Source organism: Flavobacterium litorale (assembly GCF_019613795.1).
Classification (GTDB): Bacteria; Bacteroidota; Bacteroidia; order Flavobacteriales; family Flavobacteriaceae; genus Flavobacterium; species Flavobacterium litorale.
The window spans coordinates 1,315,588-1,373,258 of sequence record NZ_CP080429.1 but is presented as its reverse complement, the minus strand read 5'-3'; the positions used below and the strand labels follow the sequence as shown (position 1 = coordinate 1,373,258).

Genomic DNA, 57,671 nt, shown 5'->3' with positions numbered 1-57,671 from the left:
TGTTTGCCTTGACCGCCCGTAACGGCAGACATCATCATCTTCATCATGCCATTACCCTGATTGGGTCCGTCTAATTTTTCTTCCTCTTGGTATACCGATTCTGTTGCGTTAAAATTTAGTATAAATGTTTTTTCAAGCATCTTTTTCACACGCTCTTCTATCATCTTTTTTATTTCAGGGGTCATTTCCTTTCCTCCTCGCATTTTCATCATATCATCGCCAATGCTGGTTTTGGATTCGTATACTGCCATACCCTGAAAATCCTGAGCGTATAACGTTATATTGCTTAAAAAAACTAGTAGTAAAAAGGTAATCTTATTCATAATGGTATTGTTTTTATACTGTTTAGACTATTGAAAAGCGATTTAGTTACATTGATTTTTAATAAAAATGCTCCTTTAAGTTAATTAATGTGCAATCGTAACATAACAATACATGCATATACAATGTAATTAGTACTTTTATACACTAAAGGTATTAGAGTTAAGTTTTATAAGTACATGAAAATACGTTTGATTATAATTATTGTGTGTTGCCAAAGTATGTTGCTAAAAGCGCAGAGCAAGGCAATTTCTGCCGAGCTGCTATCCAAAATTGTTATTAGCACAGAGCGTTACATTGGTACAGATGCTTTTGGCTGGAAATATACAATAAGTAATAATGTATTTAAGAAAACAAAAGTAGGCGAAAGCAGTAAGTACAATTATAACAACATTGCGCTAGGCGATATTCATCGGGTTGATTTACAAAACCCACTACAAATAGTACTCTTCTATAAAAACTTTAATAGTGCCGTGTTGTTGGACAATCAGCTTAACGAAACCTACAGGGTCAACTTTTCCGAATTACCCATGCCTATGCTTGCCGAAGCAGTCGGGTTGGCATCGCAAAACCGATTATGGGTGTACGATACCAATACACAACAAGTAGGGCTTTACGATGTTAATGCAAGAACTTTTAAAGCCTTAATACCGCCGTTTAATAAAACATTACAATACTACCAATCGGGCTACAATTACTTTTATTGGGCAGACGATACGAATAGTTTATACGCTGTAAATTTATTTGGGAAAGTTAGTTTTTTAGGAGAGCTACCCTCTTTTAAAAAAATACAGCTTATTAATAGCAAACAATTACTGCTACAAAATGATAATGGTTTGTACCTATACAACATCGAAAAAAATAGCTTGCAGGAGATAGCAATACTGGAAAAAAGCTTTGTGAATTTTTCCTATACCGCACAAATTTTGTCTATTTTTACAAAGAACGAAATCACACTCTATAAAATAAAACTTGAATAATGCATATAGCTGTAGCTGGGAACATTGGTGCCGGAAAGACCACTTTAACAGGACTATTGGCGAAACACTTTAAGTGGGAACCTCATTATGAAGATGTAGTTGACAATCCGTACCTCGATGATTTTTACCATCAGATGGAACGCTGGTCGTTTAACCTACAAATTTACTTCCTAAATAGTCGTTTTAATCAAATACTACAAATTCGCGAAAGTGGTAAAAACATTATACAGGACCGAACGATATACGAAGATGCGCATATTTTTGCACCCAACCTACACGCTATGGGGTTAATGACGAATAGGGATTTTAAAAACTACAAATCGTTATTCGAGCTGATGGAAGGGTTTGTAGCAGCACCCGATTTGCTTATTTACCTGCGTAGCTCCATACCCAATTTGGTAAAGCAAATACATAGCCGTGGGCGCGAGTACGAAACCTCTATTTCGATAGATTACCTAAGTCGGCTTAACGAGCGTTACGAGGCATGGATACATAGCTACGATAAAGGAAAGCTACTTATACTGGATGTGGATAAACTGGATTTTGTGGGTAACCCTGAAGATTTGGGTATCATTATTAATAAAATAGATGCGGAATTAAACGGGTTGTTTTAGTTACTTAATAGCTTTCTAACGTATCAGATTATAAAACTATGATATGAATTGTTACAACTGTGGAATTGAATTATCTTATGAAACTAATCATGTAGAACATATTCCTGCAAAAAATCTTTTTAACACATATCCAGAAGAATATAAACAGAACCTCCTAACTGTTCCTGCATGTTATACATGCAATGTTGAATTATTCTCAAAGATTGATCAAGAAATTAGAGATGTTATTGGAGTTTTAAATAATTCTGAAGAACTTAAAAAAGAACTTACAGCAAAGGCGGCTAAATCAATAATGAGGAAAAGTAATTGGAAAGATAGATTGTTTCTATGCGAGAATGGTAAATCTATTCAAGTTAGTTTCAGCTATAATGATATAAAATCATTACATATTAAAAATTTCAAAGGTCTTTTTTATGGAAAATATGGCAAACCACTTTCTGAGAAATATAAAATCGTTGTAATTGCTGAAGGTGACGAAGAAGACGAAAAAGCACAAGAAATAAATAAGTCTATGCGCAGATTTCTAAACCTTAAAACTGAGTGGGATTTTATCGGTCATCCTAAAGTTTTCAGATATAAAATGATAGCTTGTGATAATGATAAAATGTTGTACGATATTAAAAATATTGATGATGCGGTAGGTTTTGTTTGTATTATGAATTATCATAACGCAATTCATCCACTTGTAATGGCTTTTATTAACAAGTAACAATAACTTGCAGACCTATATTAAAAATTATACTGAAACACAATTATAATAGTCTTTTCATAAACTAAAAAACAAGCCCTGCAATGCAGGGCTGTTTTGTTGTTTTATATTATTTATTACTTTTATTTCACTACAAAAGTAGCTTCATCAGTAACAACTGTACTATTGCTATTTTCTACAACAGTTAAAGTATTTTCCGTTTTGTTCAATAGGCTTGTTTCATCTTCAACCTCATCCGTATGTCCGCCCAATATGGGTGCTATTACAAGCCCTATAAGACAGGTTAGCTTAATAAGAATGTTCATTGATGGTCCTGAGGTATCTTTAAATGGGTCACCAACGGTATCGCCCGTTACGGCTGCCTTGTGCGCATCCGAACCTTTATAGGTCATTTCGCCATTAATCATTACACCTGCCTCAAACGATTTTTTAGCGTTATCCCAAGCACCACCTGCGTTATTCTGGAATACCGCCCACAGTACACCCGATACGGTTACCCCTGCCATATAACCGCCAAGCATCTCGGCTACGAGTTGGTTATTTTCGGGGTAAACAAGTACACCTAGTAACACTATAGCTACAGGGAAACCAATAGTAAGTACGCCTGGTAGCATCATTTCGCGTAATGCGGCTTTGGTAGATATCTCTACACATTTACCGTATTCTGGTTTTGCAGTACCTTCCATAATACCTGGTATTTCTTTAAACTGCCTGCGCACTTCGTATACCATATCCATAGCTGCTTTACCTACCGAATTCATGGCTAGTGCGGAGAATACTACGGGCACCATACCCCCTACAAATAGCATGGCGAGTACGGGTGCTTTAAAGATGTTAATACCATCTATCCCCGTAAAAGTAACGTAGGCTGCAAATAATGCTAATGATGTTAATGCTGCCGAAGCAATGGCAAAACCTTTACCTGTTGCTGCGGTTGTGTTTCCTACAGAGTCTAAAATATCGGTACGGGTACGTACTTCTTTGGGGAGTTCGCTCATTTCGGCAATACCTCCAGCGTTGTCCGATATCGGACCAAAAGCATCAATAGCCAATTGCATTGCCGTAGTAGCCATCATGGCTGATGCTGCTAGTGCCACACCATAAAAACCTGCAAAAGCATACGATGCCCATATAGCACCTGCAAATAACAGCACGGTTGGGAAGGTAGACACCATACCTGTTGCCAAACCTGCAATAATATTGGTACCTGCCCCAGTACTGGATTTTTGTACAATGGCTAATATTGGTTTTTTACCTAAACCTGTATAATACTCGGTAACGGACGATATTACACCACCCACAACCAAACCAACTAACGCGGCATAAAACACACGCATAGAAGATATATCTTTAGCACCCTCGCCGTAAAATTCCATTTTTATAACCTCGGGTAGCATATAATCAATTAAAAAGTAACACGAAATGGCAACGAGTATAATAGAAACCCAGTTCCCTACGTTTAGTGCGCCTTGTACCTGTGCCTCTTTAGCATCGTTGCTACTAATTTTAACAAGCATTGTACCTATTATGGAGAACAGTATACCGAAGCCTGCTATTGCCATAGGCAACAGTATAGGACCTATACCGCCAAACGCATCGGTAAAGGTTGGGTTGTCTGCTAAAATATCGCGCAATACATAATTTCCTAAAACCATTGCTGCTAATACGGTTGCTACGTACGACCCAAAAAGGTCGGCACCCATACCTGCTACATCGCCTACATTATCGCCTACGTTATCGGCAATGGTTGCTGGGTTACGCGGGTCGTCTTCTGGTATACCTGCTTCTACTTTACCTACAAGGTCGGCACCTACATCGGCTGCTTTAGTGTATATACCACCCCCCACACGGGCAAACAAGGCAATAGATTCTGCTCCTAACGAGAAACCTGCAAGGGTTTCCAATACAATAGTCATATCGGCAGTGTTCGTCCAAGTACCTTCCATAAAGTAGTGAAAAAAGAATATAAAAAAGGCTGTTAATCCTAGTACGGCTAGCCCAGCAACACCAAGCCCCATAACGGTACCTCCGCCAAACGATACTTTTAGTGCCTGCGGTAAGCTTGTTCGGGCAGCTTGTGTGGTTCGTACATTTGTTTTGGTGGCTATTTTCATTCCCATATTTCCTGCTAATGCAGAAAAGAATGCACCAACGATAAAGGCTAGTACTATGAGTATATCAGTAGTAGGTACAAAATAGGCAATGGCAGCCAATGCTATACTGGCTGCTATAACAAACAACGTTAATAGCCTGTATTCTGCTTTTAAAAAGGCAAGTGCTCCTTCGTATATATGGTCTGAAATTTCTTTCATCTTACCATCTCCGGCATCTTGCTTTAACACCCAGGATCTTTTTACTGCCATAAAAAGAAGTCCCAGTACAGCCATTATGGCTGGGACATAAATCATAATTGAATCCATAAATAATTGTTTGGTTTTATTGTTAACTTTTAGTAAATATAACAAAACCAACCAAAAAAAAGCAACATCTTATTATTGAATGTTGCTTTTGATTATTTTTTTATGAATTTGGAATTATCGAATACTAAACAATTCTTCTGGTTTGTTCTCTAGTGTATCAAAGCGGTCTACGCACTTGTCAATAATTTCACGAGCTTCGTCTACGTTACCCCATCCACCAACATCAACTTTCTTCTGCTCAAGGTCTTTGTAAACTTGGAAAAAGTGCTCTATCTCTTTTAAAAGGTGCGGGTTCATATCGCTAAGGTCACCTAGCTTATTCCAAACAGGGTCAGAAACTGGTACACATACAATTTTTTCGTCTGGTCCTTTTTCATCCGCCATATGGAATACTCCAATGGGTTTTACTTCCATTACACAACCTGGAAAAGTAGGCTCTGTAACCAATACTAACACATCCAATGGATCGCCATCTAGTGCTAACGTTTCGGGTATAAAACCATAATCAGCAGGATACATCATCGATGAGAAAAGCATCCTGTCGTAACGTATTTTTTTTAGTTCAAAATCATATTCATATTTGTTCCTACTTCCTTTTGGAATTTCTATCAGAACATCAAACGTTTTCAGATTTGCTGCAGACATATTTATATATTATTTCATATTAAGCGATTGCAAAAGTAGTATAAAAATGGTGTATTGCAAGCGGATGCAAGGCTATTGTAAGGTACAGATGCAGATATTCACACAAATTTAATACAAGCTATACGTTTAAACTGTGTTTATTGTAAATGAGGTAAGAATTTTGCCTGTTACTTTATAGTTTGATGCTTAGAAGTGGAAACCAAATGCGCCTTTAATGGCAAATGTGTTGGCATCGGGTAATGTACGGTAGCTCCCTCGCCAAGCAAAATCAATACGGAATACCCTGAAAATATTACCTATACCTGCATGGTATTCGTAAAAAACATCTTCGGGTGCCCTGTACTCGATGCTGGATGCATTAATCCTTCTGTTACCATCGGATATGGTACCATATACCCCTTTTACCCCTATAATTTCGCGTAGGTTTAAATCGCGCAAAAATGGTATTCGAGAAAATAACCTACCATTAAAATTGTGTTGTAGGTGTAAGGAAACGTACTCGTCTGCTAAAAACTCGTAATAGTTCATGGTATTGTAGGTATTGGGTATAATAAAATAGGACTGGTTGCCAGGTATTACACCCATTAGCCCCAACGGAACGTCGCCATATATTTTACCTGCCTCAAGCGTTGTAGAGAACATACCAAAACCACCTATTAGTATGGGTTGCCTGTAGTAAAATTGTAGTTTTTTATAATTAAAATCGCTACCAAACTCACCGCTAACACCATGCGAAAAGTTAAGGTAAAGTCGGGCATAATCGTCGTCGTCAACATCCGATCGTTCTACACCGTAGCCTATTGTTCTGCGCCCAGGTGTATAGTCTACCAACAATCCGTATTCGTATTGCCTTAACGAACCTTTTGTGCCTCTTGATGGGTTGTTGGGATCTATAAAATAATCCATCCTAAACGTACTTAATGAGGCTGATTTTAGCGTACGATAAGATACATTACCCCTAAATACAACGTTTTTAAACGGTTCTATTTCTGCCGAGAAATTGGTAAAGTTAACGGACGTTAGTTTACTGTTATCGCCTCCTGCAAATATAGCTGAAGAGGCAAAACTCCTCCCTAAAACATCGGTAGAGCCTGTTAAGCTCACCCCTATTTGCTCAACATCGCGCCGTGTTCCAAATGAGAGTATAACACGTTTTTTCTTTTCTACCATCCATTTACCCGACATACCGTATTTAAACTGGTTATCGCCAAAACCGTATGCGCCGTAACCCTCTATACGCCAAGGGTCGTTTTGTCCAAAGTAGGTACGTCCTCCTGTACGTATCCTTACGCGCTCTACGTCGTTATAACCAAACGTTGAGAAGATAGGACCATAATCAAAATTACCTATTTGGTAGTAACCACTACCTAAAGTAGCTACAAGGGTGTACATACGCTGAAACTTGGGTACTGTTTTTAAGGTATCGAGCATTTTGTATACCGCCTTTTCATCTTTGTTTAAAGATTCAAATCGGTTTTCTGCCCAATAATCATCCGATCGTTTGTGTATCGAATCATTATAATAATTTACTTCTTTGGCGTAAAAGCCATTGGGTTTTTCAATATCAAATTTATAGTTCCTAAATAGTGTGGTACGTTTGCCGTACACTCCTTTGGATTCTTCTTTTTTACGCAGTGCAAAGTCCGACATCATGTGGTCGCGCTTTAGCAAAAACACTGAATCGTTAAGTACATCGAATTCCTGCTCTATATAAATATCTTTTACCCAGTTAATATTTGCTCCTCTACTGGCTGCCATACTTATTTTTTTAATGGCAAAAGTGGTATCGTTTACCCAAAAATTACCCTTAAAGGTAAGCTCGTTTTTACGACGGGGATAAAACACTATGTTATAACACCATTTATCGTCAATATAGGTACTATCGTGCAACACGTAATTGTATACATTAATACCTGTACGCGATATTGGGCTTACAAAATCTTTATCAAAAAACTTTAGGTAGTTATCGTAAATATCGTAATCGGCATATAAATCTTTTATAAAAGCAATAATTTGCTGGTTATTGCTAAAACCCGAATTTTTATTGGCTTGCAGTACTTCCTTTTTGCTGTTGGTAGTATTATCGCCATACACTTCACTAAGTCTTTCGTTTATAAAAATAGGCAAATAGCTTTGCCCTGTTACACTAGAGGTATCTACGTGTTTAAATATAAACTCCATGCCTCTAAATATTTTGCTTGCCATAAATGCACTGTCTATCCTATTCATGTCAAACTCCACCTTTTCGTACTGGTCGTACTGGTATTGGTCAAACATTCGTAAACCGTTTTTACGACGACGTTCCCATATTTTTCTCAAAATATCGAGGGCAGGATTGTTTTTTTTAGAGGTTTTCCCCGAATACAGTACAACTTCTTTAAGCTCCTGACCGTCCTGAAGTGTTACATTTAAATTGTATGTAACCGATTTTTCTAAGGTTATTTCCTCGGGTGTAAAACCTACGAAGGATACTACTATTGCCGAATGGTCATTTTCAGATTCTAGGTAAAACTTTCCGTTTTCGTCTGTTATAACGCCCTCGCTAGAGGACTTGAAATATACATTAGCATAAGGTATGGGTAAGTTAGTTTTATCGAACACTACACCGCTTACTTTAGTTTGCGCAAAAAGGGTATTAGCAATAAGCAGGAAAAAACTTAATAACAGTATATTTTTTTTCATAATGTATATAAACAGAAACTTCATCATAATAGTATGATGAAGTTTCAAATATAGTAGTTTTATTTTGTTATTTGTAGGCAACTTTTTTAACAGCCTTTATAACATCTTCAGCATTAGGTATCCAGTTTTTAAGTAATGCTGGCGAGTAGGGTGCTGGTGTATCGGCAGTAGTAATACGTTGTATGGGTGCATCCAAATAATCGAAAGCTCTTTCCTGTACAATATATGTAACCTCCGAAGCAACACTTGCAAATGGCCATGCTTCTTCTAGCACTACAAGTCGGTTTGTTTTTTTAACCGATTCAAGAATGGTATCATGATCCATCGGTCGCACGGTTCTTAAATCAATAATTTCGCAGCTAATACCTTCTTTCTCTAATTCCTCAGCAGCTTTGTATGCCTCTTTTATTATTTTACCAAACGATACTATGGTTACATCGTTACCCTCGCGTTTAATATCGGCAACGCCAAGTGGTAACGTGTACTCACCGTCAGGCACTTCGCCTTTATCGCCATACATTTGCTCAGACTCCATAAAGATAACAGGGTCGTTATCGCGTATTGCCGATTTTAATAATCCTTTGGCATCATATGGGTTAGAAGGAACAACAACTTTTAAACCTGGTGTATTGGCAAACCAGTTTTCAAAAGCTTGCGAGTGTGTAGCACCCAACTGCCCAGCAGATGCTGTAGGACCACGAAATACCATTGGCATTGGGAATTGCCCTCCAGACATTTGGCGCATTTTGGCTGCGTTGTTAATAATTTGGTCAATACCAACCAACGAGAAGTTAAAGGTCATAAATTCAACTATAGGGCGGTTACCATTCATGGCAGAACCTACAGCAATACCTGCAAAACCAAGTTCGGCAATGGGTGTATCTATAACTCTTTTAGCTCCAAACTCATCAAGCATACCTTTAGATGCTTTATAGGCACCGTTATACTCGGCAACCTCCTCACCCATTAAATATATGGTTTCATCGCTACGCATTTCTTCGCTCATCGCCTCGCAAATAGCTTCCCTAAATTGTATTGTTCTCATGTATCAGGACTTTTTCGGTATTAAAATGAAAGCAAAAATATAGATTTTAAATCATAATTTTATACTTTTTAGTTGCAATAATACAATTTTAAGTACTACGATGTAACGATAGTTTTGATGGTTTGTTTACGAAAACGATTTCGAATATTTCTAATCGTTAAAATGCATAAAGTGATGTTGCAATAGTAATAACTATTTTGAGCTAAAAATTTAATAGTAAATTTAAAAATAAGATTATCGTACTCAATCCGTATTAAACTAACAATTTATTAATGAAAATACTAAATACAATGCTTTTTTTGCGAGTATTCTAGTTTTTAAATAAAATTGCAAGCAAAATCATATTTAATATGCGTGCATAGTTTTTATATTCGAAATATTATTAGTAATTTCGTAACGAAAACAATAAACTCCTATAACTTTATAAAAATGAAAATATTAGTCTGCATCAGCCACGTGCCTGATACTACTTCAAAAATCAACTTTACAAACAACGACAGTGAGTTTGACACCAATGGTGTGCAGTTTGTAATTAACCCTAATGATGAATTTGGTTTAACCAGAGCAATTTGGTTTAAAGAGAAACAAGGAGCTAACGTAACAGTGGTTAACGTAGGCGGACCTGATGCCGAAGCTACGCTTAGAAAAGCACTAGCAATTGGTGCTGATGAAGCTATACGCGTAAACGCGAACCCTACTGATGGTATGTTTGTAGCAAAGCAGCTTGCCGAAGTAGTAAAAAGTGGAAGTTACGACTTGATTATAGCAGGTAAAGAATCCTTAGATTATAATGGTGGAATGGTTCCTGGAATGCTTTCGGCATTATTGGATTACGATTTTGTAAACTCATGCATTAGTCTTGAAGTTGATGGTAGCGATGCCAAAGCTGTAAGAGAAATAGATGGTGGTAAAGAAACTTTAAGTACTAAATTGCCACTTGTAATTGGCGGACAAAAGGGACTTGTTGAGGAGAAAGACCTTAAAATACCCAACATGAGAGGTATTATGATGGCAAGACAGAAAAAGCTTAATGTACTAGAGCCTGTAGGCGCAGATAATGCTACACAAGCGGTAAAGTTTGAGAAGCCTGCACCAAAATCGGCAGTAAAGCTAGTAGATGCAGATAACCTTGATGAGCTTGTTAACTTACTTCATAACGAAGCTAAAGTAATTTAATATAATAGTGTATTGATAAATTAACGTAACAGCAGCAATTCTTACGTTAATGAATTAAAATTTTTAATAAAAAGAGTATGTCAATTTTAATATATGCCGAATCAGCAGAAGGGAAGTTTAAAAAAACAGCTTTTGAACTCGCTTCGTACGCAAAAAAAATAGCAGGAGAAACAGGCACAACTGTAACTGCACTAGCCATTAACATTACCGACACATCGGCACTTGGTAATTATGGTGTAGATAAAGTATTAACCGTAAATTCCGATAAGTTAAAGGCATTTAATGCCAAAGCTTACGCTGATGTTATTACGCAAGCTGCTAAAAATGAAGCTGCTAAAATTGTAGTATTTTCTGCAACTACCGATAGTCTTTACGCGGCACCATTAACCGCTGTAGCACTAGAGGCAGGTTATGCATCTAACGTAGTAGCATTACCCGAAAGCACTTCGCCTTTCCGTGTAAAAAGAACAGCGTTTTCTAACAAAGCATTTAATATTACCGAAATAAATACCGATGTAAAAGTACTTGCTGTAAGCAAAAATGCATTCGGTATTATCGAATCAGCAGCAACACCAAGCGTTGAAGAATTTTCACCATCATTAGATGATGCCGACTTTAGTATTAACGTAGAATCAGTAGAAAAAGTAACAGGTAAAGTTACCATTGCTGATGCTGAAATAGTAGTATCGGGCGGACGTGGTTTAAAAGGTCCTGAAAATTGGGGATTAATAGAAAACCTTGCTGAAGCATTAGGCGCAGCTACTGCTTGCTCTAAACCCGTATCCGATTTGGGTTGGAGACCGCACAGTGAGCACGTTGGGCAAACAGGTAAACCTGTAGCCTCTAACCTATACATTGCAATAGGCGTATCTGGAGCCATACAGCACATTGCAGGTATTAACTCATCAAAAGTAAAAGTAGTTATTAATACCGATCCTGATGCACCTTTCTTTAAAGTAGCCGATTATGGTGTAGTGGGTGATGCTTTTGAAGTTGTACCAAAACTGACAGAAAAAATAAAAGAGTTTAAAGCAAATAACTCGTAATTTTATTATAAATTGTGCCCTTAAAACGGCTATCCAAACAAGGATGCACTATCGTTGTTCGGATAGCCTTTTTTTAGTTATAGCGGAAAGATTATTATGAGCTTAGTAAAACTAACGATTAAAGGGATTTCATATAGCCAAACCCAAAATGGTGCTTATGCTTTAATCCTTAATGAAGTGGACGGAGAACGCAAACTACCTATTGTTATCGGTGCTTTTGAAGCACAGTCGATAGCTATTGCACTTGAAAAAGAAATTAAACCACCCAGACCTTTAACCCACGACCTTTTTAAAAACTTTGCCGATCGTTTCGACATCGTGGTAAAACAGGTTATTATACACAAGTTAGTTGATGGTGTGTTTTTTTCGAGCGTAATTTGCGAGCGCGATAAAATTGAAGAAATTATCGATGCCCGAACCTCCGATGCCATTGCATTGGCACTCCGCTTTAACGCACCTATATTTACGTACAAAAACATTTTGGATAAGGCAGGTATATACCTCAACATAAATCCTGATGCCGAGAAAGAAGATAGCGAAACGGATGATGTGCTATCTGCGCCGCAAACTTTCGGAACAGAATCAGTAGCAGGCGAAGGCTATTCGCAATACAGCCTACAAGAGCTTAACGAAATGTTGGAAGGGGCTGTACAAAATGAAGACTACGAGAAAGCGGCTAAAATTCGCGACGAAATATCAAAACGAGAAAGCTAGTTTAGTTATTTGACAGTTTGAGAAATGCAACTCGAATAATCAAAAATCGAAATCATAAATAGACTGGAGAGATGAAGCAGTATCACGATTTAGTACAACATGTTTTAGAGAATGGTAACCAAAAAGGCGACCGAACGGGAACAGGAACGCTTAGCGTTTTTGGCTACCAAATGCGGTTTAACCTTAGCGAGGGTTTCCCTTTGGTTACTACAAAAAAACTACACCTAAAATCGATAATATACGAACTGCTTTGGTTTTTAAAAGGTGATACCAACATTGGCTATCTTAAAGACAATGGGGTAAAAATATGGGATGCTTGGGCAGACGAAAATGGCGATTTAGGACCTGTGTACGGACACCAATGGCGCAATTGGGATAGTAAAGAAATAGACCAGATTAAGGAACTCATACATACATTAAAAACAAACCCCAATAGTCGCCGCATGATTGTTTCGGCCTGGAACCCCAGTGTACTGCCCGACACCTCCAAATCCTTTTCGGAAAATGTTGCCAACAACAAAGCGGCACTCCCACCCTGCCATGCCTTTTTCCAGTTTTATGTAAACGATGGTAAACTATCCTGTCAGCTCTACCAACGCAGTGCCGACATATTTTTGGGCGTACCCTTTAACATAGCATCGTACGCATTACTCACTATGATGATTGCGCAAGTGTGCGGATTACAAGCAGGCGATTTTATACACACCTTTGGCGATGCACATATTTATAACAACCACATAGAGCAACTTAACTTACAGCTTACACGTGAGCCACGCCCACTACCAAAAATGGTATTGAACCCTAAAGTTACTGATATTTTTGACTTTACATTTGAAGATTTTACACTCGAAAATTATAACCCACACCCACATATAAAAGGTACTGTAGCCGTATAATATTTTTTACTACCTTTATGTTGTTTAAAACATAAAGCATGGAAAAAAACCAACAAGAATTATACGAGTATGCCCGAAAACGGGTAAAGCAAAAAAAACGCGTTTACCTGCACTTTATTTTGCTATTAGTAGGTAGCCTTTTTTTATTTATTACCAACAAATGGCTCAATGTACGTGAAGAGCAAGACTGGTATTTGTGGGCTATAACTGCTTGGTGCTTTTTGTTTATACTGCATTTTTTAAAAGTATTTGTTATTGAGGGTTTTATAAACAAAAAATGGGAACGCGAGCAAATAGATAAGCTCGTTGCACGACAAGAGCGCCACATAGACCAACTAGAAAAGAAAATAAACAAACCTACAGACGATACCGATACCACACCATAATGATTATTACCCTTATTGCTGCTGCGGCAGAGAACAATGCTTTAGGTAAAGATAACAACCTTGTGTGGCATTTACCCAACGATTTTAAACGGTTTAAAAAACTCACTACAGGGCATACTATTATAATGGGGCGCAAAACGCTGGAAAGCATGAATGGACCGCTACCCAACCGTACCAATGTTGTTATTACTAGGCAAAAAGATTACACGTATGAAAGTTGCACCATAGTACACAGCCTTGACGAAGCACTAGCAAAATGCAACCAAGAAGAAGAAGAAGTTTTCATTATAGGTGGTGGCGAGATATACAAGCAAGCTATTGATAAAGCTGATAAAATAGAGCTTACCCGCGTACATACTACTGCAGAGGCTGATACCTATTTCCCTGAAATCGACACAAAAAAATGGCAACTTACCAACGAAGAATATCATCCAAAAGATGAGAAACATAAACTAGATTTTACTTATCAGACTTGGAAACTAAAGAATAGCAATGGATAATATAATTCGCTACGTAAAAAGCAGAGAAGACTTTATAATATTTGTTAAAGAACTACAAGAAGATTTCAAAAACCATCCTGAAAAATGGGAAAACAATAGGTTAGATCTATTTTTAGAAGCAATAGCAGCCTACGCAGAAGACATTCAAGGCTATTATAATAATACCGGACAAAAAACAAATGCAGATATACCGTCATGGCAAGTTCTAGCTGACATTTTGAGTGGTGCTACAGTTTATGAATAATAAATTCATTTAATACTTTACCCATTAACACCGCTACATCAGCAAGTTTCAGATTTTATCACTACATTATAACTTAGATATTTGCACTATAAAATTGAAATATCATGAGTGTAGAAGAAAACATTAATTACACCCGCATTGCTGCTGCGATAGAGTATATCAAAACAAACTTTAAAGACCAACCTAGTCTAGATAGTATTGCAAATAAAATACACTTAAGCCCTTTTCATTTTCAGCGATTGTTTACTGATTGGGCAGGTACAAGTCCTAAAAAGTTCTTACAATACATTAGTATTGAACATGCAAAAAAATTACTAAAAGAAAACAACGCTACAATTTTTGAAACAGCTCACGAAACAGGCTTATCAGGTACTAGCAGATTGCATGATCTTTTTGTAAATATAGAAGGCATGACTCCTGCCGAATATAAAAATGGAGGCAAAAACTTAACCATCAACTACAGTTACACCCAAAGTCCTTTTGGTAATATTATTATTGCATCTACACAAAAAGGTGTTTGCTACATGGCTTTTTACGATAACGAAACACAAGCACTTTCAGAACTAAAAGCAAAATTCAACACTGCTATATTTGATAATAAAACCGATTTATTACAGCAAAATGCATTATCTATTTTCGACAACAGTCAAAACAGGTTACCTGAAATTAAACTCCATCTAAAAGGTACTGATTTTCAACTAAAAGTTTGGGAAGCATTATTAAAAATACCAACAGGGCAATTATCAACCTATGGTGCTGTAGCAACAGCTATAGAAAAACCAACTGCATCGAGAGCCATCGGTACAGCCATCGGTAGCAACCCTGTAGCATTTCTTATTCCATGTCATCGTGTAATACAATCTACAGGTAATATAGGCGGTTATATGTGGGGTAACACGCGAAAAACAGCTATTATTGGTTGGGAAAGCGCTAAGTCTGACCTTGAAAATACCGCGCTATGAAAAGTATCACTAGACGAATAGCCGCTATAGACTGGCAAAAGGTATCCGAAGAAATGCATCAGAGAGGATATTGTATTATTCCTAATCTTCTAAATAATCCAGAATGTGAGAATCTAAAAGAAGATTATAACACGCCTGACCTTTACAGAAAGACAGTTACAATGGAGAGGCATCGTTTTGGACTAGGCGAATACAAATACTACAATTACCCACTACCTAGCATAATACAATCTATACGAGAAAGTATTTACCCAAACTTAGCACTTATTGCAAACATGTGGATGAAAGCATTGAATATAGATAAACAATTCCCACTTATACACGAAGAGCTTTTAGAGCAATGTCATAACAACGATCAAAAAAAAGCAACTGCATTAATTTTAAAATATGGAATAGGCGGATTTAACACATTACATCAAGATTTATATGGAGATGTTTATTTTCCGCTTCAAACAGTATTATTTTTAAACGAGCCTGATGAGGATTATACTGGAGGAGAATTTGTATTGACAGAACAGGTACCTCGCGCTCAATCTAAAGCTATCGTGTTAAAACCCAAAAAAGGAGATATGCTTTTGTTTACCACGAACTTTAGACCTGTAAAAAGCATAAGAGGTTATTATCGTGCTAACATGAAACACGGTGTTAGCGAACTGCATAGTGGCAACAGGTTTACATTGGGCATTATTTTTCATGATGCTACAAATTAAGAACATCTATGATAGAACATCTTAAAACAAGTGAGCAGCAAATAAGAGCATTAATAAAAAACCAACATATTCAGTATGGAGGTAATCGAAATTTAAAAATTTACGGAACTTTGCAATGCAAGTCAGGAAAACGAATGTATCGTAAAAATCGTGTGTTTTTCACTTCAGAAAACGAAGCCCTTACACAAGGTTATAGACCATGTGGACATTGTATGAAAGCAGCTTATAAAATTTGGAAAAATGGACTTATTCAATAACAAACCTAGTAATGAAACTAACCTATTACCTTATGACGGTACAGTACACCATTATGGTACTGTATTTACTAAAAAGGAAGCGGATTATTATTTAGATTATTTACTAAATAGTATTGAATGGAAAAATGATGAGGCTATTATTTTTGGAAAACTCATAACTACCAAACGCAAAGTAGCGTGGTATGCCGAGCAACCCTTTGAATACACCTACAGTAAAATAACCAAAAAAGCACTACCCTTTACCCCAACACTTACCAAACTAAAAAATAGTGTAGAAGAGCATACGGGCGAAACCTACAACTCGTGCCTACTTAACCTATACCACGACGGGAGTGAAGGGATGGCATGGCACAGCGATGCCGAAAAGGACTTAAAGAAAAATGGGGCAATAGCATCGGTTAGTTTTGGGGCTGCACGTAAATTTGCCTTTAAACACAAGCAGGATAAAACAACCGTATCGGTTATTTTAGAGCATGGCAGCCTACTGGTAATGAAAGGCAATACGCAAACCCATTGGCTACACAGGTTACCCCCTACAAAACGGGTAAACACTCCACGTGTAAACCTTACCTTTAGGACTATAATCCGTTAAGGCATTGGCTTCAACAGATTATAATTTTATGTTAGCACAGTAGGGTTGCATTAATAATAGCCTGTTAGTATTAAAAGTTCTGTTATCTTTGCACAAAATAAAAAAATGCCAAAAAACGTAACGCCATATAAGGATTCTGAACTGGGCAAAAAAGAGCAAGTTGCCCAAATGTTTGATACCATTTCTGAGAAGTACGATGGGCTTAACCGCGTAATCTCGTTTGGTATAGATGTTAAATGGCGTAAAAAAGTACTTAAAATGGTGGCAGATACCCAACCGCAAACCATACTGGATATTGCTACGGGTACGGGCGATTTGGCTATATTGATGGCGAATACATCGGCTACCGAGATTATAGGGGCAGATATATCGGCAGGAATGCTGGACGTGGGGCGTAAAAAAATAGCCGAGCGTAAAATGGACAACAAAATAAAAATGGTATTGGCAGACAGCGAAAATTTACCGTTTGACGATAATTATTTTGATGCCATAACAGTAGCTTTTGGCGTTCGTAACTTTGAAACGTTGGAGAAAGGACTTTCCGAGATTTTAAGGGTTTTAAAACCCGGAGGCATTTTTGTAATCCTCGAAACATCCGTGCCTACCCAATTTCCGTACAAACAAGGGTATACGTTTTACTCTAAATTTATATTGCCTGCTATTGGCAAATTATTCTCTAAAGATAAATCGGCATATGCCTATTTAAGCGAGTCAGCATCGGTTTTTCCGTATGGCGAAGCGTTAAACAATATTTTGAGAAAAATTGGGTTTATAGAGGTACAGAATTTGCCACAAACATTTGGCGTGGCTACAATTTATTCCGCTTCAAAAAAGTAACATGAAAAAACTTTTTTTATATACGGCATTACTAACAGGGCTACTCTGCCAAGCGCAGTTTGGTACACAGGTATTTGCAAAAGACCCTATTGTTAACCTCGAAAATTTTGATAAGCAGCGTGTACACTGGGGTTATTTTTTGGGTTTTAATAGCTATGGTTTTAAAATGGATTATATTGATGACCCAGGTGTGGATGTAGAGGTAAAGGGAACTACAGGTTTTAACGTAGGGTTGGTAGGTAACCTACGCCTTTTTGAATATCTGGATTTACGATTTGAACCTGGCTTAATTTATACCCAACGAAATTTGAGTTTCCCAGAGGTAGCGGATGAATTTGATAGGCTTAGAGAAGTAAAATCTACCTATATTCATTTTCCGTTACTACTAAAATTCTCATCTAAAAGAACAGGGAATGTACGCCCGTACCTTGTAGGTGGTTTTTCTCGAACGCTTAACCTATCGAGTAACGAGGATGCACAGGACGATAACCTTTCGGGGCTTTTTCGTATGAAACGAATAACGAATAACTGGGAAATTGGTTTTGGTGTCGACCTGTACTTTGAGTATTTTAAATTCTCGCCCTCCATACGTGGCGTATTTGGTTTAAATGATGAGCTTGTTCGGGACAACGATCCTAACAGTCCATACACGGGGAATATAGAGGCAATGCGTACGCGCGCTATATTCGTAAACTTTACATTCCACTAAAATTTCTTCGGAATTCGCTCAGCACTATACTGGTAGCCGTTGCTACGTTTAAACTTTCGGTTTCCTGTAACTTTCCAAATCGGGGTATAGCTATTTTATGCGTTACTTTTTGCGCTATCGTATCAGATATTCCGTTGGCTTCGTTACCCATAACAATAATACCTTCTTGTGGTAGTTGCTCATTATAAATATTTTTGCCATCCATAAAAGTACCAAAAACAGGTAACGGGCTAGCAGCAATATAATCCTCTAAATTAGTATATACCACATTTACACGTGTAATACTGCCCATAGTAGCTTGCACTACTTTGGGGTTAAATACATCTACGCTTTGCTCCGAACATACCAAGTGCTTAATACCAAACCAATCGCACAGCCGTACAATAGTCCCTAAGTTTCCAGGGTCGCGCACATCGTCTAATGCCACAATAAGCCCTGTATTAGCAGGTTGCTTTTCATCGGGCATTTTAAAAACTGCCAAACAAGTATTTGGAGTGGTAAGTGCACTTATTTTTTTTAATTCGGCTTCGGTAATCGTTATAATATTGGCATTAGTAATTCCATCAAAAACAGGCTGCGTTGTGTACAGTTCGTGCAACTCAAAATTAGAGTTAAGTAACTCCTCTACCACTTTTATTCCTTCGGCAATAAACAATTTGTGTTGTTTTCGGTATTTTTTTTGCTGTAACGCCGTTATTAGTTTAATTTGGTTTTTACTAACCATAAAAAATGTATTTTTGAATTATTATTTGGTATTACCGTCTTGAGAAATAAAACAACAAAAATAGCACTATTTATATTATCAGGTTTCCTTTTCTATTCGTGCTCTCTTATAAAGCGAGTTCCCGATGGAAAGCATCTCTTAGAGAAAAATGATATTGTAGTAAATGGAGAGTCTAAAAACACCGATGAACTTAAAGCGCAACTTTATCAGCAGCCTAATAGCAGTATACTTGGGTATCATTTAAGGTTACACCTATATAACTTAGCAAAGCCAAATGCCGATTCTTCGTATCAGGCATGGTTAGATCGTAAGCCTGGACGACGCGAATCGTTACAAAAATTACTATCTGATAAGCAAGTGCAACGTTTAGGGAATTCCTTTATAGTATCAGGATATAGTAAGTTCCTTAAAAAAGTAGGTGAACCACCCGTAATTGTAGATCCTGCACGAGTACGAAAATCTGCCAACAGGCTTATGGCACACTATTACAAGCAAGGTTTTTTCCGCACCAAAATTGGATTCAGTATTGATACGTTAGGAAATAAAAAAGCAAAGGTAAATTATAACGTTACTACAGGCAAACCCTACGTGGTAGATTCTATAACACCCTATATAGCAACACCTGTACTGGATAGTTTATACCAAACTACAACAAAAAAATCGGTACTAAAAAGCAACAAACAATACAACGAAAGTGATTTTACTGAGGAACGCGAACGCATTACTACTTTTTTTAGAAACAGAGGTGCTTATACTTTTCAGCAGAATAATATATCCTACGTAGTAGATACGGTAAATACAGGTTATAAAGCTAATGTAGATTTAATTATTGATGACCAAACCATACGCGAGGAGGATACTACCTACACCCGCCCGTTTAAACTCTATAAAATAAAAGAGGTAAATATTTACACCAAAAACCCTGCCGATGAAAGCCAAGCTATAGACAGTACATCGCACAAAGGTTTTAATATTTTTAGCACAGGTAAAATTAACTATAGGTCGCAGGCACTTACCAACCCTGTTTTTATAATGCCTGGTAGTATCTATTCTGATTCTACACGAATACTAACATCGCGTTACCTGAACAATTTAAGGGTTTTTGATTATCCTACTATAGAGTATATTATAGATAGTACGAATACAAACGAAGGCTCGCTAATAACAAATATTTACCTTACACCAAGAGAACGGTTTAAGTTTATTGCCTCGATAGACCTCACACACTCCAATATTCAGGATGTAGGTATTGAGGGTAGTACGGGTATTTCCATACGAAATTTATTTCGCGGGGCAGAAATTCTGGATCTTACCGTTAGGGGTAACATAGGTTCTTCCAGCGACCCTGATATTGCCGACCAAAGCTTTTTTAATATTTTAGAGTATGGTGCCGATGCGAAACTTAGCTTCCCCAGATTATTTTTCCCTTTTAATACCGATATAATTATACCCAAAAGTATGATTCCGTCTACACTCATGACTTTTGGTATAAGCAGGCAGCAAAATATTGGTTTGGATAAGGAGAGTTTCTCGGGTGTTTTAAATTACAACTGGACACCAAAAGAAAATGTTACAGCACGTTTGGATTTTTTTAATATACAGTACGTACGTAATGTAAACCCACAAAATTATTTTAATGTATACAATACCTCTTACGATAGATTAAACGATATTGCCAATTCGTATGTAGGCTCTATAAACCCTGATTATTTTGTACCAGACGATAATCCCAATAACGATAAACAATTAATAATAGAAAGTGGTACTGATGGTTTTATTGACGATGTAACGAGCGATGCCATTACCGTTTCGGCAAACGACAAACAGGACGTACGAAGTATTGAAGAGCGGAAAAACAGGCTTACAGAAAATAACCTAATAGCTTCGTCCAACTTTACATACACTACCACATCTAGGGAAAACCTTACTGATAATGGTTTCTTCATTTTTAAAACCAAAATAGAAACGGCTGGTAATGCACTTGCACTACTATCGTCGTTAACCGATAGCGGCAACAGAAGTGCAAGCGGTAATAAAACCATACTGGATGTAGAATACTCGCAATATGTAAAGGGGGAAGTAGATTTTATTAAGCATTTTGATTTAAAACAGGGAAAAGTACTTGCAATGCGTGCCTTTTTTGGGCTTGCTGTACCGTATGGCAACTCCAAATCAATCCCCTTTATTCGAAGTTACTTTGCAGGTGGTAGTAACGACAATCGTGCATGGCAATCGTACAGCCTCGGACCTGGTAGAAGTGGCGGATTAAACGACTTTAATGAAGCCAACTTAAAAATGGCATACAGTGCCGAACTGCGGTTTGATATACTGGGGCAACTAAAAGGTGCTGTGTTTGGCGATGTAGGTAATATTTGGAATGTTTTTGATGACCAAGATGACCCCGATTATACTTTTAATGGCTTAAGTTCGCTTCAGGATTTAGCATTGGGTTCTGGTTTTGGAATTCGTTACGATTTTAATTTTTTTGTAATACGATTGGATCTTGGTTTTAAAACCTACGACCCAGGCAGACCTGTGAATGACAGGTGGTTTAAAGAATATAATCTGGCAAACGCTGTTTACAATGTCGGAATTAATTATCCTTTCTAAACTTAAAAATACTATTTTTGTACATCAAACTCTAAAATCAACAAATAATGGCTCATAATATTAAACCCGGTGTAGCTACCGGCGATCAGGTTCAGGAAATTTTCGATTATGCCAAACAAAAAGGCTTTGCATTACCTGCAGTAAACGTTACAGGCTCTAGTACCATTAATAGTGTTATGGAAACTGCTGCAAAATTAAATGCACCCGTTATTATACAGTTTTCTAACGGTGGAGGGTCATTTAACGCAGGAAAAGGATTATCTAACGATGGGCAGCAGTCGGCTATACTTGGTTCAATTGCAGGAGCAAAACACATACACACGCTTGCCGAGGCTTACGGAGCAACAGTTATACTACACACAGATCACTGTGCTAAAAAATTACTCCCTTGGATAGATGGTTTATTAGATGCTAGCGAAGCACATTTTGCTGCACACGGAAAACCATTATTCAGCTCACACATGATTGATTTATCGGAAGAGCCTATCGAGGAGAATATTGAGATATGTAAAACATACCTTACCCGAATGAGCAAAATGGGAATGACCCTAGAGATTGAGCTTGGTATTACGGGTGGTGAGGAAGATGGTGTTGATAATACAGATGTTGATAGCTCTAAACTATACACACAACCCGACGAGGTAGCTTATGCGTACGAAGAACTAAGTAAAGTATCTAACCGTTTTACGGTTGCTGCTGCTTTTGGTAACGTACACGGGGTGTACAAACCTGGTAATGTAAAACTTACACCAAAAATTCTCAAAAACTCGCAAGAGTACGTGCAAAAGAAATTTAATACAGAGGCTAACCCTGTAGATTTTGTTTTCCACGGAGGTTCAGGTTCCACACTAGAGGAAATAAGAGAAGCTATTGGTTATGGTGTTATTAAAATGAATATTGATACCGACCTACAGTATGCTTATACCGAAGGGGTACGCGATTATATGGGGGCAAAAGCAGAATATTTAAAATCGCAAATTGGTAACCCTGAGGGTGACGATGTACCGAACAAAAAACACTACGACCCAAGAAAATGGGTACGCGAAGGCGAACTTACTTTTAACAAAAGACTTGAGCAGGCTTTTGAAGACCTAAACAACGTTAATACACTATAAAGTTGAAGCTGTTGGTTTTTAAGGCTTTGCCCGTTACTAACCAACAGCTATTAATTAAATTGAATATATATGGCTTGGTTTAAGAGAACGGAAAAAGGAATACAGACACCAACCGAAGATAAAAAGGATGTACCAAAAGGATTATGGTACAAATCGCCTACGGGCAAAATTATTGATGCCGAAGAGCTGGAGAAAAACTTTTACGTTAGTCCAGAAGATGGGTATCACGTTCGAATAGGTAGCAAGGAATATTTTGCTATACTTTTTGACGATAATGAGTTTGAAGAGCTTGATGCCAACATTACATCCAAAGATCCTTTAAAGTTTGTTGATACTAAAAAATACAACGATCGTTTAAAGGATGCTATGGACAAAACCAAGCTAAAAGATGCGGTGCGTACAGCTGTAGGGAAATCTAAGGGGAAAGACCTTGTGGTATGCTGTATGGACTTTGCTTTTATTGGTGGATCTATGGGATCGGTAGTGGGCGAAAAAATAGCACGTGGTATTGACCATGCTATTAAAAACAAACTACCTTTTGTAATGATTTCAAAATCGGGTGGTGCCCGAATGATGGAAGCAGCAATGTCCCTAATGCAAATGGCAAAAACATCGGCAAAATTAGCACAACTTGCCGAGGCAGGCTTGCCTTACATATCATTGTGTACCGACCCTACTACGGGGGGTACAACGGCATCGTATGCCATGTTGGGCGATATTAATATCTCAGAGCCTGGTGCGCTAATTGGCTTTGCAGGACCCCGTGTTGTAAAAGATACTACGGGTAAAGAGTTACCCGAAGGTTTCCAGACCGCAGAATTTCTATTAGAACATGGTTTTCTAGACTTTATAACACACCGTAAGAATCTGAAAGATAAAATTAACCAGTATATTGATTTGATACAAAATCAACCTATACGGTAGGAATAACAAGATTTTAAGAACCAAACCCCAATGCTGAACATTGGGGTTTGGTTTTTTTATAGAATTACCAAAAAGGCTAAATGTGATAAAAAAAGCCCTATAAATGACCACAAAAGAGTTTTTGGTAAATTAAATTCAATGAAAATTCTTGCTATTAAGAGTAATACAGCTTGTAAAAAGACAAACACAGATACATCATAATCTGTATAAAAATATTACATGCCACTCCTAATCGCCTCAACAGGGTCAAGTTTAGAGGCTGCAATAGCAGGTAGTATACCCGAAACCAACCCAATAAATGTAGCCAACCCTGTACCAATAATTACATTGCCTAAGCTCAGTATAAACTCAAAATCGAGGGCATTGGTAAGCACTTTGGCAATACCCCACACCATAAGCATTCCTACTGCTCCACCTATTACAGATAGTATAACGGCTTCGAATAAAAACTGAAAGAGTATAAATTTATTTTTAGCGCCTAAGGCTTTTTGTATCCCTATAAGGTTGGTACGCTCTTTAACCGATACAAACATAATGTTAGCAATACCAAAACCTCCTACCAGTAACGAGAAACCACTAATAATCCAACCAATAACATTCATCTGCCCTATAATACCATCAATAAGGTCGGTAAAACCCGATAGGATGTCTATCATAAAATTATTAATATCGCCTGCCTTTATCCCTCTGTACGAGCGTAGTTTTTGGGTTATATCGGCTTTAACTCCCTCAGGGTCGGCACCAGGCATTGGCTTAATAACAATTACGGGCGTCATAAAATTATTGTTATCACCATACATACGGCGTAAAAAATTGACAGGTATAATAATCGTAATATCGTTACTAGGCCCAAAAGTACTTTCACCCTGCTTTTTTAACACCCCAATTACAGTAAAACGCTGCCCATAAATTCTAATTTTCTTTTCAACGGGGTCTTGGTCGCCAAACAAATTCTTGGCTATTTCATGCCCAATTACGGCTACTGCTTTACCCGAGTTGGCTTCCGATTCGTTATAAAAACGCCCCGATGCAATATCAAGGCTCTGTATGTCTTCAAACTCATGCGACACAGGAACCATATTAACATTGCTTACCGAGTTGGCTTCGTACTTAACCATCTCACTCTTAGTAAATATTTGATATGCCATATACTCTGCCGATGGTACAGCATCCTTTAAGTATTGGTATTCATCGTAAGTAACGTCTGGAAATTGCTGTCGCTTCCAACGTGGAATTTCTGAAGGTGCAAACGAAAAACGCTTTAGGTACATAGTATTTTCGTCTACCTTACTTAAATCCGATTTAATTTTTTTATCCAACGAGTCTACTGCTGCAAGCACGGCAATAATAGAGAAGATACCAATGGTAACCCCCAACAATGATAAAAATGTTCGGAGTTTATTGTTTATTAATGCATTCATGGCAAATGCAAGACTTTCTCTAAGTAAGCGCAGGTATAACAGCATGGCAGTTGGTTTGTCTTGTGTAAAATTCTATATTTTTTTCGCAAAAACCTAAAACATCAAATAATAAAACAAAAAAGGTTAAAAATATTGCAGGCTATCACCTTGAATGTTACCCCTGCATTAACTACTTTTGCACTTTAAACACAACTACACAAAATGAGCATGCAAAAAACAATTTCATCGGCACTTATATCGGTATTTAACAAAGAAGGTTTAGAGCCCATAGTACGCAAACTGCACGAACAATCGGTAACCATTTATTCTACAGGTGGTACAGAGGCTTTTATTAAAAATTTAGGTATCCCTGTTGTTCCGGTAGAAGATGTAACATCGTACCCATCAATACTTGGCGGGCGTGTAAAAACATTACATCCTAAAGTTTTTGGAGGTATTCTTAACCGACAGGATAACGAGCAGGATGTACAGCAGATGCAAGAATACGATATTCCGCAGATAGATGTTGTTATTGTAGATTTATATCCGTTTGAGAAAACAGTAGCTTCGGGAGCACCAGAAGCTGATATTATAGAAAAAATAGATATTGGTGGTATCTCGTTAATTCGTGCCGCAGCCAAAAACTTTAAAGATACCGTTATTGTCGCGTCAGTAAACGAGTATAGCCTATTCCTAGATACTATTACTAAAAATAATGGTGCAACTAGTATAGAAGAACGTAAATTGTTTGCTGCAAAAGCATTCCACGTATCATCGCATTACGATACAGCCATATTCAATTATTTTAATACCGACGATACATTTTACAAAGAAAGCGTTGCCGATGGTAAGGTATTACGCTATGGCGAAAATCCACACCAAAAAGGTTTCTTTTTTGGTCAGTTCGACGAAATGTTTAACAAACTACACGGTAAAGAATTATCGTACAACAACCTGCTCGATGTGGATGCTGCAGTTAACCTAATGCAAGAATTTAAAAATGATGCGCCTACTTTTGCCATACTAAAACACAATAACGCTTGTGGCTTGGCTACCAGAGCTACTATAAAAGAGGCGTATGTTGATGCTTTAGCGGGCGACCCTACATCGGCATTTGGGGGTGTACTAATAGCCAACACTACAATAGATGCTGCTACTGCTGAGGAAGTAAACAAGCTCTTCTGCGAAGTAGTTATTGCACCAGCGTTTGATGATGATGCTATAGCGATACTGCAACAAAAGAAAAACAGAATACTACTGGTACAAAACGATATTGCACTACCTACCAAACAGGTACGTACTTGCCTTAACGGACTTTTAGTACAGGATAAAGATAACATTACCGATGGTAAGGAACATTTAAAAACGGTTACTACAACTGCCCCTACAGCGCAGGAGGTTGACGACCTTATTTTTGCATCTAAAATATGCAAGCACACAAAATCTAACACCATTGTGTTTGCTAAAAACAAACAACTTTTTGCATCAGGCACAGGGCAAACGTCTCGCGTAGATGCATTAAGGCAGGCTGTAGATAAAGCAAATTCGTTTCATTTTGACCTTAATGGAGCCGTAATGGCAAGCGATGCATTCTTCCCATTCCCCGATTGTGTAGAACTGGCTAAAAATGCAGGAATTACCGCTGTTATTCAGCCTGGAGGCTCTATAAAAGACGAATTGAGTATTGACTATTGTAACCAAAATAATGTTGCAATGGTATTTACAGGAACACGCCATTTTAAACATTAATTTTACTACTTTTGTAAGTCTAAACATTTACAAAACGCAGAACCTTAAATTCATAATATACCTATGGGATTTTTTGATTTCATGACTGAGGACATCGCCATTGACCTTGGTACCGCAAATACCCTAATTATTCATAATGATAAAGTTGTTATCGACAGTCCGTCGATAGTAGCGCGCGATCGAATATCGGGCAAAATCATTGCTGTTGGTAAAGAAGCCAACATGATGCAGGGTAAAACGCATGAAAACATAAAAACCATTCGCCCACTTAAAGATGGGGTAATTGCCGATTTTGATGCATCGGAAAAAATGATAAGTCTTTTTATTAAAAGTATCCCTGCATTAAAAAAGAAGCTTTTTAAACCTGCACTCCGTATGGTAATTTGTATACCATCGGGTATTACAGAAGTGGAGATGCGTGCCGTAAAAGAATCGGCAGAGCGCGTAAATGGTAAAGAGGTATACCTCATCCACGAGCCTATGGCAGCAGCAATAGGTATTGGCGTAGATATTATGCAACCTAAAGGTAACATGATTGTAGATATAGGTGGTGGTACTACCGAAATTGCTGTTATAGCACTAGGCGGTATTGTATGCGATAAATCGGTAAAAATTGCTGGTGATGTATTTACCAACGATATTGTATACTACATGCGTACGCAGCACAACCTTTTTGTTGGTGAGAGTACTGCCGAGAAAATAAAAATACAAATAGGTGCTGCTCTGGAAGATTTAGAAACACCACCCGAAGATATGTCGGTACAAGGGCGCGACTTACTTACAGGTAAACCAAAGCAGGTAGACGTATCGTATCGTGAAATTGCAAAGGCATTAGATAAATCGATACAACGTATAGAGGATGCTGTTATGGAAACATTATCGCAAACCCCACCCGAGCTAGCAGCCGATATTTATAACACAGGTATTTACCTTGCTGGTGGAGGATCGATGTTAAGAGGCTTGGATAAACGAATATCGCAAAAGACAGATTTACCTGTTTACATTGCCGAAGATCCGCTTAGGGCAGTAGTAAGAGGAACAGGAATGGCACTTAAAAACATACAAAAATTTAAAAGTATACTCATAAAATAAAGAACTAATCAATGCAGCAAATAGTAAATTTTATATTTAAAAACAGTATTCTACTACTGTTTTTGCTGCTTTTGGGCATATCGTTAACCCTTACGATACAATCACACTCGTATCATAAAAGCATGACCATTTCATCGGCAAACGCTATTAGTGGTTACACCTTTCAGCAAGTGTACAACGCAGAAAAGTATTTGGACTTACGGAAGGAAAACGAAAAACTGGCTAATGAAAATGCGCGATTAAAAAAATTATTATTTAATACGCCTGATAGTACAAGCACACCAATAGCAGCATTACCCACTGCCATTGGTAATTTTGATGTTATTCCCTCTAAAGTAATAGGCAATTCGTACAGCAAACACAAAAACTACATTACCCTTAATAGCGGTACAAACGATGGTGTAAAGCCCGATATGGGTGTAGTTAGTAATTTTGGGGTAGTAGGCATTATAGAAAATGTATCGCCTAACTATGCTACTGCTATAAGCGTACTTAACTTAAAATTTAAACTGGCTGCTAAAATTAAAAAGAGTGGGCATTACGGTTTTTTAGTTTGGGATGCTAAAAATGCAGGTTACACCCAACTTATAGATGTACCAAAACTAGCCGCTGTAGCCAAAGGCGATACTATTGTAACAGGAGGTCGGTCGGATATATTCCCAGAAAATATACCTGTAGGCACGGTAGAGCAAATTTTTACTGACAACCGCACCAACTACTATACCCTTAATGTAAGGCTGTTTAACGACATGACTAACTTGGGGCATGTGTACGTAATTGGGAATGAAGATAGGAATGAGATAATACAACTGGAAGCAGAAACGGGAAATGAATAGGGATGTAGTAACAAATAGTGTCCGCTTTATTGTTTTACTTATTTTACAAGTAATTGTATTTAACCGTATTAACCTTTTTGGGTTTGTTAACCCCTACCCCTATATACTTTTTATACTATTATACCCCGTAAACGGTAGCAGGGCTTTACTCGTGTTTTCAAGTTTTTTGTTAGGACTTGGTATCGATATGTTTCTCAATTCTGGCGGGGTACATGCCGCAGCAAGTGTTACGCTTGCCTATATGCGCCCTACCATATTTAAATTCTCCTTTGGAATAAGTTACGAGTACCAAACCATCCGAATAAACGACAAACTATCATCAGAGCGTTTTTCGTTTATACTTATATCTGTTATACTACATCATTTAATTTTATATATTTTAGAAATATTTAGGTTCAGCCTAGTACTCGATATTTTATTACGGTCGGTACTATCCGCAGCGTTTACATTAATACTATGTATTACCATTATTTATTTAACTAAACCTGCAAAACGATGAGAAAGATATTATTACCCGCACTTATTATTGTTGGTGCTTTACTCATATCGGCAAAATTATACTACTTGCAAATTATTGATGATTCGTATATCAAACAATCAGAAAATAATGCTATAAAAGTTAAATACGAATATCCTGAAAGAGGGTATATATACGACAGAAACGGTAACCTAATGGTAGCCAACCAACCATCGTATGATATTATGGTTACACCTAAAGAGTTGAGTGATAATATAGATACACTACAAGTGTGCCGATTACTCAACGTTACCAAAGAGTATTATATTGATAAAGTGAATAAGGCGAGGGTATATAGCCCACGCCTACCCTCTGTATTTTTAGCACAGCTAAACAAAAAAGAATTTGCTGCTTTTCAGGAAAAAATACGTCGGTTTAAAGGGTTCGATATTGTAAAGCGTTCCTTAAGAGATTACCAGATTGATGCAGGGGCTAATGTTTTTGGATATATTGGACAGGTAGGTGAAGCGACAATAAAAAAACAGCCCTATTACAAAAGTGGTGATTTGATTGGGCGCCAAGGAGTAGAGCAAGTATACGAGAAAGAACTGCGCGGCATAAAAGGCGTAAAATACATCCAAAAAGACCGTTTTAATCGTGAAATAGGTCCGTTTAAAGGAGGTATTTATGATACTATCGCTATACAAGGTAAAGATATTACCTTAACGTTAGATAGTAAGCTACAGCAATATGGCGAAGCACTAATGTTTGAAAAGCGTGGTGGTATTGTAGCTATAGAACCCAAATCGGGAGAAATACTGGCATTAGTTACCGCACCAACCTATAGCCCTTCGTTACTCGTAGGTAGAGAACGCTCTAACAACTACAAAAAACTGGAAAAAGATACACTAGGCATACCGCTATACGATAGGGGTTTATTGGCAGAATACCCTCCAGGCTCGCCATTTAAAATATTAACAGGGCTTATTGGTTTGCAAGAAGAAGTGATTGACGAAAATACTGCTTTTACATGCCGGCATGGGTTTAGCTACGGGCGCGGTGCTTTTATGAAATGCCACGACTCGGGGAGCAATAAGCTGCACGCAGGGATATACAAATCGTGTAATACCTATTTTGCCAATACGTTTAGGCTTACTATAGATAAATATACCAAACCCGAATTGGGCGTAGAAGCATGGAGCAAGCACTTGAAAAGTTTTGGGTTAGGCAACTTTTTAGGGTATGACCTTCCGCCAGGAAGAAGAGGACTTATACCCGATGCAAATTACTACAAACGCTACTACCCGAACGGAGGTTGGAGAAGTTCGACTATTATATCAAACGCTATTGGGCAGGGCGAAATATTAATGACACCTATACAATTGGCCAATATGATGGCAACAATAGCAAATAAAGGCTACTACTATACCCCTCATATTATTAAGGAAATTAAAGATGGTGAAATAGATGAGAAGTTTACAAAAAAACACCAAACTACCATAGATAAACATTATTTTGACCCTATTATAGAGGGCATGTACGATGTGTACAACATAGGTACGGCAAGTTTGCTACAAGTAAAAGATATTAAAATTTGTGGTAAAACAGGTACTGCCGAAAACTTTACCAAAATAAATGGTGTAAAAACACAACTTACCGACCACTCTATATTTGTAGCATTTGCGCCAAAAGACGACCCTAAAATTGCTATTGCCGTTTTTGTAGAAAATGGTTATTGGGGCTCACGATGGGCAGGACCTATAGCTACATTAATGATAGAAAAATACTTAAAAGGAAAAATAACCCGAAAAGACCTTGAAGTGAGAATGCTTACTAAAGGACTTAAAGAAGAATATGCTAAAGTAACAAGCGGAAAACCTTTTACAATTAATAAATAAATGAAAAATCAGGGGGTAAGCGATAATATAGATTGGCTTACGGTACTACTATATATACTATTAGTAGGACTGGGGTGGATAACTATATACTCTGCATCGTTACCCGAAGTAACTACATCTTTACTGGATTTAAACCAGATATACGGTAAACAGCTATTTTTTATTATTATAAGTATTCCTATAATTATAGTGGTACTAACGTTAGATGCCAAGTTTTACGAAAAGTATGCATTTATCTTCTACTTATTTTCCATACTACTACTTGCTGGGCTCTTTATATTCGGTAAAACCATAAAAGGGCAAACCAACTGGTATTCGTTTGGTGGTTTTGGCTTGCAACCCTCGGAATTTGCTAAAATAACCACATCGTTAATGGTAGCAAAATACCTGAGCGATATACAAATAGACCTCAAAAATTTTAACCACCAACTGGTTACTTTTGGTATTATACTTTTCCCTGTAGCATTAATATTAATGCAGCCTGATGCAGGAAGTGCCATGATTTTTATGATACTCATTATAGCCATATACCGCGAGGGCTTGCCCAGTTGGTATTTATGGACAGGATTTATAGCTATTGTGCTATTTGTAGGAGCACTACTCACAAAATGGCAATTTATACTAGCAGGTGTACTGGTAATAATGGCATTACACTTTTTCATGAAAAAGCGTACCAGAAAGAATCCTGTACTGTATATAACCCTATTTGCAGCAATAGCCGCGTTTACCTATTCGGTAGATTTTGTATATGAAAACGTACTAGAGTCGCACCAGAAAGACCGAATAAACGTATTATTTGGTAAGGAGGTAGATAATAAGGCAGAAGGCTATAACCTTAACCAATCGTTAATTGCAATTGGCTCTGGCGGATGGACGGGTAAGGGCTACCTAGAAGGCACGCAAACCAAAGGGAAATTTGTACCCGAACAACATACCGATTATATTTTTACTACAGTAGGCGAAGAATGGGGCTTTTTGGGTGCTATACTTATTATTGTGTTATTTGTAACGCTATTGTTACGAATTTTATTTATTGCCGAACGCCAAAAATCGAGCTTTAGCCGAACCTACGGTTACTGTGTGGCAGCCATATTGTTTATGCACTTTTTTGTAAACATAGCTATGCTTATTAACCTTTTCCCAACTATTGGTGTACCGCTACCCTTTTTCTCGTACGGTGGGTCGAGTTTATTTGCATTTACCATACTGCTTTTTATTTTTATAAAGCTTGATGCAAATAGAATAAACGAGTGGTAAAATAAATACAGTAACTACTCTGTTTTTACATCGAGTGAATCGCGTAGCGCATTGCCCATCATCATAAAAGCAAGTACCAATAACAACATGGCAATACCAGGCGCAAGTGCTAAGTAAGGTTTCCCTAAAATAATATAATTGTAATGGTCTTTAATCATACCGCCCCAACTGGGCACAGGAGGTTGCGCACCCAAGCCTAAAAAGCTAAGACCGCTTTCTACCAATATTGCAGAAGCAAAATTGGCTGCCGATATAACAATTACAGGTGCCATACTATTAGGCAATATGTGTTTAAAGATGATTCTGCCATCACGATACCCTAAGGCACGTGCTGCCGTAACAAATTGCATTTGTTTTAAACTCATTACCTGCCCGCGTACTACACGGGCTACCTCTACCCACATGGTTAGCCCTACGGCAATAAATACCTGCCAAAAGCCTTTACCCAAGGCTAATGTAATGGCTATAACAAGCAATAATGTAGGTATGGACCATATTATGTTTACAAGCCACATTACAAAGGCATCTACTTTACCACCAAAATATCCTGCTATTGCACCGAAGAATATACCCACTACAAGTGATATAAATACGGCTACAAAACCAATGGCTATAGATACTCGTGAGCCTACAATAAGCCTGCTCAATAAATCGCGCCCTTGGCTATCAGTACCTAGTATAAATTTTTGGTTTCGGATGTAATCTTGTTCAATAGTAGTTACAGTAACGTTATTACCATAACTAGCAAGTGCTATACGTTTTGTAGTCGCCATAGTGGCATCTTCAGCATAAGTGGTGTATGTAATACTATCGTTTACTATACTATAATCTAAAATAGGCACTTTGGGTACTACGTTAGTTTTTCCTGTAAAGTACGATGCAAAAGTGGTAGTGTATTGTTGTTTGTTGTGTGGTAGTGTAAGCATTTTAACGGTAAAACCTGGCGATTTGGAGCCAATGGCAAGGTCGCCCCAATTAGCGTTTTTCGTGTTATCGGGTGCTAGCACGTAAGCAAACAGAGCTACAAAAATGAGAATAAGGATAAACCAAAAACTTAAAACGCCCCAAAAATTCTTTTTGAATTTTTGGAGCGCTAAGCCTGTAAGCGATTGATTGGATTTATCCATTCAATTATCTGGTTTTAATCGTTTTTGTTGTTTTAGCAATGCCCTCGCTTTTACGCGGTGATTCTACTTGCATATCATCAAGAACATTAATTGCTTCTTCTACATATATGTCTTTAGAAAGACTTTCGTACCAACGCTCTTTTTTCTCTGCGAATGATGGGTCTTTCTCAAAGATTTTTTTATCATGCTTTAAAGCCTCAAACTTCAGGTTATTTTTATAATCGTTAAGTGCCTTAAATTTTTTAGTTATAGCCTCATTTTTAGTTAGCTCTGCTTTAAATTTATCAATTTCTAGGCTATAGGTATTATCATCTTTTTGCTCGTTAATCCATTTTGCATTCTCATCTACTAACTGGAATTGCGGATTGGATGCCATTCGTTTTTTACTTTCGGACACTATAGTTGAGAAATTATTGTTTGCTGTACGGTAATCTGCTTTAGCAATTTTATCCCAAGGCATTGCATAGTCCATATCACGCTCTCCCATATCAATATACGAGAAACGGTCTGGCATTACAATATCACTATACACACCCTCACGCTGTGTAGAGCCTCCGTTTATTCGGTAAAATTTCTGTGTTGTTGTTTTAAGCGCGCCAAGGTCGCCCATAGAGCTGCTTCGTACAAACTGGTTAAGGTCAATAATATTTTGTACTGTACCTTTACCGTACGTATGGCGGCTTCCCATTATAATACCCCTGTTATAATCTTGTATGGCAGCAGCAAATATTTCTGAGGCTGATGCCGAGAAGTTGTTTACGAGTACTACTAACGGTCCATCCCATTGTACTGTTGCATCGTTATCTCTTAATACCTCAACCCTGCCATTTGGTGAGCCGTCGTTGGAGCGAGAACGCACTTGCACTACGGGTCCTTTTTCTATGAATAAACCTGTAATATCCACAACTGTTCGTAACGAACCTCCTCCGTTGTTTCTTAAATCCATTATTATACCTTCTACACCCTCTTCTTTCAGTCGCGCCACCTCAACAGCAACGTCTTTGGCAGCATCACGGTTGTCTTTATTTTCAAAATCAATATAGAATTTAGGTAAGTTGATTATACCGTATAGTTTACCATCTTTTTTAACTATGCTCGATTTTGCATAGGTTTCCTCTATCTCTACTACTTCGCGTATTATCGAAATTACATCTATCGTTCCGTCTACTTTTTTAACGGTAAGGCGTACTTCTGTACCTTTAGGTCCTTTTATTTTTTTCACCACATCGTCAATACGCATCCCTGCAATATCAATAGGGTCTTCATCGCCTTGTGCTACCTTCATAATCAAATCGCCAGGCTCAAGTTCTTTGCCTCTCCAAGCAGGACCTCCAGGTATTAATTCTGATATTTCTATGTAGTCGCTTTTCTTTAGTAATCGAGCACCAATACCTTCCAAAGAGCCTCGCATACTGGTATCAAACTTTTCCTTATCATTAGGTGCAAGGTAAAACGTATGCGGATCAAAACGCTCTGCAATAGCGTTAAGGTACATAGTAAACCACTCTTCGCGTTTTAAATCTTCAATAAAATCAAAGTAATCATTTAACGATTTAAGATTTGATTCTCTAGCTTCTTTTTCTAGCTCAGCAAATGTTTTTTTAACATCGTCTGGTTTTTTAGTATCCGCTTTCTTATCACCTTTATCTGCTGGCGGATTTTCTTGTAGCTTTTGCTTGTCTACCACAGAGGATAGTACTGATAGTTTTAATTGCTTTTCCCAACGTTTTCTTAGTGCATTATCGTTTGCAGGATAAGGTTGTTTGTCATAATCAACACTAAACTGCTCATCGGCAGTAAAATCAAACGGTTTTTCAAGTATTTCTTCATAAAACCCTTTTGCCTCGCTCATTCTGGCTTTAAGCCTATTATGGGTAAGGTCAAAAAAAGTAAGGTCTTTACTTTTTATCATATCGTCAAGGCGTGTTTCGTATTTTGAAAACTCCTCAATATCCGACTGGATAAAGAAACGTTTTGATGGGTCGATACTCTCAAGGTAGTTTTTGTATACTCCTTTAGAGAATTCGTCATCAATCTCTTCAGGACTATAGTGCCCTTTCTCTACCACAAAGGTTATTAACTCAATTAATATCCTATCCTTTTCTGGGTCGTATGCCTTTTCTTGTTTGGGTATAAAACTCCAAAGTGCTACCGCAAGTACGGTAACAATAATCAATACTTTATAATTTCTTTTCATATAGCTCAAAATAGCGTTCATTTTAGACTAACTTTACATAAAAAACTGTGCCAAAAGTGCGCTACTGTTTAATTTTAAGTAACATTTAAAGGAATGGCTACACCATTAATTTACGTATTTTAGCAAACGTAAAAATACAACTCTTATTTTTAAATAGCTACATAATGACTAAAAAACCACTTATACTGGTAACTAACGACGATGGTATAACGGCTCCTGGAATTAGAACGCTTATAGCGGTAATGCAAGAAATTGGTGATGTAGTGGTGGTAGCACCCGATAGTCCGCAATCGGCAACAGGACATTCCATAACCATAAACAATACACTTTTTGTAAATAAGATTACTAAAGACGGCGATGCAACACAGGAGTATAGCTGCTCGGGCACTCCTGTAGATAGTGTAAAAGTAGCAGTACACGAAATACTAAAACGTAAACCCGACCTTTGTGTTTCGGGTATTAATCATGGTTCTAACTCATCCATCAATGTAATTTACTCGGGTACCATGAGTGCTGCTGTAGAGGCAGGCATGGAAGGCATACCTGCCATTGGTTTTTCGTTATGCGATTATGATTGGAATGCTGATTTTGAACCTACAAAAACGTTTGTAAAGCAAATTGCGCAAGAGGTATTAAAAAACGGTTTACCCGATGGTGTTATACTTAATGTAAATTTACCAAAACTAACAGCCGCTAAAATTAAAGGCATAAAAGTATGCCGACAGGCAAAAGCAAGCTGGCAAGAGCAGTTTGATAAACGTACCAACCCGCAAGGAAGAGATTATTATTGGTTAAGTGGTGAATTTGTTAATATGGATAATGGCGAGGATACGGATGAATGGGCTTTGGCAAACGGATATGTATCCATCGTGCCCGTGCAATACGATTTAACAGCCTACCATGCTATGCAAAAAATTAACAACTGGAATTTTTAAGCGTTTAGTTAAATATTACGTTATTGTTTGAATTTTAATTCGAAAAAGTATATTTACACAAAATTTTAAAACTTTTTATATGAAAAAATTAATGATTCTTGCTGCTGCGGCACTGTTAACAGTATCTTGTTCTGATGATGATGGGGATTCAACTGGTAACGTATCAGTAAACGGAACATGGAATCTTACCGCTTTTACAACTAACGAAGCTGCTGATATTAATAACGACGGAACGGCATCAACTAATTTTATTGCTGAATCAGGGTGCTATGGTAATTCTAGTATCGTTTTTGCCAATGAAAACTCAGCAATATTCAACCTAGAAGAGCTTGATATAGAGCTTGACCTTGTTATTGGTACTGAGGATTCTTACGAATATTCTATTGATTGTATTGGAGCAGAGCCAGAAGTTGGAATGTATACTGTTTCTGACAACTCGGTATCAGTAGTTTTTGATTACGGAGATGGCGAAACTGAAACTGCAATATTTGCACGATCGGGTAATACACTAACGGTAACCATACCTGAACTTGTTGACGTACCTGTGGAGGATAACGGCGATATTACGTACTCGTTTGTAGGTGCAACACTTGTATTTACCAAACAATAAGTAAAACAACATAAGCGTTAAACAGCCTGTGCTATGCACAGGCTGTTTTTTTATATATACTACAAATAAAATAAACACTATTTTTGAGAGATAAATTAGACCCATGAAATATTACATAATTGCGGGCGAAGCATCGGGCGACTTACATGGTGCTAACCTCATGAAAGAGTTATACAAACAGGATAACCAAGCGGAAATACGCTTTTGGGGTGGCGACCTTATGGAACAAGTAGGAGGAACACTGGTAAAACATTATCGTGATTTGGCTTTTATGGGGTTTGTGGAGGTACTACAAAACTTAAAAACAATACTAAACAACATTACATTTTGTAAAGAAGATATTACTGCTTTTAACCCCGATGTAATTGTATTTATAGACTATCCTGGCTTTAACATGCGCATTGCCAAATGGGCACGTAAACAAGGGCTAAAAACGCATTATTACATTTCGCCACAAATATGGGCTTGGAAAGAAAACCGCATTAAAGCCATTAAGCGCGATGTAGACAAAATGTATATTATATTGCCTTTTGAGAAGGATTTTTACGAAAAAAAGCATCAATTTCCTGTAGAGTTTGTGGGGCATCCGCTTATTGATGCAATACAAAACAGACCTACAACGGATAATGAAGCATTCCGAAAAGAACACAATTTAGACGACCGCCCTGTTATAGCATTGCTACCAGGCAGCCGTAAGCAGGAAATATCCGTAATGTTGTCGGTAATGCTATCGGTAGTAGACGATTTCCCAAACTATCAATTTGTAATTGCAGGCGCACCAAGCCAAGAGTATAACTTTTATGAACAATTTTTAAACAAAAGAAGCATCCACTTTGTAAGCAATAAAACGTACGATTTATTGAGCATTGCACATGCTGCCTTAGTAACATCGGGTACAGCAACACTTGAAACTGCTTTATTTAAAGTACCCGAAGTGGTGTGCTACAAGGGCAACTGGATATCGTACCAAATTGCAAAGCGTATTATTACCTTAAAATATATTTCCTTAGTGAATTTGATTATGGATAAGGAAGTTGTTAAAGAGCTGATACAAGGCGACTTTAATAAAAAGAACATAAAAGCAGAGCTTCAAAAAATACTCGATACTCCGCATCGTGAAAAACTATTGGCGGATTATAATGCTTTAGAACAAAAATTAGGTGGTGCAGGTGCTAGTGCTAATACAGCAAAACTAATAATTGAGCACGTTAAATAAGAGCTAACTACCGTTTTAAAAAATTTCTATATTTGTAAGCAACAGCAGCTAATTAAACTATTATTTTGAAAATACTCTTATCGATATCGTTTTTAGCTTTGCTATTGGTTTCTTGGAAATCATCAGCACAAATAACTACATCCAAACAGGAAGCTATAGATAAGGGGCTGTACTCGTATACTGAACACGATAACGGCGCTCTAACCGAAGTATTGGATGAATTATCTGGTGACTTAACCGATACTCCAACAGAAGGAACATCTGGAAACACAGCTACTGTAAAGCAATATATAGGTTTAATAACAGATCCTGAACCCGACCCCGATTTTATACCCGCTCCCGATGAAAGCTATCTCATTAAGCAGTTAGTGTACAGTGCTCTGGAATTTGAGGGGGCTAAATACCGAAGAGGTGGCACTACACAAAACGGTGTAGATTGTAGTGGTATGATATATACCACTTTTAACACCTTTAATATTGTATTACCACGAACCTCTCGTGAAATGGCTAGAATGGGGGAAAAAGTAAAACTCAAAAAAGTAAAAAAGGGCGATCTTTTGTTTTTTGATAACAGAACAAGCAGAAAAAACATAAACCATGTAGGGCTTGTAATAGAGGTAACACCAGATGGCGAAATTAAATTTTTACATGCTACATTACACCTAGGGGTAACCGTATCATCTATGAACGAAGCCTATTACAAAAGAAACTTTGTACAGGCGAACCGAATTATAGCAGATTAATTTGCAATAAGCAAAAAACATTCAATATCCAAAACCAACTTATGACGATATTGAAATACCCCATTATCCCAATTACAATAATAGCAGCAATAGGCATAGCCTTGGGCAGCAATAATAGTATACAACCAATAACGGCATCTGCTATTATGGCAGTGGCTTTTGCAGCTTTAGTAATGGCTTACCGCTTTTCGTTAAAAGAGTTGCTCCCCAAACCCTATTTTACCATTAGTGTAGGTATTGCAGCGTTGGTATTGGGTATATGGGTTGCATCATTACATTATGCACCCAACCACAATGCACACTATACTCGTATGATTGATGATTCTGAAAAGCCTACTATAAAAGGGTACATTTCTGAACGCATTAAACCTAATAACTTTAGCGAAAAGTATTATTTAAAAGTACAGGCGGTAAACGGACAATACGCTACTGGAAAAATTTTAGTAACAGCATCGAAGAAAAAATTTCCTGAGCTTTTAAATGCAGGTGATATTATTGTTATATACGATTCCCCTCAGCCTATTACAAAAGCAGGAAATCCGTACCAGTTTGACTATGCAGCTTACATGGAACGGCAGAATATATTTCATCAGATAAAACTAAAGAGTAACCACATTAAAGCTGGTCAGCTAAAAAATACCGATTATTATATTGAATGCTTTCGTAATGACCTTATAAGCAGCTTTAATCAGCATAATTATAGCCCAAAGGTTATGAATGTTATTAAGGCACTATTATTAGGGCAACGGCAAGATATGGATAAGGACATTAACCAAGATTATATAGATGCAGGCGTTATACACATACTTGCCATATCAGGTTTACACATAGCCATACTTTTTTACATTATCAATCTTATTCTAAAACCTTTAACCCGATTTCGTAAAAAGGGTAGGCTAATTCAATTACTGCTAATACTTGCCTTTCTGTGGTCGTTTGCTATAGTTGCAGGGTTATCAGCATCTGTGGTAAGAGCTGTTGTTATGTTTAGTTTTGTAAGTATAGGGCTATATTTTAATCGTAATGCCAATACCTTTAACTCTATAGCTGTTTCTATGTTGGTACTGTTATTGGCAAAGCCATCTTTTTTATTCGATGTTGGCTTTCAGCTTAGTTATGCTGCGGTATTTAGTATTGTTTGGTTACAGCCACTGTATCGTAAAATAAAAATTTCTAAATATAAGGTAGTCAATTATTTTGCAGACGTTGTCGTAATATCCTTAGTGGCGCAACTTGGCGTACTACCGTTAACGTTGTATTATTTTGGGCAGTTTCCTGCGCTTTTCCCCATTGCCAATATTGTTGCAATACCCGCTGTTACCGTTGTACTTGTAATGGGTATTGTAGTAGTAATAATTAACTACATATATAGCAATTTGGCTTTGCTAGTTGGCAAAGTATTGGCGTTTTTAATAGAGTGCATGAACGGGTTTATAGGCTGGATAGCTTCGTTTAAAGGGTTAGTAATAAAAGATATTTCTTTTACACTCCCACTAACAGCATCGTTATACGGAATTATTATAGCTGCGGTATTGTGGGGGTTCCAAAAAAAATACAAGCGTACGGTTGCGTTGCTTTGTGCCATAATACTATTCCAAAGCATTTACATTGTAACAAAGTGGCAACGTACCAATAGCAATGAGTTTGTTGTATTTAATAACTGGGCAAATAGCCTTATAGCGTACAAACAGAGCGGCATTACATACTTTTATAGTAATGATAGCATAGCACTTGAAAATTGGAACTTAAAAGCATACGCAAAAGGTAATTTTGCCGATAGCGTTACGGTACTACCCTTACAGCACACATTTTGGTATAAGCAAAAAAGAATACTGGTTGTGGATAGTTTAAAGATATACGAAACAGGTATAAATCCTGACATTGTTGTTCTTAGGCAATCTACAGGCGTAAACCTACAGCGATTAATTGAGACTACTAAACCAAAAGTAATAGTAGCGGATGCTACCAATTATCAAGGTTCAATAAATCGATGGAAGGCTACTTGTAACAAAAACAAAATCCCTTTTCATGCTACTGCCGAAAAGGGATCGTATATTTTAAAATAAATATTATTTAAACTCTATTTTTTAGCGTTTAAAATTGTATTTGCCTTTTCAAGCCATTTCGATGGTCCTCCTGCAACATATCCAACGGTTCCTAATGCCTCAAAGCTTATTTTACCTGCCGAATTTTCGTTACCGTTTGTAAACCATATAGTAGGGTAACCCCTCACTTTAAAAAACCTATTAAGTTCGGCGTTTTGCTGTTTTAGTTCTGGAGTTTGTTTTGTTCTTTTAGGAAAATCAAGCTCCACTAAAATTACGTTCTCTTTAGCCCACTTCTCAAACTCAGGCGTTTTTAAAACTTCTTTTTGTAGGCGTACACACCAACCACACCAATCGCTACCTGTAAAAAATAGTAATAATGGTTTTTTCGTTTCTTCAGAAAGTTTTATTGCCTTCTTAATATCAGTGTGCCATTCTGTTGTTTCCTGTGCTTGTATTGCAATAGTCCCTAAAACAACTAAAAGCGTTAAAAATATTTTTTTCATAGGTATTATTTTAATAGTATAGCGTTATATTAACTGATGTAGTATTACTCTCTTCAAAACTGGCTCATGACTGAAATTTTTCAAGAACTTTCATTAATTGTATTGCATCTCTAGGTCCTTCTAAAAGATATTTCAAATTGCCCTTATCGTCGAAGAATACTATCGTCGGGTAGGCTCTTACTTTCATAAACCTTGTAAAGTCATGTACTGAATTTCTACCTTTTTTATTAATAATATAGTTCGGATTTGAGTATTTATTTCCTTTGTATGCAACCTCACTAGCACCTTCAGCATCAAACTTAACAGCGTAATAATTTGCATTAATATAATCAACAATGTTTTTATCACGAAATGTACCTCTATCCAAAATTTTGCACGGACCACACCAATCGGTATAAACATCCATAAAAATTGGTTTTGCCTCCTTTTCTTGAGCGGCAAGTGCTTCATCAAGCGACATCCATTTAATTTCTTGCGCTTGTGTTGCTAAAGTCCCTAAGGCAACAAACAACATTAAAAGTATTTTTTTCATATATAAATTTTTAATGGTATATGTTTTCCAAAAACAATGCCGAAAAAATTAATGTACTCCATGCATTAGTTTTTTAAGGAGTGGATTCAGTAGTACAACTAATACTCCAAGCCCTACTGGAACAAGCGTAAAAATAAGGAAAAATGTTGATAGTGAGTATCTTTCCGTTATATCGTTAATCATACCTCCCATAGTACCAGCAGTTTTATTACCTATAGCAATAGCCAAATACCAAACGCCAAACATCATACCTATCATCCTTGCAGGAACCAGCTTACTAACGTAAGATAATCCTACAGGAGAAAGACAAAGCTCGCCAAGTGTATGGAATAAATAGGCAAGTATTAACCAAAGCATACTTACTTTTATATCGGCACCATTTACAATTTCGGAGGCTCCGTAAGCAAGTGATCCAAAACCTAAGCCAAGTAAAGTTAAACCAATACCATATTTTACGGCAGCAGGCGGATTATATTTGCTCTCCCATACTTTTGATATAAGCGGCGCAAAAGCAATAATAAAAAAGGAATTTAGTATCCCGAACCAAGAGGCAGCAACAACAGTTTCGTCGTTACTGAATTCGCGTTTAAGCATCCAAATTACAACACCCCATATTATCAGAAAGCTAAAACCTAATATAGTGTTACCTACTGGGTATTTTTTAAATGTTTGTGTAAAGAGTTTCCAAAGCACAAAAGTTATAATAGCTAAAGGCACTACGGTTAACAGCGTGTTTATTACTTTAAATATTGAGGCTGTAGAACCTGTTAAAGCACGCTGTGTATACTTCTCGGCAAATATAGTCATAGAACCACCTGCCTGTTCAAAGGAAGCCCAAAAGAATATAGTGAAGAATGCAAAAATAGTTACAGCAATTAATCTATCACGAGTTACACTAGAATATCGAGAAAGGCGACTTACCAAAAGTATGATGAGTAACGCTAACCCTAGTAAAATGGTGAAATTAGAACCATCGAGTCCTCCAACTTGGAAATTCAAAAGATTATTACCACTAATTTTAGAGTAGGGATCGTTAATAATCCAAACTAAACCTAAAATAAGCGATATTACAATAAGGCTAAGATCAAATGGGGTAAATGGTACTCTTTTATCACCATCAGTAACTGTTTTTTTCTCTAGCTTTTCTGCTGCAGTAGGTTTAGTTCCTATATCTCCAAAAATACCTTGTGTAAAGTAAAACTGTAACATACCAAAAAACATAAAGATACCTGCAAGACCAAAGCCCCAACTCCAACTTACTTTTTCGCCTATGTAACCGCAAAGCATAATACCCAAAAAGGCACCTGCATTTACTCCCATATAAAATATAGTGTAAGCCCCATCTTTTTTCTCGGGATGGTCTTTATACATGTACGATACAATAGATGTCATGTTTGGTTTAAAAAAACCGTTCCCGAATATTAGTAAACCTATACCAACATACAATGACATCGGAGTTTCTATAGCCATACTAGCATGTCCTAAAGTCATTAATAATGCTCCAATAACAACTGCCCAACGATAACCTAAATATTTATCGGCAAGAAAACCACCCATAATAGTGGTTAAGTATACTAATGATGTATAAGTACCATAAAGTGCTAAAGCGTTTTCTTCAGGCCATTCCCAACCACCAGTAGTAAAAGATGATATTAAAAATAGTACTAATAAGGCACGCATTCCGTAATATGAAAAGCGTTCCCACATTTCGGTAAAAAATAATACAAATAAACCTGCTGGGTGCCCTAAAACATTAGATTTAAAAAAGTCGTTCGATGTAGATGTCTCCATTTATATAGTAGTTACAATTAATTTTATTACTCCTGAAACTCTTCCAGTTCAGGTCCTTTATTGTCCATAAGTGATAGTTCACGTTCTTTATCTTCAGCACCGTGCGTGAGCCTTTTTAGGGGTTTTAATAGCGCAATTACTAAAAAGCCGAAGGCGACGGTAAAAATAAAAATGGCAGTAAAAATAGTCATTTCGCCATAGTGCTCGGCATTCTCTCCAAGTATTCCGGCTACCTTATTTCCTAATCCTGTAGAGGCAAAATAAACTCCCATCATTAGCGAAGCGTACTTTACTGGGGCTAATTTAGTAATAAATGATAATGCTACTGGAGAGGCGCATAATTCGCCAATAGTATGAAAAAGATAAGCCAATACTAACCAATACATAGCCGACTCTCCGTTGGCTTGGTACTGCATTGAGGCAAATATCATAAATACGAAGCCCGTGCCCATTATAATGGTACCTGTTGCCATTTTAAATAACGATGAGGCCTCTTTGTTTTTGAGTTTTCGTTTTGCCCAGTAATTGGCTACTACTACTGCAAATAGTATAATAAACCCAGCGTTTAAGCCCTGAAATACTGCAGTAGGTATTTCGAAAAGTCCGAAAAAGTCGCGGTTGGTTTTTTGTTCTGTATATAAACTCATTAACCCGCCTGCCTGCTCAAAAGCACCCCAAAATACAATTACAATTCCAAAAGAAAGTAAGAGTACTAAAAAGCGATCTTTCATTACCTGCGTTTCAAGATCTTTGTAAATTACCATCATTAATCCGATAACAAAAGTAACAAACACAAATAGCAATCCGTAAGCCCAGTTATCGGTTCCCTCAAAGCTAAAACCAGCATATACAGAAAGAATTATAAGGGCTATAAATATAATGGCGTGCTTAGTTGATTTAAATAACCTGCTGTACATTGCTCCTAGCGAAACATCATTTTTCTTCTCTTCAACTGTAGGTACATTTCCTACATGAACTAAATATTTTTGCCCCCATACATATACAATTAAACCCAATAGCATACAAATACCTGCTAAACCAAAACCATAATGCCAGCCATATACTGCAGCAACTATACCTACAGACGATGTTGCCAGTAAAGAGCCTAAGTTTATACCAATGTAAAATATACTAAAACCTTTATCTCTGCGTATGTCGTTAGGTTTGTAAAGCCCTCCTACCATAGTTGATATGTTGGGTTTTAACATCCCTACACCCAATACGATAAGCCCAAGTCCTGTAAAAAATGCCCATTCTGCCTCTACTGCCAATACACCATGCCCAAACACCAGAATAATGGCACCTACTAACACCGACCTTTTTTGTCCGATAAACTTATCGGCAATCATACCTCCAGGTATCGACATCACATATACCAGCATAGTGTACCAACCATATAATGCCAACGATTCAGAATTTGTCCACCCAAGCCCCGGATTGTCTCCTACTGTTTTGGCTACCATATATATGGTAAGTAGCGCACGCATACCGTAGTACGAATAACGCTCCCACATTTCGGTTAAGAATAATATATAAAGCCCTACCGGATGCCCAAAAAGTTCTTTTTCGTGCGGTTGTTTTGCTAGTGTAGCCATGTATTATAGTTTCTCTTTAATAAAATTAGTCATTTTGGTATAGAGTTGTAGTCGTGTAGCACCACCATATATACCATGATTTTTATCGGGATAAATTGCCCAATCAAATTGTTTGTTTGCTTGTACTAATGCCTCTACCATAAGCATGGTATTTTGCAGGTGTACATTATCATCGGCAGAGCCATGTACTAATAAGTAAGCTCCTTTTAATTTTGATACGTGATTTATCGGCGAATTTTCGTCGTAGCCCGATGCATTTTCTTGTGGAGTTTGCATGTAACGCTCGGTATAAACCGTATCGTAAAAGCGCCAGTTGGTTACGGGTGCAACAGCAATAGCCATTTTAAAAACGTCGTTACCTTTTAGCAGGCAGTTGGATGACATAAAACCGCCATAACTCCAGCCAAATATCCCTATGCGAGAAGCATCTACGTAATCGTAATTACCTATTATTTTGGCTGCTGCTATTTGGTCTTCTACTTCGTACTTACCCAATTCTTTATAGGTTACTTTTTTAAAGTCGGCACCTTTAAAGCCTGTACCCCTACCATCTACACAGGCTACTATATAGCCTTGTTGTGCCAACATCATAAACCAATAATCGTTATAGCTATGCCATGTATTGCTTACCTCTTGCGAACCTGGTCCGCTATATTGGTACATAAACACTGGGTATTTTTTAGTAGCGTTAAAATTGGCTGGTTTTATCATCCAAGCATTTAACTTATCGCCATTAGGGGTGGTAATAACTGTAAATTCTTTTTGAGGTAGGTTGTAAGCCTCCAAGCCTTTTGCCAATGCTTTATTATCCACTATTACTTTTACCTGCTCACCATTTTTGGCTCTATTTAGCGTATAGTTGGTTGGTGTAGTACTATTGGAAAAAGTATTGATGAAATAATCGAATTTAGGGCTAAAAGTAGCCTTATTAGTACCTGTTTGTGGGGTGAGGCGTGTTTTATTTTTACCTTTAATGCTTATGCGGTATACATCGCGGTTAATAGAACCGTTTTCTACTGATTGGTAAAAAATGTTTTTGGAGTTTTTATCGTAACCATAATAGGCTGTAACTTCCCAATTACCGCTTGTAACTTGCTTTTTTAACTTACCTGTACTGGCATAATGGTAAATATGGTTGTAACCATCTTGCTCGCTCGTCCAAATAAAGCTGTTATCCTCTAAAAAAGTAAGGTTATCTGTAATATCTATGTAAGCGTCGTCTTTTTCGTTTAAGATGCCTGTTGTTGTACCTGTGTTAGCATCAACAAAAACAAGATTAAGATTGTTTTGATGCCTATTCAGTAACTGCACGCTTAGGGTTTGTGCATCATTAGCCCACTGTATACGCGGAATGTAGTACGCATTAAAATCGCCTAAATTAATTTTTTTAGTCGCATCTGTTTTTACGTCGTATATGTGTAATGATACTTTAGAGTTTTTCTCGCCTGCTTTTGGGTATTTAAAGGTATAAGGGTTAGGGTATAAACCTTGGTTATACATTTCCATAGTAAATTCAGGCACTTCGGTTTCGTCGAATCGTATAAATGCTATCTTATCACCTGTGGCATTCCAATCGTAAGCGCGTACAAAAGCGAACTCCTCCTCATACACCCAATCGGTAATACCGTTTATAATGGCATTCTTTTTACCGTCATTAGTTATTTGAGCTACTTTTTTGGAGGCTAAATCGTAAACATAAAGGTTGTTTTGATAAGCACATGCTATTTTAGCGTTATCAGCAGAAAAAGTAGGCTCCTGTATAGGTTCGTCACCCAATTTGGTCAACGATTTTGTTGCAATATCATACACAAAATAATCTGCTACAAAAGAGTGTCGAAAAATATATTGTGAGTTTGTAGCTATCAATATCTTTTTCTCATCTGGGCTAAAAGTATAACTGTCTATACTTTTTAAATCGCTATGGTCTTCCGAGTTTATTAGAGTACTTACTTTATTTAGCGTTGCAAAATCGTATAAATCTATTTGGGCAGTACCTGCATTCCAATCACGGTTTAAAACGGTGTACTGATTGGTGTTTTTCATGGCATGCAACTCGTCCATACCTTGCGTACGGAAATAGCCTTTCCATATTTTATCTAACGTTATATTTTGCTGTGCTACTACAGGCAGTGTTGCCAGTAAAAATAAAAAAAAAGTCCTTTTAATGATGCTCATTTTGTAGGTGGTAAAAAACTCCCAATTTTAGTAAAAATTTATGACTTATGAGCTGTTTTTTTTGTTAAATGCATTTTTGATGTTAAATCGCTGCTGTAATATTTTAGTAAATACAAGTGCGATACCATATCTTTGCGGCTAATATTATTTTAAGCAACTGGGAATGAGTAAAGCAATAGCGGGGTTTTCTAAACTAAGCAAAAAAGAAAAAATAGCATGGATTACTGACACCTATTTTTCTGACCCCAACCAAGCAACCGCTTTAATTGAAAAGTATTGGAATAACGATACAAAATTACAGCAACTGCACGACGAATTCATTGAAAATACTATTAGTAATTTTTATTTACCGCTAGGTATAGCGCCTAATTTTACAATAAACAACAAAAATTATACGCTACCTATGGCTATCGAGGAAAGCTCGGTAGTAGCAGCAGCATCCAAATCGGCTAAATTTTGGGCAACGCGCGGTGGTTTTAAAGCTACCGTGCTGGATACCGAAAAAATAGGTCAGGTACACTTTATTTTTAAAGGGGATAGCAGCAAATTAGAATCGTTTTTTGAAACCATAAAGTCAAAACTTATTGCCGAAACTGATAGCATTACGGCTAATATGCAAAAGCGCGGTGGTGGAATACGTACTATTGAACTGCGCGATAAAACATCCGAATTAGCAAACTATTATCAATTGCATGCTACGTTTGAAACCGTAGACAGTATGGGTGCCAACTTTATTAACTCGTGTTTGGAGCAGTTTGCCAAGACATTAAAAAGCGAAGCAACAACTTATCCCGAATTTAACGAACAGGAGCAAAATATACAGGTAGTGATGAGCATATTATCCAATTATGTGCCTAATTGCGTAGTTCGTGCCGAAGTTTCGTGTCCTGTGAGCGATTTAAATGAAGATAAAGACATAACTCCAGAAGAATTTGCAGAGCAATTTATTACTGCTATAAAAATAGCCGAAATTGAGCCGTTTCGTGCAGTTACGCATAATAAAGGCATTATGAATGGTATTGATGCTGTTGTATTGGCTACAGGTAACGATTTTCGTGCTGTAGAGGCAGGCGTACATGCGTATGCTGCTAAAGAAGGGACGTATGCGAGTTTATCGCATGCCGAAGTTAAGGATGGCGCTTTTAGATTTTGGATTGATGTACCACTAGCACTGGGTACTGTAGGCGGACTTACCTCTTTACACCCGTTGGTAAAATTCTCGTTAGAGTTGTTAGGCAAGCCTTCTGCAAAAGAATTAATGCAAATAGTAGCCGTAGCAGGACTTGCACAAAACTTTGCCGCATTGCGCTCGTTAACTACCACAGGCATACAACAAGGGCATATGAAAATGCACTTGATGAACATACTGAACCAATTGGAAGCAACCGAAACCGAGAAGCAAAAAGCAGTAAAGCATTTTGAAAAGAACACAGTAAGCTATGCTGCTGCGAACGAATTTGTGGAGGGACTACGAAAAGTAAACGCTTAATACTTTGAAAAAGACTTTTTACAGCAACGGAAAATTACTACTAACTGGCGAATATACCGTATTGGATGGTGCTAAAGCCTTTGCACTCCCCACCAAGTACGGGCAATACTTGCACGTAGCACCCAACAATAACAAAACAATTTTGTGGAAAAGCCTTGATGCCAACAGTACTACTTGGTATAACGACGAATTTAGTATTGAGGATATTGTATTAAAAAGTACAAACAGCCAAAATAGCATTACCAATACACTTATTACAATACTACACGAGGCATACAAAGCAAACCCCAAAATATTGGATAACGCAACAGGTTTTACAGTTGTAACCGAACTAACATTCCCGAAGCATTGGGGTTTAGGAACATCATCAACCTTAATAAACAATATAGCCCAATGGTTTGGTATTGATGCGTACCAATTGCTTTGGAAAAGTTTTGGTGGCAGCGGATACGATATTGCTTGTGCACAGCATAAAACACCAATACTATACCAGATAGCAAATGGCAAACCTAAAGTTACTCCGATGACTTTTGTACCGAATTTTACGGAAAACCTTTATTTTGTGTACCGTAACCAAAAGCAAGATAGCCGTGAAGCTATAGCAAGCTATAAAGACAAAAAAAATGATTTGACTGATAGCATCAATCAAATTAATGCGATAACAGAACAGCTACCAAATACCACAACTTTTGCTGATTTTACAGCACTACTGGATGAGCATGAAGCAATAATGAGTGAGGTATTAGACACACCTACCGTGAAAGAAGCTGTTTTCTCGGACTTTGAGGGCAGTTTAAAAAGTCTTGGGGCTTGGGGTGGCGATTTTATACTGGCAGCCTGTAAAGACGACCCTACGGCTTATTTTAAAACCAAAGGTTATACAACCATAGTCCGTTATAAGGATATGATATTATAAATAAAAAAAGTCCTGCAAATGCAGGACTTTTTTTATTGTATGTATAGCATTAGCTTATTGGTTAAACTCGCCTCTGTTATCTTCAATATCTGCTTTCTCCTTTAGTGCAGTAGTAAGTCTGGATTGTACTCCCCCTCTACTCTGCGACTGTGTTCTGGCAATAGTTGCATTATGGTTTGGTAACTCAGGTGCTTTAGTAACTGATTTTGTTCTTACCATAAACACGCCTGTTTTACCCTCTATAAGTCCTGAGTTTTTGCCTTCCTCCAGTTTGTAAGCTTTACCTACAACTTTAGGCTCAGCACCTACTCCTGTAATAAGTGGTGCAGCAAGCGAAATATCAGCAGCTGTAGCAATAGTAGATCCTGTAGCCTCTGCAACAGCATCAACAGTATCGCCTTTCATTTTTTCTTTTATCAGTACTGCTTTTTTCTCATTCATAAGAATTGGCATTACTGTAGTTTTAGCTTCTTCTAGTGATTGTAAGCCATTTTCGTTTCTTGATTTAAGACGTACTACAGCATGTCCGTTAGTAACATCATATTTTTTAACGTCGCCCTCTTTAGTATCTTCAGAGAATGCCCAACGAACAATTTCTCTGTAGTCACCTAAGCCTTGAATTTTCTCATCATGAAGTCCTATTTTAGTAGCAGACTTAACTTCCTGGTCTATTTCTTTAGCCAAGTCTTCTAGCGGTTTCTCTTGTGCATCCATTTCTAATTTGGTAGCTACGGTAAACACATTGTCACTAGTACGTTCCGATGGTTGTATTTTTTTAGCTACTGTAGCAATTTGTACAGCATCGTACTTATCCATTACCTCAATAATATGGTAACCAAAGTCGGTTTCAACTACGTCCATTTTACCAACAGCATTGTTAAATACAAAGTCGTTAAACTCAGGCACCATTTGCCCTTCGTATACATTATCGTAAACACCACCTTTATCTTTAGAGCCTGGGTCTTCGCTATTTTCTTTTGCTAGCTTCGCAAACGAATCTGGGTTTGCCTTTGCCTTACGCATAATATCGTCTGCTTTTGCTTTTGCCTCTTCCTTCGTTCTGTCAGCAGGGCTTGGCGATTTACTACCTTCGTAAGATACAAGAATGTGTCTTACTTTTGCGGTACTACCTGGCTTTCTTGCCATCATCTTGCTAATCTTAAAGTAACCGTTATCGGTATAGGGTCCGTAAACAGCACCTTTTTCAAGATTAAATAATTGCTCAGCATGGTCTAACGGTAAATCTTTCTTAGCTACGTACGTAGTATCGTAAGGAATATCCGAATTGTTGTTTACAAATTCTTTTATGTTAGGTACATTACCTCTAAAACCTGGAATGGTATCGTTAGTTTTAGTTTGCTCGTTGTATACAACGCGTGGCGAAAGTAAATTGTTAATATCTTTACGAATATCCGCTTCATCTTGTGCCGATGCCTTATTTTCTATAAATACAAAATCAAGTGCCACTGTTGGGTCTGCTTTGTATTTCTTTTCATTTTTGTTCATATAGGCAATCATTTCGTCGTCCGAAACTTTTACCTCATCATCGTTAATTGTAGTATACGGTACAAATACATAATCAAAAGTAACTTTATTGTTCTCTAGGTTGTATTTTGCTTTACCATCTAACTTTGTAGTTATAAAGCCCGCTTTTATCATATTAATGTAAAGTTGCTTTTTAGCAGCATTCTCTACAGCTGGTAAATTACTTTCAATGTTTTTCCATGCTTCTGGATTAGTCTCTTTTAGGTTTACTAAAAACTCATTGAATTTTGCTTTATCAAATTCGCCAAGTGCATTTTGGAACTGTGGATTACGAGAAACCGAAGGATCTTGAGCGTACATGTTATACACATGGTCTCGCCCTACGCGTATACCTGCCTCCTCATAACGCTTTTCGTAAAGGGCACGCTCTACTTCCTGATTCCAAACCATTGTAGAGGCTTGTGTAGGACTTAAGCCTTGCTGTCTGCTTTGTGCAGCACTTACCTTTTGCAAAAACTCCTGCACAGGGATATCCTTACCATTTACACTTCCTATATTTTTAGTAACACCAAAACCACCGTTACCTATTAAATCGGTAACAATAAATGCTAGTAGTGAGAAACCAATAACAAGTATTAGAAGTAATGAACGTTGTCTAATTTTTGATAAAACCGCCATTTTTATTCTTTATTAATTTTTATTTCAGTGGGCGAAAATACAATTATCTCTTTAATAATAAAAGTAGTGTAGTTATATTTTCTAAAGTTTTTTATTTCTCTTGCAAGGGCTTTAACCAGATGCGTTCTATTTTTTTATTTGAAGCCGCTTCTATCACAATCTCAAAGTTATCCAGCTTTATTTTTTCGCCTGTTTTGGGTATCTCTTTTGTGTTATCTACCACAAAACCACCAAGGGTTGCGTAGGAGTCACTTTCTGGCAACTCCAGCCCATATTGCTCGTTTATATACTCTACATCACATCGTGCAGAAAACACATACGCACCGTTATCCAATACTTTCTCAATAAACTCTTCGTCAGAATCGTGTTCGTCCTCTATCTCACCAAAAAGTTCTTCAATAATATCCTCTATGGTTATAATGCCCGATGTACCTCCATATTCGTCAAGCACCACAGCCATACTTTTGCGTTTACGGGTAAGTATGTTAAGTAACTCTTTTATGTAAATGGTTTCGGGTACATACTCAATGGGTATCATGGCATCTTTTATGGTTTTTGGTTTTTTAAACAACTCAAAAGAATGTATGTAACCTATAATATTATCGAGGGTATCTTGGTATACAATTACTTTGGAGTAGCCCGTATCTACAAATAGCTCACGCAATTCGGCAACAGCGTCGTTAAGCTCAACGGCAGCAATTTCAGTACGTGGCGTCATTACCTCACGGGCTTTTAAATCTGAAAAATCCAACGCATTCTGAAACATTTGTATTTCGGAATCCATATCGTCTTGGGCATTTACGCCGTCCATTTGCTCGTTAATGTAGTTTCCTAACTCGCCTCGTGTAAAATACGCTTCCTTAGTATCTCCGTTGGTTCGTAGTATTTTTAATAAGATGAAATCGGATATTTTTATCACAAAAATGGATATCCAATAAAAGAGAAACGAAAAGATGTAGGCAGGGAGTGCAAAGAATTTTATGAGTGTGTTGGCGTATATTTGGAAAAATACTTTGGGGAGGAACTCTGCTGTAATTAATATAACAAATAACGATACTATTATTTGCAATAAAACCTCGTAAAATAATGGTATTTGCCAGCCTGTTGCTACAATCCAGCCCATTACTGCATTACCCATGTAGTAACCGTATACTACTAATGCTATGCTGTTACCTACTAGCATGGAGGTAATAAATTGTACGGGGTTTTCGGTAAGTTTGGTAAGTATTTTGGACATTAGGGTGGTTTGCTTACGCTCTACACCCAAATAGACTTTATTGGACGATACATAGGCAATCTCCATCCCTGAGAAAAAGGCTGACAGGAAGAGACTGGTTATAATTATCGTAACTTCCATACTATGTTAGTTTTCCTTATTTTGATCTCTTTTAGCGAATTTTTTGGCATTACGCATCCTGAAAAAGAATAGGAAAATAGAAACCGCAGCAAAGAAGAACATTATTATACTGTCCTCGTTATTACGTAGTGCATTTATGCCTTCGTAAATAAAAAAAGCGGCTACAGCAAGGTAAATATATGCTGTTATTTTAAGGTATTTCATGTTAGTGCTATTCTACGTTATTAATTTCGCCATTGTTGTGCTGCATATTAAACACCTTGAAATCTTTGCTAAAGTCGATTCCAACGCCTTGTATGAAGCTCTCCTTGCCATCTGTAAATTTAAAGCTTTTTTCGGTATAAAACCACTCGTTTTTTTGGTCGTAGTACAATTGTGGTGCCTGTAGCTCCTTACCATCGTACGAGGTTATTTTTACATTGCCCTGCAAATCGATAATATGGGTATCATCGTAACTAATAGCATAATCGGAAACCACAAAGCTGTTTTTACCCGATTTATCAATAAGGGTTAGGTGTATGCCCTCTGGAAACTCGTTAAATTTATACTGCATGTTAGAATAATCGAGCATTAGCGGACTTACCAATATGGCTTTTACTTTGCCCGAGTCGGTATATTTTAGGTTAATATCCTCCGAGCGTGCTGCGGGTGCAAAAGCAACTGTATTTATACGCTGTACATCTTTAAAGTTGGTTTCGCAGCTTATTAAAAACCCCGAAGCAATAATTACAAACAATACTATAGCCCGTACAAATTGCCTCATTATTACAGTTTTGGAAGTTTAATGGTTTCGTTTATCCAGCAACCGAAAGTAACCTCATCGCCTCGGCGGTATCCTGCTGCTTTTGCCTCTGATTTAGAAGGTAATTTCTCTTTATAACGTTCTGCCATGGCAGCAGCGGTAGTTTTGTATCTCGATTCTGCCTCCTCCGCTTTTTTAGTTGCTTCTAGTGCTAAAAACACTAATGCTTTACGCTGAAAATCGGTTAAATTGCATTCGCCGCCACTGGTAACCGAAGCATACATTTGTGCCAGCATAATGTAGGGTTTACCAAATTCGGGGTTTGTTTCGGCAGCTTTTAAAGCATATTGTTTTGCTGTTTTTTTGTCGATATTTCTGTATACCGATGCAATTTCGTAATACTTATTGGCTTTATTTTTTATGTCATTATCTAATGCTACCGATTTTTCAAAGTAATATATAGCGTCTTTAGTATTACCGCGCTTAAGTTCTATTTTACCCAGTCTGTAATTGGACTGCGCTGTGGGCTGTGTTTTTTGTATTGCGGTAGCTGCATTGTACAGTACCTCGTTATTATAACATTTATTATTGTACATTACATCGGCTACTGCACCAAGCCATTCAATATCCGCCTTATGGTCGTTATAACTCCTAGCATAATATTCTGATAGTACCTCGCACGAAAAGTGTTTGGATGCCATAATACTAATGTTATCAGCAACGGCATCTAGTGCATCTAATGCTGGGTCAGCATCAGCTAATAGTTGCTTCTCTTCATCGGTAAGTATTGCTGTTTCCTGCTTTTGCAATAAGGTTGCTTTTTGCGTGGTAAGCTTATTTTGGGCGTAGGCAACTTGCGCTGCTATAGTAGCGTATTTTTCAACAAATTCTTTTTGAGATATTGTTTTGCCCGATTCGTACTTTTGTAAATACAGGTTAAAATAGGTCTGTAAAGCATCGTAATCGGTAAACTTTTTTTTGTGGGCAGCAAAAAAAGTATCTAGCATTTTGTACACCTCATCGTCATCAGCCATTTGCTGCTCTTTTAGCAATAAGGCTTTGCGTACCAAACTACCATTGCCTGGAAAGTTTTTTTCGTAATCGGCATACAATACTAAAAGCGTATCTATGTTAGCCCTTTTAGTTTCGGGGGTGCGAGACGATTCTATTTTATACTTGTACATTTTCTCGGCGTAAGTGTATATTTTAGTATCGTACTTGGGGCAATCCTTTTGTAGTATTGCCAAAATATCCTGAGCATCGGTATAACTTCGGGATTTTACCTTTTCTTCATATATTTCAAATTGCTTTTCGCATTTATCGGTAGTTTGCGCTACCGCAGTAAACACCAAAGTGTTTAGTACTATAGTTACTAAAAAGGCAAGTTTCTTTTTCATAATCCCAAAATTTTAATTAATCATACTTTCGCTTCACAAACCATCTATCGTTTAAAGAGATACTAACAAATACATTTATATAATTTTCCTGTACGAGGTTGGCATTGGTTGTACCGCGTTGCCCTAACTCCAAACCTAAATTAAGGTTAGACGAAAAGTAGTTTAATGGTAAACCCATACCCAAAGATATACTATAATCGTTTATTGACTCGTTATTAAGCACAAGCCCTGTTTTTTCATATTTTAATCCTGCCCTGTAGGTTATTTTACTAAAATAACTATTAAAGGACTGATATTTTGGTGTATAATATCCTCCCAACGATACTCTGTGCGATGCTTCGAAGCTAGCATTAGTTACATCGTCAAAACGATTCCCTAACTCGTTACTTTCCTGAAACGTATACTCAGCACCTACAAACCATTTGCTTTTTAATCCTAAACCTGAGCCAAGCGTAACTTTTGATGGTAAGGTAACATCATCAGACCCAACGGTAACATCTATTTCATCTACAATAATTTCACTCGAACCGGCAAAGGTTATTGTTGCCAATTGTCGTTCAGTATCGCTAGATAGTTTAGATGATGGCGCATAGGTTGCACTGGTAAACCAATCGTATTTTTGATTGATTTTAGTTTGGAACATGGCTCCAATATTAAACGATATACCGCTATAATCCGATGTATTAATTTCGCGAGTAGGATATTGTACAGGAACACTTGGTAATGCTGTTATCGATTTTGTTTCGATGGTACCAAAATTATACTGTGCATCTGCCCCCAACGATAGTTTTGGCGTTATTTTATACGATACTCCTGCAAAAACACGGGTAAGCCCTCCTTCGCCTTCAAATTGCGTAAATGTTTCAGTATCGTCTTGTACTACAGTATTCTCTATTCGATATCCCACAGAGCTATAAGGCAATACCCCAACCGCTAAGGCCGTCTTTCTGGAAATGGGTATACCCAACGCTAAATAATCGAGGGTTGTTCGGGTTGCCTCGCTTTCTGCTGCATCTGTTTTTAATGTTGTTGCCGAATACGTACTTCCTAACGTAAAACTGGTAAGTAACAACGAGCTGTACGATGCTGGATTTTGTAAATTCATGTGTATACTATCGGGTAATATACCCAAACCACCCATAGCTCGATTCTCTACAGTACCTTTAAATTTTAAATCGCCAATACCGTAGTACGAATAAGGAGAAGAGTTGTTTTGTTGCGAAAAAACCATCGCGGTGAAAAGCAGGCAAATACCTACAATAAATCTTTTAATCATTTTCGATTTTTATAGTATATAAATATAATTTATTCAGACTTTCGAGCAGAAAATTTGAATTGACAAATATGGTGTTTTTTAATCTTTTAGCCAAAAATTCGGCATCTCCTCCTGTCAATATTATTACCACATTGCCATACTGTTCAATATACCTGTGCATAAAGCCCTCAATTTCATAAAGTAAACCATTAACTACACCCGAATGCATGGCTTGTTTTGTGGTAGTACCAACATAACTAGCAGGTATTTCTGGGTATAACAACGGAAGTTTTGCCGTAAAATTATGCATGGACTCGTACCGCAACCGAAGACCTGGCGCAATTGCTCCACCAATATACTGGTTTGCTCTATC

At 37.4% G+C, this 57,671-nt stretch carries 53 protein-coding genes (2 of these 53 only partly in view); 32 read left to right on the top strand and 21 right to left on the bottom strand.

What is annotated here, in order from left to right:
• Nucleotides 1-323: the start of a GLPGLI family protein gene (locus tag K1I41_RS06075; protein ID WP_220639488.1), read on the bottom strand. The gene continues 571 nt to the left of window position 1, outside the view; the window shows 323 of its 894 coding nt (coding positions 1-323); it begins with the start codon at nucleotides 321-323; its stop codon lies off the left edge, out of view.
• A 177-nt stretch (nucleotides 324-500) separates the two neighbouring features.
• On the opposite strand from K1I41_RS06075, the gene K1I41_RS06070 reads away from it, so the two are divergent.
• From K1I41_RS06070 to K1I41_RS06060, 3 genes are read left to right on the top strand one after another with little or no spacing between them, the layout of a single operon-like run.
• A complete protein-coding gene (locus K1I41_RS06070) occupies nucleotides 501-1,301 on the top strand; it encodes a hypothetical protein (protein ID WP_220639487.1) in 801 nt (266 codons plus the stop codon).
• On the top strand, nucleotides 1,301-1,915 hold the full coding sequence (locus K1I41_RS06065; protein WP_220639486.1) for a deoxynucleoside kinase: 615 nt from the start codon (nucleotides 1,301-1,303) through the stop codon (nucleotides 1,913-1,915). The genes K1I41_RS06070 and K1I41_RS06065 overlap by 1 nt, the downstream gene beginning before the upstream one ends.
• Nucleotides 1,916-1,958: 43 nt before the next feature.
• Nucleotides 1,959-2,624 (top strand): hypothetical protein, encoded by a 666-nt coding sequence (locus K1I41_RS06060; RefSeq protein ID WP_220639485.1) that lies wholly within the window; start codon nucleotides 1,959-1,961, stop codon nucleotides 2,622-2,624.
• A 122-nt stretch (nucleotides 2,625-2,746) separates the two neighbouring features.
• Here K1I41_RS06060 and K1I41_RS06055 read toward each other — a convergent pair whose 3' ends face one another.
• The 4 genes from K1I41_RS06055 to K1I41_RS06040 form a co-directional block, all read right to left on the bottom strand.
• Nucleotides 2,747-5,044, bottom strand: coding sequence for a sodium-translocating pyrophosphatase (locus K1I41_RS06055; protein ID WP_220639484.1), 2,298 nt, complete (start codon nucleotides 5,042-5,044; stop codon nucleotides 2,747-2,749).
• 114 nt (nucleotides 5,045-5,158) lie between these two features.
• Entirely contained in the window at nucleotides 5,159-5,689 is a 531-nt protein-coding gene (locus K1I41_RS06050) for an inorganic diphosphatase (RefSeq protein WP_220639483.1), read from the bottom strand.
• A gap of 186 nt (nucleotides 5,690-5,875) precedes the next feature.
• Nucleotides 5,876-8,371 carry a DUF5686 and carboxypeptidase-like regulatory domain-containing protein gene (locus tag K1I41_RS06045; RefSeq protein ID WP_220639482.1) on the bottom strand — a complete coding sequence of 832 codons (2,496 nt, stop codon included), beginning with the start codon at nucleotides 8,369-8,371 and terminating at the stop codon, nucleotides 5,876-5,878.
• 67 nt (nucleotides 8,372-8,438) lie between these two features.
• Nucleotides 8,439-9,416 (bottom strand): pyruvate dehydrogenase complex E1 component subunit beta, encoded by a 978-nt coding sequence (locus K1I41_RS06040; protein ID WP_220639481.1) that lies wholly within the window; start codon nucleotides 9,414-9,416, stop codon nucleotides 8,439-8,441.
• A gap of 429 nt (nucleotides 9,417-9,845) precedes the next feature.
• On the opposite strand from K1I41_RS06040, the gene K1I41_RS06035 reads away from it, so the two are divergent.
• From K1I41_RS06035 to porT, 13 genes are all read left to right on the top strand, one after another.
• Nucleotides 9,846-10,592: an electron transfer flavoprotein subunit beta/FixA family protein gene (locus K1I41_RS06035; protein ID WP_220639480.1), complete on the top strand. Its 747-nt coding sequence runs from the start codon at nucleotides 9,846-9,848 to the stop codon at nucleotides 10,590-10,592.
• Nucleotides 10,593-10,669: 77 nt separating this feature from the next.
• Nucleotides 10,670-11,638, top strand: a complete 969-nt coding sequence (locus K1I41_RS06030; RefSeq protein WP_220641781.1) for an electron transfer flavoprotein subunit alpha/FixB family protein — start codon at nucleotides 10,670-10,672, stop codon at nucleotides 11,636-11,638.
• A gap of 96 nt (nucleotides 11,639-11,734) precedes the next feature.
• Entirely contained in the window at nucleotides 11,735-12,352 is a 618-nt protein-coding gene (locus K1I41_RS06025; protein WP_220641780.1) for a bifunctional nuclease family protein, read from the top strand.
• 71 nt (nucleotides 12,353-12,423) lie between these two features.
• Nucleotides 12,424-13,248: a thymidylate synthase gene (locus K1I41_RS06020; RefSeq protein ID WP_220641779.1), complete on the top strand. Its 825-nt coding sequence runs from the start codon at nucleotides 12,424-12,426 to the stop codon at nucleotides 13,246-13,248.
• A gap of 38 nt (nucleotides 13,249-13,286) precedes the next feature.
• The gene (locus tag K1I41_RS06015) at nucleotides 13,287-13,634 is read left to right on the top strand and encodes a 2TM domain-containing protein (RefSeq protein ID WP_220641778.1); all 348 of its coding nucleotides are present in this window, start codon (nucleotides 13,287-13,289) and stop codon (nucleotides 13,632-13,634) included.
• Nucleotides 13,634-14,134, top strand: a complete 501-nt coding sequence (locus K1I41_RS06010; RefSeq protein WP_220641777.1) for a dihydrofolate reductase — start codon at nucleotides 13,634-13,636, stop codon at nucleotides 14,132-14,134. The genes K1I41_RS06015 and K1I41_RS06010 overlap by 1 nt, the downstream gene beginning before the upstream one ends.
• A complete protein-coding gene (locus tag K1I41_RS06005; protein ID WP_220641776.1) occupies nucleotides 14,127-14,378 on the top strand; it encodes a DUF7660 family protein in 252 nt (83 codons plus the stop codon). Before K1I41_RS06010 ends, K1I41_RS06005 begins: the two co-directional genes overlap by 8 nt.
• Nucleotides 14,379-14,482: 104 nt before the next feature.
• Nucleotides 14,483-15,340, top strand: a complete 858-nt coding sequence (locus K1I41_RS06000) for a bifunctional helix-turn-helix domain-containing protein/methylated-DNA--[protein]-cysteine S-methyltransferase (protein ID WP_220641775.1) — start codon at nucleotides 14,483-14,485, stop codon at nucleotides 15,338-15,340.
• Nucleotides 15,337-16,050, top strand: a complete 714-nt coding sequence (locus tag K1I41_RS05995; protein WP_220641774.1) for a 2OG-Fe(II) oxygenase — start codon at nucleotides 15,337-15,339, stop codon at nucleotides 16,048-16,050. The genes K1I41_RS06000 and K1I41_RS05995 overlap by 4 nt, the downstream gene beginning before the upstream one ends.
• An 8-nt stretch (nucleotides 16,051-16,058) precedes the next feature.
• Nucleotides 16,059-16,307, top strand: a complete 249-nt coding sequence (locus K1I41_RS05990) for an Ada metal-binding domain-containing protein (protein WP_220641773.1) — start codon at nucleotides 16,059-16,061, stop codon at nucleotides 16,305-16,307.
• Nucleotides 16,291-16,899, top strand: coding sequence for an alpha-ketoglutarate-dependent dioxygenase AlkB family protein (locus K1I41_RS05985; protein ID WP_220641772.1), 609 nt, complete (start codon nucleotides 16,291-16,293; stop codon nucleotides 16,897-16,899). Before K1I41_RS05990 ends, K1I41_RS05985 begins: the two co-directional genes overlap by 17 nt.
• 105 nt (nucleotides 16,900-17,004) lie before the next feature.
• Entirely contained in the window at nucleotides 17,005-17,736 is a 732-nt protein-coding gene (gene ubiE, locus K1I41_RS05980) for a bifunctional demethylmenaquinone methyltransferase/2-methoxy-6-polyprenyl-1,4-benzoquinol methylase UbiE (protein ID WP_220641771.1), read from the top strand.
• Between the two features lies 1 nt (nucleotide 17,737).
• A complete protein-coding gene (gene porT / locus K1I41_RS05975) occupies nucleotides 17,738-18,445 on the top strand; it encodes a type IX secretion/gliding motility protein PorT/SprT (protein WP_220641770.1) in 708 nt (235 codons plus the stop codon).
• On the opposite strand, the gene K1I41_RS05970 is transcribed toward porT, so the two are convergent.
• Complete coding sequence (locus tag K1I41_RS05970) at nucleotides 18,432-19,169, bottom strand: TrmH family RNA methyltransferase (protein WP_220641769.1); 738 nt, start codon at nucleotides 19,167-19,169, stop codon at nucleotides 18,432-18,434. The genes porT and K1I41_RS05970 overlap by 14 nt on opposite strands.
• 39 nt (nucleotides 19,170-19,208) lie before the next feature.
• On the opposite strand from K1I41_RS05970, the gene tamL reads away from it, so the two are divergent.
• The 3 genes from tamL (at nucleotide 19,209) to accD (ending at nucleotide 23,818) form a co-directional block, all read left to right on the top strand.
• Entirely contained in the window at nucleotides 19,209-21,779 is a 2,571-nt protein-coding gene (tamL, locus tag K1I41_RS05965; RefSeq protein ID WP_220641768.1) for a translocation and assembly module lipoprotein TamL, read from the top strand.
• A gap of 47 nt (nucleotides 21,780-21,826) precedes the next feature.
• A complete protein-coding gene (gene fbaA / locus K1I41_RS05960; RefSeq protein ID WP_220641767.1) occupies nucleotides 21,827-22,894 on the top strand; it encodes a class II fructose-bisphosphate aldolase in 1,068 nt (355 codons plus the stop codon).
• Between the two features lie 69 nt (nucleotides 22,895-22,963).
• Nucleotides 22,964-23,818 (top strand): acetyl-CoA carboxylase, carboxyltransferase subunit beta, encoded by an 855-nt coding sequence (gene accD / locus K1I41_RS05955; protein ID WP_220641766.1) that lies wholly within the window; start codon nucleotides 22,964-22,966, stop codon nucleotides 23,816-23,818.
• 215 nt (nucleotides 23,819-24,033) lie between these two features.
• Here accD and K1I41_RS05950 read toward each other — a convergent pair whose 3' ends face one another.
• Nucleotides 24,034-25,284, bottom strand: a complete 1,251-nt coding sequence (locus K1I41_RS05950; RefSeq protein ID WP_220641765.1) for an ABC transporter permease — start codon at nucleotides 25,282-25,284, stop codon at nucleotides 24,034-24,036.
• Between the two features lie 156 nt (nucleotides 25,285-25,440).
• On the opposite strand from K1I41_RS05950, the gene purH reads away from it, so the two are divergent.
• The 6 genes from purH to rodA all read left to right on the top strand — a co-directional run bounded on the left by purH (nucleotide 25,441) and on the right by rodA (nucleotide 32,507).
• On the top strand, nucleotides 25,441-26,967 hold the full coding sequence (purH, locus tag K1I41_RS05945; protein ID WP_220641764.1) for a bifunctional phosphoribosylaminoimidazolecarboxamide formyltransferase/IMP cyclohydrolase: 1,527 nt from the start codon (nucleotides 25,441-25,443) through the stop codon (nucleotides 26,965-26,967).
• A gap of 63 nt (nucleotides 26,968-27,030) precedes the next feature.
• Entirely contained in the window at nucleotides 27,031-28,059 is a 1,029-nt protein-coding gene (locus K1I41_RS05940; RefSeq protein ID WP_220641763.1) for a rod shape-determining protein, read from the top strand.
• A gap of 11 nt (nucleotides 28,060-28,070) precedes the next feature.
• Nucleotides 28,071-28,895 (top strand): rod shape-determining protein MreC, encoded by an 825-nt coding sequence (gene mreC, locus K1I41_RS05935; RefSeq protein WP_220641762.1) that lies wholly within the window; start codon nucleotides 28,071-28,073, stop codon nucleotides 28,893-28,895.
• A complete protein-coding gene (locus K1I41_RS05930) occupies nucleotides 28,888-29,394 on the top strand; it encodes a rod shape-determining protein MreD (RefSeq protein ID WP_220641761.1) in 507 nt (168 codons plus the stop codon). Before mreC ends, K1I41_RS05930 begins: the two co-directional genes overlap by 8 nt.
• On the top strand, nucleotides 29,391-31,250 hold the full coding sequence (mrdA, locus tag K1I41_RS05925) for a penicillin-binding protein 2 (protein WP_220641760.1): 1,860 nt from the start codon (nucleotides 29,391-29,393) through the stop codon (nucleotides 31,248-31,250). The genes K1I41_RS05930 and mrdA overlap by 4 nt, the downstream gene beginning before the upstream one ends.
• On the top strand, nucleotides 31,251-32,507 hold the full coding sequence (rodA, locus tag K1I41_RS05920) for a rod shape-determining protein RodA (protein ID WP_220641759.1): 1,257 nt from the start codon (nucleotides 31,251-31,253) through the stop codon (nucleotides 32,505-32,507).
• Between the two features lie 14 nt (nucleotides 32,508-32,521).
• Here the strand turns inward: rodA and K1I41_RS05915 are convergent, their stop codons facing one another.
• Entirely contained in the window at nucleotides 32,522-33,634 is a 1,113-nt protein-coding gene (locus tag K1I41_RS05915) for an ABC transporter permease (RefSeq protein WP_220641758.1), read from the bottom strand.
• A 4-nt stretch (nucleotides 33,635-33,638) separates the two neighbouring features.
• A complete protein-coding gene (locus K1I41_RS05910; RefSeq protein WP_220641757.1) occupies nucleotides 33,639-35,852 on the bottom strand; it encodes a carboxy terminal-processing peptidase in 2,214 nt (737 codons plus the stop codon).
• Between the two features lie 140 nt (nucleotides 35,853-35,992).
• Between K1I41_RS05910 and surE the strand changes: the two genes are divergently transcribed.
• The 5 genes from surE (at nucleotide 35,993) to K1I41_RS05885 (ending at nucleotide 41,401) form a co-directional block, all read left to right on the top strand.
• The gene (gene surE, locus K1I41_RS05905) at nucleotides 35,993-36,766 is read left to right on the top strand and encodes a 5'/3'-nucleotidase SurE (RefSeq protein WP_374106915.1); all 774 of its coding nucleotides are present in this window, start codon (nucleotides 35,993-35,995) and stop codon (nucleotides 36,764-36,766) included.
• 79 nt (nucleotides 36,767-36,845) lie between these two features.
• Nucleotides 36,846-37,376 carry a lipocalin family protein gene (locus K1I41_RS05900; protein WP_220641755.1) on the top strand — a complete coding sequence of 177 codons (531 nt, stop codon included), beginning with the start codon at nucleotides 36,846-36,848 and terminating at the stop codon, nucleotides 37,374-37,376.
• A gap of 103 nt (nucleotides 37,377-37,479) precedes the next feature.
• Nucleotides 37,480-38,592 (top strand): lipid-A-disaccharide synthase, encoded by a 1,113-nt coding sequence (gene lpxB, locus K1I41_RS05895; protein WP_220641754.1) that lies wholly within the window; start codon nucleotides 37,480-37,482, stop codon nucleotides 38,590-38,592.
• A 65-nt stretch (nucleotides 38,593-38,657) separates the two neighbouring features.
• Nucleotides 38,658-39,335: a C40 family peptidase gene (locus K1I41_RS05890; RefSeq protein WP_220641753.1), complete on the top strand. Its 678-nt coding sequence runs from the start codon at nucleotides 38,658-38,660 to the stop codon at nucleotides 39,333-39,335.
• A gap of 41 nt (nucleotides 39,336-39,376) precedes the next feature.
• Nucleotides 39,377-41,401 (top strand): ComEC/Rec2 family competence protein, encoded by a 2,025-nt coding sequence (locus K1I41_RS05885; protein WP_220641752.1) that lies wholly within the window; start codon nucleotides 39,377-39,379, stop codon nucleotides 41,399-41,401.
• 14 nt (nucleotides 41,402-41,415) lie between these two features.
• Here the strand turns inward: K1I41_RS05885 and K1I41_RS05880 are convergent, their stop codons facing one another.
• From K1I41_RS05880 to K1I41_RS05860, 5 genes are all read right to left on the bottom strand, one after another.
• Nucleotides 41,416-41,886 carry a thioredoxin family protein gene (locus K1I41_RS05880; protein ID WP_220641751.1) on the bottom strand — a complete coding sequence of 157 codons (471 nt, stop codon included), beginning with the start codon at nucleotides 41,884-41,886 and terminating at the stop codon, nucleotides 41,416-41,418.
• A 64-nt stretch (nucleotides 41,887-41,950) separates the two neighbouring features.
• The gene (locus K1I41_RS05875; RefSeq protein WP_220641750.1) at nucleotides 41,951-42,418 is read right to left on the bottom strand and encodes a thioredoxin family protein; all 468 of its coding nucleotides are present in this window, start codon (nucleotides 42,416-42,418) and stop codon (nucleotides 41,951-41,953) included.
• 48 nt (nucleotides 42,419-42,466) lie between these two features.
• Nucleotides 42,467-44,209 (bottom strand): peptide MFS transporter, encoded by a 1,743-nt coding sequence (locus K1I41_RS05870; RefSeq protein ID WP_220641749.1) that lies wholly within the window; start codon nucleotides 44,207-44,209, stop codon nucleotides 42,467-42,469.
• A 26-nt stretch (nucleotides 44,210-44,235) separates the two neighbouring features.
• Complete coding sequence (locus tag K1I41_RS05865) at nucleotides 44,236-45,804, bottom strand: peptide MFS transporter (protein WP_220641748.1); 1,569 nt, start codon at nucleotides 45,802-45,804, stop codon at nucleotides 44,236-44,238.
• Between the two features lie 3 nt (nucleotides 45,805-45,807).
• Complete coding sequence (locus K1I41_RS05860) at nucleotides 45,808-47,979, bottom strand: S9 family peptidase (protein WP_220641747.1); 2,172 nt, start codon at nucleotides 47,977-47,979, stop codon at nucleotides 45,808-45,810.
• A 163-nt stretch (nucleotides 47,980-48,142) separates the two neighbouring features.
• Here K1I41_RS05860 and K1I41_RS05855 point away from each other — a divergent pair, with 163 nt between their 5' ends.
• Together K1I41_RS05855 and K1I41_RS05850 are read left to right on the top strand one after the other, a co-directional pair.
• Nucleotides 48,143-49,468 (top strand): hydroxymethylglutaryl-CoA reductase, degradative, encoded by a 1,326-nt coding sequence (locus tag K1I41_RS05855; RefSeq protein WP_220641746.1) that lies wholly within the window; start codon nucleotides 48,143-48,145, stop codon nucleotides 49,466-49,468.
• 4 nt (nucleotides 49,469-49,472) lie between these two features.
• Entirely contained in the window at nucleotides 49,473-50,384 is a 912-nt protein-coding gene (locus K1I41_RS05850; protein WP_220641745.1) for a GYDIA family GHMP kinase, read from the top strand.
• Nucleotides 50,385-50,438: 54 nt separating this feature from the next.
• Here the strand turns inward: K1I41_RS05850 and K1I41_RS05845 are convergent, their stop codons facing one another.
• The 7 genes from K1I41_RS05845 to K1I41_RS05815 all read right to left on the bottom strand — a co-directional run.
• A complete protein-coding gene (locus tag K1I41_RS05845; RefSeq protein ID WP_220641744.1) occupies nucleotides 50,439-52,547 on the bottom strand; it encodes a peptidylprolyl isomerase in 2,109 nt (702 codons plus the stop codon).
• A gap of 91 nt (nucleotides 52,548-52,638) precedes the next feature.
• A complete protein-coding gene (locus K1I41_RS05840) occupies nucleotides 52,639-53,904 on the bottom strand; it encodes a hemolysin family protein (protein ID WP_220641743.1) in 1,266 nt (421 codons plus the stop codon).
• Nucleotides 53,905-53,910: 6 nt separating this feature from the next.
• Nucleotides 53,911-54,108, bottom strand: coding sequence for a hypothetical protein (locus K1I41_RS05835; protein ID WP_220641742.1), 198 nt, complete (start codon nucleotides 54,106-54,108; stop codon nucleotides 53,911-53,913).
• A gap of 7 nt (nucleotides 54,109-54,115) precedes the next feature.
• Entirely contained in the window at nucleotides 54,116-54,667 is a 552-nt protein-coding gene (lptC, locus tag K1I41_RS05830) for an LPS export ABC transporter periplasmic protein LptC (protein ID WP_220641741.1), read from the bottom strand.
• A 2-nt stretch (nucleotides 54,668-54,669) separates the two neighbouring features.
• Complete coding sequence (locus tag K1I41_RS05825; RefSeq protein WP_220641740.1) at nucleotides 54,670-56,043, bottom strand: tetratricopeptide repeat protein; 1,374 nt, start codon at nucleotides 56,041-56,043, stop codon at nucleotides 54,670-54,672.
• Between the two features lie 16 nt (nucleotides 56,044-56,059).
• Nucleotides 56,060-57,319 carry a BamG family beta-barrel-assembly machinery protein gene (gene bamG / locus K1I41_RS05820; RefSeq protein ID WP_220641739.1) on the bottom strand — a complete coding sequence of 420 codons (1,260 nt, stop codon included), beginning with the start codon at nucleotides 57,317-57,319 and terminating at the stop codon, nucleotides 56,060-56,062.
• A protein-coding gene (locus K1I41_RS05815) for a type III pantothenate kinase (protein ID WP_220641738.1) crosses the window boundary here: on the bottom strand, nucleotides 57,312-57,671 show its 3' end. It continues 381 nt past the right edge of the window; 360 of the gene's 741 nt are visible here — the last part of the coding sequence; the start codon falls outside the window, past its right edge; the stop codon is at nucleotides 57,312-57,314. The genes bamG and K1I41_RS05815 overlap by 8 nt, the downstream gene beginning before the upstream one ends.

Bases quoted from the DNA above. Each gene is read 5' to 3' on its own strand.
- K1I41_RS06070 (WP_220639487.1), top strand. From the start codon at position 501: ATGAAAATACGTTTGATTATAATTATTGTGTGTTGCCAAAGTATGTTG.
- K1I41_RS06065 (WP_220639486.1), top strand. From the start codon at position 1,301: ATGCATATAGCTGTAGCTGGGAACATTGGTGCCGGAAAGACCACTTTA.
- K1I41_RS06060 (WP_220639485.1), top strand. From the start codon at position 1,959: ATGAATTGTTACAACTGTGGAATTGAATTATCTTATGAAACTAATCAT.
- K1I41_RS06055 (WP_220639484.1), bottom strand. From the start codon at position 5,044: ATGGATTCAATTATGATTTATGTCCCAGCCATAATGGCTGTACTGGGA.
- K1I41_RS06050 (WP_220639483.1), bottom strand. From the start codon at position 5,689: ATGTCTGCAGCAAATCTGAAAACGTTTGATGTTCTGATAGAAATTCCA.
- K1I41_RS06045 (WP_220639482.1), bottom strand. From the start codon at position 8,371: ATGAAAAAAAATATACTGTTATTAAGTTTTTTCCTGCTTATTGCTAAT.
- K1I41_RS06040 (WP_220639481.1), bottom strand. From the start codon at position 9,416: ATGAGAACAATACAATTTAGGGAAGCTATTTGCGAGGCGATGAGCGAA.
- K1I41_RS06035 (WP_220639480.1), top strand. From the start codon at position 9,846: ATGAAAATATTAGTCTGCATCAGCCACGTGCCTGATACTACTTCAAAA.
- K1I41_RS06030 (WP_220641781.1), top strand. From the start codon at position 10,670: ATGTCAATTTTAATATATGCCGAATCAGCAGAAGGGAAGTTTAAAAAA.
- K1I41_RS06025 (WP_220641780.1), top strand. From the start codon at position 11,735: ATGAGCTTAGTAAAACTAACGATTAAAGGGATTTCATATAGCCAAACC.
- K1I41_RS06020 (WP_220641779.1), top strand. From the start codon at position 12,424: ATGAAGCAGTATCACGATTTAGTACAACATGTTTTAGAGAATGGTAAC.
- K1I41_RS06015 (WP_220641778.1), top strand. From the start codon at position 13,287: ATGGAAAAAAACCAACAAGAATTATACGAGTATGCCCGAAAACGGGTA.
- K1I41_RS06010 (WP_220641777.1), top strand. From the start codon at position 13,634: ATGATTATTACCCTTATTGCTGCTGCGGCAGAGAACAATGCTTTAGGT.
- K1I41_RS06005 (WP_220641776.1), top strand. From the start codon at position 14,127: ATGGATAATATAATTCGCTACGTAAAAAGCAGAGAAGACTTTATAATA.
- K1I41_RS06000 (WP_220641775.1), top strand. From the start codon at position 14,483: ATGAGTGTAGAAGAAAACATTAATTACACCCGCATTGCTGCTGCGATA.
- K1I41_RS05995 (WP_220641774.1), top strand. From the start codon at position 15,337: ATGAAAAGTATCACTAGACGAATAGCCGCTATAGACTGGCAAAAGGTA.
- K1I41_RS05990 (WP_220641773.1), top strand. From the start codon at position 16,059: ATGATAGAACATCTTAAAACAAGTGAGCAGCAAATAAGAGCATTAATA.
- K1I41_RS05985 (WP_220641772.1), top strand. From the start codon at position 16,291: ATGGACTTATTCAATAACAAACCTAGTAATGAAACTAACCTATTACCT.
- ubiE (WP_220641771.1), top strand. From the start codon at position 17,005: ATGCCAAAAAACGTAACGCCATATAAGGATTCTGAACTGGGCAAAAAA.
- porT (WP_220641770.1), top strand. From the start codon at position 17,738: ATGAAAAAACTTTTTTTATATACGGCATTACTAACAGGGCTACTCTGC.
- K1I41_RS05970 (WP_220641769.1), bottom strand. From the start codon at position 19,169: ATGGTTAGTAAAAACCAAATTAAACTAATAACGGCGTTACAGCAAAAA.
- fbaA (WP_220641767.1), top strand. From the start codon at position 21,827: ATGGCTCATAATATTAAACCCGGTGTAGCTACCGGCGATCAGGTTCAG.
- accD (WP_220641766.1), top strand. From the start codon at position 22,964: ATGGCTTGGTTTAAGAGAACGGAAAAAGGAATACAGACACCAACCGAA.
- K1I41_RS05950 (WP_220641765.1), bottom strand. From the start codon at position 25,284: ATGCTGTTATACCTGCGCTTACTTAGAGAAAGTCTTGCATTTGCCATG.
- purH (WP_220641764.1), top strand. From the start codon at position 25,441: ATGAGCATGCAAAAAACAATTTCATCGGCACTTATATCGGTATTTAAC.
- K1I41_RS05940 (WP_220641763.1), top strand. From the start codon at position 27,031: ATGGGATTTTTTGATTTCATGACTGAGGACATCGCCATTGACCTTGGT.
- mreC (WP_220641762.1), top strand. From the start codon at position 28,071: ATGCAGCAAATAGTAAATTTTATATTTAAAAACAGTATTCTACTACTG.
- K1I41_RS05930 (WP_220641761.1), top strand. From the start codon at position 28,888: ATGAATAGGGATGTAGTAACAAATAGTGTCCGCTTTATTGTTTTACTT.
- mrdA (WP_220641760.1), top strand. From the start codon at position 29,391: ATGAGAAAGATATTATTACCCGCACTTATTATTGTTGGTGCTTTACTC.
- rodA (WP_220641759.1), top strand. From the start codon at position 31,251: ATGAAAAATCAGGGGGTAAGCGATAATATAGATTGGCTTACGGTACTA.
- K1I41_RS05915 (WP_220641758.1), bottom strand. From the start codon at position 33,634: ATGGATAAATCCAATCAATCGCTTACAGGCTTAGCGCTCCAAAAATTC.
- K1I41_RS05910 (WP_220641757.1), bottom strand. From the start codon at position 35,852: ATGAACGCTATTTTGAGCTATATGAAAAGAAATTATAAAGTATTGATT.
- K1I41_RS05900 (WP_220641755.1), top strand. From the start codon at position 36,846: ATGAAAAAATTAATGATTCTTGCTGCTGCGGCACTGTTAACAGTATCT.
- lpxB (WP_220641754.1), top strand. From the start codon at position 37,480: ATGAAATATTACATAATTGCGGGCGAAGCATCGGGCGACTTACATGGT.
- K1I41_RS05885 (WP_220641752.1), top strand. From the start codon at position 39,377: ATGACGATATTGAAATACCCCATTATCCCAATTACAATAATAGCAGCA.
- K1I41_RS05880 (WP_220641751.1), bottom strand. From the start codon at position 41,886: ATGAAAAAAATATTTTTAACGCTTTTAGTTGTTTTAGGGACTATTGCA.
- K1I41_RS05875 (WP_220641750.1), bottom strand. From the start codon at position 42,418: ATGAAAAAAATACTTTTAATGTTGTTTGTTGCCTTAGGGACTTTAGCA.
- K1I41_RS05870 (WP_220641749.1), bottom strand. From the start codon at position 44,209: ATGGAGACATCTACATCGAACGACTTTTTTAAATCTAATGTTTTAGGG.
- K1I41_RS05865 (WP_220641748.1), bottom strand. From the start codon at position 45,804: ATGGCTACACTAGCAAAACAACCGCACGAAAAAGAACTTTTTGGGCAT.
- K1I41_RS05860 (WP_220641747.1), bottom strand. From the start codon at position 47,979: ATGAGCATCATTAAAAGGACTTTTTTTTTATTTTTACTGGCAACACTG.
- K1I41_RS05855 (WP_220641746.1), top strand. From the start codon at position 48,143: ATGAGTAAAGCAATAGCGGGGTTTTCTAAACTAAGCAAAAAAGAAAAA.
- K1I41_RS05845 (WP_220641744.1), bottom strand. From the start codon at position 52,547: ATGGCGGTTTTATCAAAAATTAGACAACGTTCATTACTTCTAATACTT.
- K1I41_RS05840 (WP_220641743.1), bottom strand. From the start codon at position 53,904: ATGGAAGTTACGATAATTATAACCAGTCTCTTCCTGTCAGCCTTTTTC.
- K1I41_RS05835 (WP_220641742.1), bottom strand. From the start codon at position 54,108: ATGAAATACCTTAAAATAACAGCATATATTTACCTTGCTGTAGCCGCT.
- lptC (WP_220641741.1), bottom strand. From the start codon at position 54,667: ATGAGGCAATTTGTACGGGCTATAGTATTGTTTGTAATTATTGCTTCG.
- K1I41_RS05825 (WP_220641740.1), bottom strand. From the start codon at position 56,043: ATGAAAAAGAAACTTGCCTTTTTAGTAACTATAGTACTAAACACTTTG.
- bamG (WP_220641739.1), bottom strand. From the start codon at position 57,319: ATGATTAAAAGATTTATTGTAGGTATTTGCCTGCTTTTCACCGCGATG.